The 57671-nt window shown below is 53.3% G+C and carries 53 protein-coding genes and 1 tRNA gene (1 of these 54 running past the window's edge); 21 read left to right on the top strand and 33 right to left on the bottom strand.

From position 1 onward, the window contains the following. The 19 genes from AC1931_RS11695 to AC1931_RS11785 all read right to left on the bottom strand — a co-directional run. The coding region (locus AC1931_RS11695; RefSeq protein ID WP_483877449.1) for a PDC sensor domain-containing protein at positions 1 to 1183 on the bottom strand (1183 nt) is incomplete at its 3' end. Positions 1184 to 1438: 255 nt separating this feature from the next. Then, positions 1439 to 1789: a translation initiation factor Sui1 gene (locus AC1931_RS11700; RefSeq protein ID WP_483877450.1), complete on the bottom strand. Its 351-nt coding sequence runs from the start codon at positions 1787 to 1789 to the stop codon at positions 1439 to 1441. Between the two features lie 16 nt (positions 1790 to 1805). Continuing rightward, the gene (locus AC1931_RS11705; RefSeq protein ID WP_483877451.1) at positions 1806 to 2003 is read right to left on the bottom strand and encodes a hypothetical protein; all 198 of its coding nucleotides are present in this window, start codon (positions 2001 to 2003) and stop codon (positions 1806 to 1808) included. A 17-nt stretch (positions 2004 to 2020) separates the two neighbouring features. After that, positions 2021 to 2653 carry a PAQR family membrane homeostasis protein TrhA gene (gene trhA / locus AC1931_RS11710; protein ID WP_483877452.1) on the bottom strand — a complete coding sequence of 211 codons (633 nt, stop codon included), beginning with the start codon at positions 2651 to 2653 and terminating at the stop codon, positions 2021 to 2023. A gap of 70 nt (positions 2654 to 2723) precedes the next feature. Continuing rightward, entirely contained in the window at positions 2724 to 3950 is a 1227-nt protein-coding gene (locus tag AC1931_RS11715; protein WP_483877453.1) for an FprA family A-type flavoprotein, read from the bottom strand. 220 nt (positions 3951 to 4170) lie between these two features. Then, positions 4171 to 5595, bottom strand: a complete 1425-nt coding sequence (locus AC1931_RS11720) for an NADH-quinone oxidoreductase subunit N (protein WP_483877454.1) — start codon at positions 5593 to 5595, stop codon at positions 4171 to 4173. A gap of 28 nt (positions 5596 to 5623) precedes the next feature. Next, complete coding sequence (locus tag AC1931_RS11725; RefSeq protein WP_483877455.1) at positions 5624 to 7222, bottom strand: complex I subunit 4 family protein; 1599 nt, start codon at positions 7220 to 7222, stop codon at positions 5624 to 5626. A 110-nt stretch (positions 7223 to 7332) separates the two neighbouring features. Next, positions 7333 to 9096: a Na(+)/H(+) antiporter subunit D gene (locus AC1931_RS11730; protein ID WP_483877456.1), complete on the bottom strand. Its 1764-nt coding sequence runs from the start codon at positions 9094 to 9096 to the stop codon at positions 7333 to 7335. Next, a complete protein-coding gene (locus AC1931_RS11735) occupies positions 9086 to 9334 on the bottom strand; it encodes a hypothetical protein (protein WP_483877457.1) in 249 nt (82 codons plus the stop codon). Before AC1931_RS11735 ends, AC1931_RS11730 begins: the two co-directional genes overlap by 11 nt. Continuing rightward, positions 9331 to 10821 carry a monovalent cation/H+ antiporter subunit D family protein gene (locus tag AC1931_RS11740; RefSeq protein WP_483877458.1) on the bottom strand — a complete coding sequence of 497 codons (1491 nt, stop codon included), beginning with the start codon at positions 10819 to 10821 and terminating at the stop codon, positions 9331 to 9333. Before AC1931_RS11740 ends, AC1931_RS11735 begins: the two co-directional genes overlap by 4 nt. Before the next feature lie 21 nt (positions 10822 to 10842). Further along, a complete protein-coding gene (nuoK, locus tag AC1931_RS11745; RefSeq protein WP_483877459.1) occupies positions 10843 to 11160 on the bottom strand; it encodes an NADH-quinone oxidoreductase subunit NuoK in 318 nt (105 codons plus the stop codon). Continuing rightward, positions 11157 to 11681 (bottom strand): NADH-quinone oxidoreductase subunit J family protein, encoded by a 525-nt coding sequence (locus AC1931_RS11750; RefSeq protein WP_483877460.1) that lies wholly within the window; start codon positions 11679 to 11681, stop codon positions 11157 to 11159. The genes nuoK and AC1931_RS11750 overlap by 4 nt, the downstream gene beginning before the upstream one ends. Then, the gene (locus AC1931_RS11755; RefSeq protein WP_483877461.1) at positions 11678 to 12121 is read right to left on the bottom strand and encodes a NuoI/complex I 23 kDa subunit family protein; all 444 of its coding nucleotides are present in this window, start codon (positions 12119 to 12121) and stop codon (positions 11678 to 11680) included. The genes AC1931_RS11750 and AC1931_RS11755 overlap by 4 nt, the downstream gene beginning before the upstream one ends. Beyond that, positions 12118 to 13113 (bottom strand): NADH-quinone oxidoreductase subunit NuoH, encoded by a 996-nt coding sequence (gene nuoH, locus AC1931_RS11760; protein ID WP_483877462.1) that lies wholly within the window; start codon positions 13111 to 13113, stop codon positions 12118 to 12120. Before nuoH ends, AC1931_RS11755 begins: the two co-directional genes overlap by 4 nt. Next, positions 13110 to 14222, bottom strand: a complete 1113-nt coding sequence (locus AC1931_RS11765) for an NADH-quinone oxidoreductase subunit D (RefSeq protein ID WP_483877463.1) — start codon at positions 14220 to 14222, stop codon at positions 13110 to 13112. The genes nuoH and AC1931_RS11765 overlap by 4 nt, the downstream gene beginning before the upstream one ends. Continuing rightward, positions 14222 to 14737, bottom strand: coding sequence for an NADH-quinone oxidoreductase subunit C (locus AC1931_RS11770; protein ID WP_483877464.1), 516 nt, complete (start codon positions 14735 to 14737; stop codon positions 14222 to 14224). The genes AC1931_RS11765 and AC1931_RS11770 overlap by 1 nt, the downstream gene beginning before the upstream one ends. Before the next feature lie 3 nt (positions 14738 to 14740). Beyond that, complete coding sequence (locus tag AC1931_RS11775) at positions 14741 to 15322, bottom strand: NADH-quinone oxidoreductase subunit B (RefSeq protein ID WP_483877465.1); 582 nt, start codon at positions 15320 to 15322, stop codon at positions 14741 to 14743. After that, entirely contained in the window at positions 15295 to 15687 is a 393-nt protein-coding gene (locus tag AC1931_RS11780) for an NADH-quinone oxidoreductase subunit A (protein WP_483877466.1), read from the bottom strand. The genes AC1931_RS11775 and AC1931_RS11780 overlap by 28 nt, the downstream gene beginning before the upstream one ends. 180 nt (positions 15688 to 15867) lie before the next feature. Next, positions 15868 to 16890 (bottom strand): lytic murein transglycosylase, encoded by a 1023-nt coding sequence (locus AC1931_RS11785; RefSeq protein ID WP_483877467.1) that lies wholly within the window; start codon positions 16888 to 16890, stop codon positions 15868 to 15870. Positions 16891 to 16982: 92 nt separating this feature from the next. Between AC1931_RS11785 and AC1931_RS11790 the strand changes: the two genes are divergently transcribed. The 3 genes from AC1931_RS11790 to AC1931_RS11800 all read left to right on the top strand — a co-directional run bounded on the left by AC1931_RS11790 (position 16983) and on the right by AC1931_RS11800 (position 19087). Further along, complete coding sequence (locus tag AC1931_RS11790; protein ID WP_483877468.1) at positions 16983 to 17213, top strand: hypothetical protein; 231 nt, start codon at positions 16983 to 16985, stop codon at positions 17211 to 17213. Positions 17214 to 17263: 50 nt separating this feature from the next. Then, positions 17264 to 18559 (top strand): 4Fe-4S dicluster domain-containing protein, encoded by a 1296-nt coding sequence (locus tag AC1931_RS11795; RefSeq protein ID WP_483877469.1) that lies wholly within the window; start codon positions 17264 to 17266, stop codon positions 18557 to 18559. A gap of 72 nt (positions 18560 to 18631) precedes the next feature. After that, the gene (locus AC1931_RS11800) at positions 18632 to 19087 is read left to right on the top strand and encodes a ferritin family protein (protein ID WP_483877470.1); all 456 of its coding nucleotides are present in this window, start codon (positions 18632 to 18634) and stop codon (positions 19085 to 19087) included. Between the two features lie 77 nt (positions 19088 to 19164). Here the strand turns inward: AC1931_RS11800 and AC1931_RS11805 are convergent. The 3 genes from AC1931_RS11805 to AC1931_RS11815 all read right to left on the bottom strand — a co-directional run bounded on the left by AC1931_RS11805 (position 19165) and on the right by AC1931_RS11815 (position 20899). Then, positions 19165 to 19240: transfer RNA gene (locus AC1931_RS11805), tRNA-Thr, on the bottom strand. 110 nt (positions 19241 to 19350) lie between these two features. Further along, the gene (locus AC1931_RS11810; RefSeq protein WP_483877471.1) at positions 19351 to 20577 is read right to left on the bottom strand and encodes a glycosyltransferase family 4 protein; all 1227 of its coding nucleotides are present in this window, start codon (positions 20575 to 20577) and stop codon (positions 19351 to 19353) included. 160 nt (positions 20578 to 20737) lie between these two features. Next, positions 20738 to 20899 carry a hypothetical protein gene (locus tag AC1931_RS11815; RefSeq protein WP_483877472.1) on the bottom strand — a complete coding sequence of 54 codons (162 nt, stop codon included), beginning with the start codon at positions 20897 to 20899 and terminating at the stop codon, positions 20738 to 20740. Between the two features lie 58 nt (positions 20900 to 20957). Here AC1931_RS11815 and AC1931_RS11820 point away from each other — a divergent pair, with 58 nt between their 5' ends. The 3 genes from AC1931_RS11820 to AC1931_RS11830 all read left to right on the top strand — a co-directional run bounded on the left by AC1931_RS11820 (position 20958) and on the right by AC1931_RS11830 (position 22435). Then, entirely contained in the window at positions 20958 to 21392 is a 435-nt protein-coding gene (locus tag AC1931_RS11820; RefSeq protein WP_483877473.1) for a Fur family transcriptional regulator, read from the top strand. Between the two features lie 130 nt (positions 21393 to 21522). After that, on the top strand, positions 21523 to 22101 hold the full coding sequence (rbr, locus tag AC1931_RS11825; protein WP_483877474.1) for a rubrerythrin: 579 nt from the start codon (positions 21523 to 21525) through the stop codon (positions 22099 to 22101). A gap of 31 nt (positions 22102 to 22132) precedes the next feature. Further along, positions 22133 to 22435, top strand: a complete 303-nt coding sequence (locus tag AC1931_RS11830) for a rhodanese-like domain-containing protein (protein WP_483877475.1) — start codon at positions 22133 to 22135, stop codon at positions 22433 to 22435. A gap of 121 nt (positions 22436 to 22556) precedes the next feature. Here the strand turns inward: AC1931_RS11830 and ftsH are convergent, their stop codons facing one another. After that, positions 22557 to 24452: an ATP-dependent zinc metalloprotease FtsH gene (gene ftsH, locus AC1931_RS11835; protein ID WP_483877476.1), complete on the bottom strand. Its 1896-nt coding sequence runs from the start codon at positions 24450 to 24452 to the stop codon at positions 22557 to 22559. Between the two features lie 194 nt (positions 24453 to 24646). Between ftsH and AC1931_RS11840 the strand changes: the two genes are divergently transcribed. Together AC1931_RS11840 and AC1931_RS11845 are read left to right on the top strand one after the other, a co-directional pair. Beyond that, the gene (locus AC1931_RS11840; RefSeq protein ID WP_483877477.1) at positions 24647 to 25867 is read left to right on the top strand and encodes a peptidase U32 family protein; all 1221 of its coding nucleotides are present in this window, start codon (positions 24647 to 24649) and stop codon (positions 25865 to 25867) included. After that, positions 25864 to 27147, top strand: coding sequence for a M48 family metallopeptidase (locus AC1931_RS11845; protein ID WP_483877478.1), 1284 nt, complete (start codon positions 25864 to 25866; stop codon positions 27145 to 27147). The genes AC1931_RS11840 and AC1931_RS11845 overlap by 4 nt, the downstream gene beginning before the upstream one ends. Here AC1931_RS11845 and AC1931_RS11850 read toward each other — a convergent pair. Continuing rightward, positions 27116 to 27361 (bottom strand): DUF2835 domain-containing protein, encoded by a 246-nt coding sequence (locus tag AC1931_RS11850; RefSeq protein WP_483877479.1) that lies wholly within the window; start codon positions 27359 to 27361, stop codon positions 27116 to 27118. The two genes, AC1931_RS11845 and AC1931_RS11850, sit on opposite strands and share 32 nt — an antisense overlap. 54 nt (positions 27362 to 27415) lie before the next feature. Here AC1931_RS11850 and AC1931_RS11855 point away from each other — a divergent pair, with 54 nt between their 5' ends. Then, positions 27416 to 27604 (top strand): DUF4177 domain-containing protein, encoded by a 189-nt coding sequence (locus tag AC1931_RS11855; RefSeq protein ID WP_483877480.1) that lies wholly within the window; start codon positions 27416 to 27418, stop codon positions 27602 to 27604. A 168-nt stretch (positions 27605 to 27772) separates the two neighbouring features. On the opposite strand, the gene trpS is transcribed toward AC1931_RS11855, so the two are convergent. The 3 genes from trpS to lon are packed head-to-tail and all read right to left on the bottom strand — an operon-like array spanning position 27773 to position 31490. Beyond that, on the bottom strand, positions 27773 to 28738 hold the full coding sequence (trpS, locus tag AC1931_RS11860; protein ID WP_483877481.1) for a tryptophan--tRNA ligase: 966 nt from the start codon (positions 28736 to 28738) through the stop codon (positions 27773 to 27775). Positions 28739 to 28790: 52 nt separating this feature from the next. Next, positions 28791 to 29018: a hypothetical protein gene (locus AC1931_RS11865; RefSeq protein WP_483877482.1), complete on the bottom strand. Its 228-nt coding sequence runs from the start codon at positions 29016 to 29018 to the stop codon at positions 28791 to 28793. 42 nt (positions 29019 to 29060) lie between these two features. Next, positions 29061 to 31490 (bottom strand): endopeptidase La, encoded by a 2430-nt coding sequence (gene lon, locus AC1931_RS11870; RefSeq protein ID WP_483877483.1) that lies wholly within the window; start codon positions 31488 to 31490, stop codon positions 29061 to 29063. Between the two features lie 238 nt (positions 31491 to 31728). Here lon and AC1931_RS11875 point away from each other — a divergent pair, with 238 nt between their 5' ends. The 5 genes from AC1931_RS11875 (at position 31729) to AC1931_RS11895 (ending at position 38784) form a co-directional block, all read left to right on the top strand. Continuing rightward, complete coding sequence (locus tag AC1931_RS11875) at positions 31729 to 32568, top strand: hypothetical protein (RefSeq protein ID WP_483877484.1); 840 nt, start codon at positions 31729 to 31731, stop codon at positions 32566 to 32568. Positions 32569 to 32598: 30 nt separating this feature from the next. Further along, positions 32599 to 33435, top strand: a complete 837-nt coding sequence (locus AC1931_RS11880) for a mechanosensitive ion channel family protein (RefSeq protein ID WP_483877485.1) — start codon at positions 32599 to 32601, stop codon at positions 33433 to 33435. 915 nt (positions 33436 to 34350) lie between these two features. Further along, positions 34351 to 35604: a hypothetical protein gene (locus AC1931_RS11885; protein ID WP_483877486.1), complete on the top strand. Its 1254-nt coding sequence runs from the start codon at positions 34351 to 34353 to the stop codon at positions 35602 to 35604. 16 nt (positions 35605 to 35620) lie between these two features. Next, positions 35621 to 36469 carry a cytochrome c3 family protein gene (locus AC1931_RS11890; RefSeq protein WP_483877487.1) on the top strand — a complete coding sequence of 283 codons (849 nt, stop codon included), beginning with the start codon at positions 35621 to 35623 and terminating at the stop codon, positions 36467 to 36469. Between the two features lie 53 nt (positions 36470 to 36522). Further along, positions 36523 to 38784: a hypothetical protein gene (locus AC1931_RS11895; protein WP_483877488.1), complete on the top strand. Its 2262-nt coding sequence runs from the start codon at positions 36523 to 36525 to the stop codon at positions 38782 to 38784. A 244-nt stretch (positions 38785 to 39028) separates the two neighbouring features. Here the strand turns inward: AC1931_RS11895 and AC1931_RS11900 are convergent, their stop codons facing one another. The 3 genes from AC1931_RS11900 to AC1931_RS11910 all read right to left on the bottom strand — a co-directional run bounded on the left by AC1931_RS11900 (position 39029) and on the right by AC1931_RS11910 (position 43113). Further along, positions 39029 to 39844 (bottom strand): ZIP family metal transporter, encoded by an 816-nt coding sequence (locus AC1931_RS11900; RefSeq protein WP_483877489.1) that lies wholly within the window; start codon positions 39842 to 39844, stop codon positions 39029 to 39031. A gap of 245 nt (positions 39845 to 40089) precedes the next feature. Then, positions 40090 to 41289 carry a chromate efflux transporter gene (chrA, locus tag AC1931_RS11905; RefSeq protein ID WP_483877490.1) on the bottom strand — a complete coding sequence of 400 codons (1200 nt, stop codon included), beginning with the start codon at positions 41287 to 41289 and terminating at the stop codon, positions 40090 to 40092. Between the two features lie 384 nt (positions 41290 to 41673). Beyond that, a complete protein-coding gene (locus AC1931_RS11910) occupies positions 41674 to 43113 on the bottom strand; it encodes a glyceraldehyde-3-phosphate dehydrogenase (protein WP_483877491.1) in 1440 nt (479 codons plus the stop codon). Positions 43114 to 43312: 199 nt separating this feature from the next. Here AC1931_RS11910 and AC1931_RS11915 point away from each other — a divergent pair, with 199 nt between their 5' ends. Beyond that, positions 43313 to 44293 (top strand): class II fructose-bisphosphate aldolase, encoded by a 981-nt coding sequence (locus AC1931_RS11915; RefSeq protein ID WP_483877492.1) that lies wholly within the window; start codon positions 43313 to 43315, stop codon positions 44291 to 44293. Between the two features lie 115 nt (positions 44294 to 44408). On the opposite strand, the gene AC1931_RS11920 is transcribed toward AC1931_RS11915, so the two are convergent. Continuing rightward, entirely contained in the window at positions 44409 to 45662 is a 1254-nt protein-coding gene (locus AC1931_RS11920) for a ChaN family lipoprotein (RefSeq protein ID WP_483877493.1), read from the bottom strand. A 310-nt stretch (positions 45663 to 45972) separates the two neighbouring features. On the opposite strand from AC1931_RS11920, the gene AC1931_RS11925 reads away from it, so the two are divergent. The 3 genes from AC1931_RS11925 (at position 45973) to speA (ending at position 50367) form a co-directional block, all read left to right on the top strand. Next, positions 45973 to 47169, top strand: a complete 1197-nt coding sequence (locus AC1931_RS11925; protein WP_483877494.1) for a saccharopine dehydrogenase family protein — start codon at positions 45973 to 45975, stop codon at positions 47167 to 47169. After that, the gene (gene nspC, locus AC1931_RS11930; protein ID WP_483877495.1) at positions 47166 to 48320 is read left to right on the top strand and encodes a carboxynorspermidine decarboxylase; all 1155 of its coding nucleotides are present in this window, start codon (positions 47166 to 47168) and stop codon (positions 48318 to 48320) included. Before AC1931_RS11925 ends, nspC begins: the two co-directional genes overlap by 4 nt. A 139-nt stretch (positions 48321 to 48459) precedes the next feature. Then, positions 48460 to 50367 (top strand): biosynthetic arginine decarboxylase, encoded by a 1908-nt coding sequence (gene speA, locus AC1931_RS11935; RefSeq protein ID WP_483877496.1) that lies wholly within the window; start codon positions 48460 to 48462, stop codon positions 50365 to 50367. Positions 50368 to 50564: 197 nt separating this feature from the next. On the opposite strand, the gene thiC is transcribed toward speA, so the two are convergent. Both thiC and thiD read right to left on the bottom strand, forming a co-directional pair. After that, positions 50565 to 51866, bottom strand: a complete 1302-nt coding sequence (gene thiC / locus AC1931_RS11940; protein ID WP_483877497.1) for a phosphomethylpyrimidine synthase ThiC — start codon at positions 51864 to 51866, stop codon at positions 50565 to 50567. Positions 51867 to 51966: 100 nt separating this feature from the next. Then, complete coding sequence (gene thiD / locus AC1931_RS11945; protein WP_483877498.1) at positions 51967 to 53400, bottom strand: bifunctional hydroxymethylpyrimidine kinase/phosphomethylpyrimidine kinase; 1434 nt, start codon at positions 53398 to 53400, stop codon at positions 51967 to 51969. A gap of 144 nt (positions 53401 to 53544) precedes the next feature. Between thiD and alr the strand changes: the two genes are divergently transcribed. The 3 genes from alr to purD all read left to right on the top strand — a co-directional run. Then, positions 53545 to 54762, top strand: coding sequence for an alanine racemase (gene alr, locus AC1931_RS11950; RefSeq protein ID WP_483877499.1), 1218 nt, complete (start codon positions 53545 to 53547; stop codon positions 54760 to 54762). A 157-nt stretch (positions 54763 to 54919) separates the two neighbouring features. Next, entirely contained in the window at positions 54920 to 56488 is a 1569-nt protein-coding gene (purH, locus tag AC1931_RS11955; RefSeq protein WP_483877500.1) for a bifunctional phosphoribosylaminoimidazolecarboxamide formyltransferase/IMP cyclohydrolase, read from the top strand. A gap of 161 nt (positions 56489 to 56649) precedes the next feature. Further along, positions 56650 to 57671 carry the 5' portion of a phosphoribosylamine--glycine ligase gene (gene purD / locus AC1931_RS11960; RefSeq protein ID WP_483877501.1) on the top strand. The gene runs 277 nt beyond the window's last position, so the window shows 1022 of its 1299 coding nt (coding positions 1–1022); the start codon lies at positions 56650 to 56652; the stop codon falls past the right edge of the window.

Consider the following 57671-nt stretch of genomic DNA (forward strand, 5'->3'; position numbering starts at 1 on the left):
CGTTGAGGTTCAGCACCATGGTCTGCAGGGCCAGACCCAGCTGATCCTTTTCCGAAGCCAGCTGCACCTCGACATTGAGGTTGCCGTCGGCGATCTGTTCAGCGACATCGGCGTTACGTGAGAGGTTCTCGGCCATGTCATCCAGGGATTTGGCCAGAATGCCGATTTCATCACCGCGCTCCATGTTCAGGCGCATGCTGAAATCACCCTTGGCAATCTCCTGGGCGAGGTTGATCCCTTGAACCACCGGTTTGACGATGGAGCGTGCCAGCAGGTAGACCAGCAGTGAACCGATAACGATAAATACCAGTGACAGGATGATAATCGTGTTGCGCATGGTGGGAAGAAGGTGAAATACATCTTTTTTGTGTGCACCCACTGCCATTGACCAGCTGGTCCCGGCGATAGGATGATATCCGAAAAAGCGGACAGAGCCCATGAACGGATATTCATCAAAGCCTGCTTCTCCACGGGTCATTTTTTGAAACATCATTGCCAGTTGAGTGTATTCCGGCTTGGTCTTGGCTTCTTCAATAAAATTTGTCTGGTTCAGGACCAGATCCCGATTGCCGTAGGCAATCATGGTTCCCTTGCCGTCGATAATATAGGAATAGCCTTTTTCGCCAAAACCGAGCCCATCGGTAATATTACTCAGCCAGCCGGCATCAAGTCGAGCCATCAGCACTCCGGAGATTATATTATTACTTCGAATCGGTGCGGCAACAATCATCACCGGAGAATTTGTTACCCGGGATATAATGACGTCAGAAAAATTGGCGGTTCCCTGCAGTGCCATTCGCGTGTAGCTTCTGTCTCCCAGTTGCGCGGTGTTTCCGTCCGGGTATCTGGCGGTGCCATCAGGAGATATCACTCCCATTCCCAGGTAGCCGCCTAACTGGGTATATTCTTCGAGTACATTTTTTTGTTCGTTCCAGTCCATGCTTTTGATGGCAGGGTTTTCTGCCATGATGCTGAGCGCCGTCAGGTGTCGTTGAAGCACCTGGCTGATAATTTCAGCACCATCTCTGGCGACATGAGGAATATTGGTTTCAACCTGTTCTTGCAGTGCCGATGCCGCCTGGAAGTACGCAACGGTCCCGATGCCAGTGGCAACAAACAATAAAAGGAAGAGAATTCCTCCAATCAGTTTTTGACTGAGTTTGATGTTATTGAAGATATTCATAGAAGCCCCCACTTTTGTTCGATGTTTAAAAGGATTGAGTGGTATTCCGAGTCTCAGGCTGGCACATTCAGTCGCTGTTGGAACAGGTTCTGGATAAAAAGGATTGACCAACCAAGATAATTTTAATAATAAAAGATATAGGGAATATATATTAAAGAAGTAAAATTAGTCAACAATAATTGTTGGCTTTTTTAGTGGGTGGGTCAGGCGGGAAGGATGATGATCGTTGAATGAATTTTCGCGGGGAACTGGAATTTACCCCCCCGCTTTTTTCACCTTCAAACCGCGCTGCTGCAACAGATCGAGAAGCAGGTCGCGGTGATCGCCCTGGATCTCGATCACGCCGTCCTTGACGGTACCGCCGGTGCCACAGCGCTGTTTGAGCTCTTTGGCCAGTTCCTTGAGCTGGCGCGGTTCCAGATCCAGGCCGGTGATCAAGGTAACTCCTTTGCCTTTACGTCCCTTGGTTTCGCGCTGGATGCGGACAATTCCATCGCCTATGCCCGTCGTTTCAGGCGTGCGGCACCGACAATTCTTCTGCGCTTGGCCGCAGGCAGGACACAGCCTGCCGAGCTGATCGGAATACACGGGTCGGCTGTTGCTCATGGTAATGAAATCCTCATCATGACAGATGGCGCCTTAGCTGACAGTGGGCACAGATCAGCACCAACTGATAAAGCCCGTTATCCGGGTTCTGGATCGTTGCCGGCGCCATATGACTGCGGCAGGAGAGCTTGTAGCATTCGCTGCAGGTAACACCATCATCACTGGTTGAAGTGCGCTCGCAGATGTGACACAGCCAGGGAGATTGTTCAGCCATAACTATTCAACCCTACCTCAAACCGTTGCGATATAGCGGTAAACTACCCAGAAATGAAAGAAACTGCCGGCCAGTACAAACAGATGCCAGGCCGCGTGAAAAAAACGGACGCGGTGATCAAAAGCATAAAAGAGCAATCCAAACGTGTAAGACAGACCACCGGCCAGAAGCCATAAAAATCCATTAAGTGAAAGTTTTTCCATCAGCGGGACAGCCAGTATCAGCGCCATCCATCCCATCAGCAGATAAATCATTACGGGAATATTTCTGTTTGCCGGTGACTCTGACACCAGGTCATAAAGAATGCCGATGAGGGCAAGCAACCAGACGCCGACAAAGACCAGCTTTCCGCGTGTGTCGCCAGCTAGAAGAATCAGTGCAAAAGGGGCGTAAGTGCTTGCAATCAATAGATAGATAGCAAGTTGATCAACTTTTTTTGCCGTCTGTTTCTGAGCGCCTGTGGTAGCGTGATAAAAGGAGGAACTGCTGTAGAGGATGACCATGCTGCCGCAAAAAAGGGTGTAACTGAACAGCCGCAAGGGATCCCCTTCACCCCGGACAAGCACCAGCAGGCCGGTGATTGCAGCTATGGCGCCGATAGCGTGTAGAGAGCTGTTAAATACCTCCTCCAGACGTGTTTGCTCAGCCATGTATGTGATCGCAATAACCTGAAAAAGGGATGGCTCCGGTCGAGACAACAACCGTAACCATCCGAGGAAATTAGTGTTTGCCGCAGAATTCCTTGACCTTGTCAGCCAGCAGACGACTCTGTTTGAGTGCCAGGTCCAGCTCAATATCGGTCGGTGCACCTTTCCATTCAATCGGTTCGATGAATTCCCATTTGAGCTTTTCGGTCAAATGATCAAGTTCACGCTGGGCGCCGCCGGACCAGCCTGCCGAGCCGAAGCGCAGGACCTTTTTATTCCATATTTTCTTGCGCCGGAACATGTCCAGTACCCAGGCCATGGGTGGGAACATCTCGTACTCATAAGTCGGCATCCCGAGGATAATGCCACTTGATTTCCATGCTGAGGCAAGGATCAGGCCGACATGGTCGTCCGGTACCCGGTGAACATGAACCGGTAAGCCCGCGCTGCGGACCCCCTGGACCATGTTGTTGACCAGTTTTTCGGTGTTGCCGTACATGCTTGACCAGATCACAGTGATTTCTGCTTCGGCCGGACCATTCAGATAGCCGGCAAAGCGGGTGTAGGAATCGATAATTGCCTGGGGATTCTCTCGCCAGATGATGCCATGGGAAGGGGCTATCACCTTGATATCAAGGGCGCTTAAACGCTGTATCCCCTTGGTAACAAAAGTCGAAAAGCTCGACACGATATTAGCATAGTAGCGCAATGCTTCGTTAATAAAGAAATCGTGTTGGCTGGTGGAGAGCTGATCATCAAAGTAGACATCATTCAGGGTACCGTAGGAGCCGAAGGCATCGCAGGAAAACAAGGTGCCGCTGCTGTTCTCATAGGTCATCATGGTTTCGGGCCAGTGGATATTCGGGGTTTCGTAGAAGGTCAGAACCTTCCCCTTGCCGAGGTCAAGGGTGTCACCATCCTTGACCACTTCGACGTTATCCTCAATACCACAAAAATCCTTGAGCAGTTGTTTGGCCTTGCCGGTCAGAAAAATTTTCATATCGGGGTTGCGGGCATGGAAAACCGGCAACCAGCTGGTATGGTCAGGCTCCATGTGGTTAAGAATCAGATAATCAATATCCCCGGCGCTGATGCCGATGGAAGCCATTTCCGCATCAAAATCAGCCGGCTTGTTACCGACATCTTCCAACAGGTCAATCAACGCAGTTTTTTCACCCTGAACAATATAAGAGTTGATGGATATGCCGTTGGGCATCGGCCACATCCCTTCAAAGAGCTTGTAGCTTTCCAGGTTGACCGGTAAACAGTAAATACCCTCAGTGATTTTTACAGCTTTCATATGTTTTTATCCCTCTTCTCTTTAAGATTAATTCTTATGTCGGCATTAAAAAGATACACTGAAATGAAATAGATGACCAGTATTGTTGGATAAGGAAATGGTTTTTTTATGATGAGAGTAGAGCAGCAGTGAATGAACACCTGAAAATTCTCGGATGGTGAGCCGGCGTGTCGGTAATGCCTGAACAGGGGCCTGGGTTATCCCGGGCCCCTGAATTTAACTACAGAAAAGCAACAGCCGCCTTGGCCAGGGCGAGCAGTTGTTGCGGCAGGACACCCAGCAGGATAATGGCAATAATCAAGCCAAAGCCAAGTAGTTTGCTGCTGAAGGTAATGGTGACCTCTGAGCTGTCAGTGTCGGTGCTGGTCAAATAGGCAGCACGGACGATCTTGAGGTAGAAGAAGATTGAGATCGCGGCGTTGATCAGCCCCAGAACTACCAGACCATAGAACCCTTGCTGGAAAGCAGCGGTAAAAAGAACAAACTTGCCGGTAAAGCCGATGGTTGGTGGAATACCGGCCAGGCTGAAGACGCCGGCGGCCAGTACAAAAGCCAGCAGGGGAGCACGGCGATAAAGGCCGTTCAGGTCATTCAGGCTGAGGTTACGGTTGTCGCCACTCAAATGATAGAGCACAAAGAAGCAGGCCAGATTCATCAGCAGATAACCGATGGCATAATAGATAGCTGCCGCATATCCCAGAGTACCGCCGGCAATTACGCCGAGCATCAGATAGCCGGCATGGGCAACGCTGGAGTAGGCCAGTAGACGCTTAATATCATTCTGTACCAGGGCCGAGAGGTTTCCGATGGTCATGGAGGCGACCGCCAGAATTCCCAGAGCCCAGCTTAGTTGGCTGATGTCAACGCCGGCCAGACTGACCAGGCGCAGCAGCAGAATCACCGCACCAATTTTGGGAAGGGTGGCAATAAAGGTGGTGGTTTCGTTAGCCGCGCCCTGATAGACATCAGGAGTCCAGAAATGCATGGGGAACAAGGCGAGTTTGTAGAAGAATCCGCACAACAGCAGGATCATTCCAGCTACAGCCAGAGGCTGTGTAGCCAAGAGTCCCGGCAGCAGGGGAGACAGTTCAGCCAGATAGGTAGTTCCACTAAGACCGAAAATATAGCTCATGCCGAACAGGCTCAGGCCTGAAGCCGCCGCCCCGAAGAGCACGTACTTGAGGCTGGCTTCATATTGCTGGCGGCCGTTGACAGGTTGCCGGAAGGGAATAGCAACGAACAGGGCATAGGATGATATTTCCAGCGCCAGGAAGATCGTCAGCAATTCCGCTGCACTGGAAAGCATGACCAGCCCCAGGGTACTGACGCTCAGAAAGAGGTAATACTCAGGATGGAGACGTTTTTCAATACCGCGCAGGCCGGGAGTAGCCCAGGCGATCAAGGCCAGCCCGGCACAAAGAACCAGTTTGAACAACTGTGACAGTTGGTCGATCTGGTAGGCGCCATAAAACAGGGAGCCCGATTGCTGGTAGTTTACTGCCGTTGCCAGCAGGGCCAGAATCGAGAGAAGGATCACCGTCCCCTGCAAAAAACCGGTTCGGGGATGGGTGCCCAGGGAGGTACAAAAGCACACCAGAGCAAGCAGAATCAGCAGCAGTTCGGGTAGAAAAAGCATGGTTTCCATAAAACGTCCGAAATCAGGAGTTAACAGCTCAGGGTCTCAGGGTCGTCAACAGACCGGCAATTTTATTGCTCCAGCCGCTGAAGGCGTGATGCAGATTATCGTGCCCGCCCTGGTTCAATCCGTTACCGATCTGGTCAATCAGGTGCGTCACACTGACATCCATCATGTCCAGCAACGGGGTTGGATAGAAGCCGATCCAGAAAACAAAAATGGTTAAAAAGCTCAACGTGGCGATTTCCCGGGCATTCAGGTCTTTTAGAATGTGACCATCACCATGACCATCATCGTGGTGACCATGGCCATCGGAATCGGCCCAAACCATGCTCTGCAGCAAACGCAGCATGTAGGCCGCTGCGAGGATAGCACCGACAATCGCCAGGGCGCCGACCAGGGGATATTTTGAGAAGGCCGCCAGCAGCACCAGGAATTCACTGACAAAGCTGTTGGTGCCGGGGAAACCGAAGGATGACAGGCTGAAAATGCCGAGGAACAGTACATAAATCGGCATCATCGCTCCGAGGGCGCGGTTGACGCTCATTTCACGACTGTGGGTGCGTTCGTAGATGATCCCAATCAGAATAAACAGGGCTCCGGTGGTGATACCGTGATTGATCATCTGCAGCATCGCCCCCTTGATCCCCTGATCATTGAGCAGGAAGATTCCCAGGGTAACAAAACCCATATGTCCGACACTGGAATAGGCGATCAGCTTTTTGATATCGCTCTGTCCGAGGGCCAGATAGCCGCCAACAATGATCGAGATCAGGGACAGGGCAATCAGCCAGGGCATGAAATACCAGGTCGCTTCCGGTGCCATCGGCAGACAGAAACGTAAGAAACCATAACCACCGAGTTTGAGCATGATGCTGGCGAGGATGACACTGCCTGCCGTCGGTGCTTCGACGTGAGCTGCCGGCAACCAGGTGTGGAGCGGGAACATCGGTACCTTGACGGCAAAAGCCAAGGCGCAACCGAGGAAGATCCAGGCCTGGAAGCTGAAGCTGAAGTGTTGTTCCATCAACTCGGGAATAAAGAAACTACCGGTCTGGACATACAGGGCAATAATCGCCGCCAGAAAGAAAATACTGCCGGCAAAAGTGTAAAGGAAATACTTGATGGATGCGTAATCCTTGCGCGGTCCGCCCCAGATAGCGATCATCAGATACATCGGGATCAGCATCGCTTCCCAGAAGAGGAAGAACAGCAGGGTATTGAGGCTGACGAAAACGCCGATCATTGCGGTTTCGATCACCAGCAGAACGAACATGAATTCACGCATTCGTTCCTTGATATAGCTCCAGGAACAGAGCACACACAGGGGCATGACCAGGGTTGTTAACAACACCAGCAAGACGCTTATTCCATCGACACCAACTGCATAGTCAAGCCCCAGTGCCGGTAACCAGTGGCGCACTTCGACAAACTGATACAGGGCCGTAGTGCGATCAAACCGGGTATATAGCGGCAGTGATGCCAGGGCCGTTGCCACCGTAACGCTCAGCCCCCATAGCAGCTGCGCTTTGTCACTTTTAAACAGCAGACCCAGCACTGCACCGACCAGCGGCAACAGCAGCAATACGGAGATGATGGGGTAGTTCAGTTGATTAAAAATCAGATACTGTTCCACGATCGTTCCTTCGTAGACGTTAATAAATAGGGACTATCCTAAAAAAGACAACGCCATGCACCGTGAAGTGGTGCGCGCGATCCTTTGAAAACCGCTCAGCAGCGTCATGTTTACACCAGAAAGACAACCAGCGTGACCACCAGTACGGCAATGATTCCGGCGGCGATGTAATGCTGAATCCGTCCGGTCTGAATCTGACGGACGCTGTTGCCGCCGGCAACGATGTTGCGGGCTGAACCGTCGATCGTCCAGTCGATGCCTTCTTTATCGAACCAGGAGAAGGCGCGGGCCAACGCCATGGTCAGACGCAGGCCGATGTTCTTATAGACATTGCTGACCCAGTTATTGACTGAAACTATCGGACCCCTGGCGAAATTGACAAAGCGCACCGACCCTTTACGATAAAACCAGTCCAGATCGAGGTTGGACACATCGTGGGGCTTGAGATAATTCACCATCAGGTAGAAACCTAAGCCCGTAAAGGCCATGAGCTGGAAGGTTTCCGACAGGTGGTAGGCGTAGTAGGGGTGGTACTCGGCAGCATAAGGAAGCATGCTGTAGAGGGCTGTCGGGTAAACGCCGAAAAGGATACAGACAAAAGCCGCCATCCCCATTGCCAGCTGCATGTTCCAGGGTGCTTCTTTGGCGCGGATGCCGGAATCCTTGCCGAACCAGATAAAGTAGGGCAGTTTGATGCCGACCGAGAGGAAGGTTCCAACCCCGGCCAGCAGCAGCATTACCAGCAGGACGGTCTGATGGTTATAACCGGCGGCCGCAATAATCATCGATTTGCTGACAAAGCCACTGGTCAGCGGGAAGCCGGAGATCGCGATACCACCGATAATGGTAAAAACCATGGTCAGCGGCATGGTGCGATAGAGACCACCGAGCTCGCTGAGCTTGGAACGTCCGGTCATTTCCAGTACCGCACCGGCGCCCATGAATAACAGTGCTTTGTAAATGATGTGGGCATAGGCATGAGCCGCGACACCGTTAAGCGCCATGGCCGTGCCGATGCCGACCCCGCAGACCATGTAACCGACCTGACTGACAACGTGGTAAGCAAGAATCCGCCGGGCGTCATTTTCGATGACCGCGTAGGCAACTCCGTACAGGGCCATGCAGGCACCTACAATGGCCAACACTTCAAAGCCCGGAAAACCACGCAACAACACGTAAACAGCGGTTTTGGTGGTGAAGGCGCACATGAATACCGCCCCGGTTACAGTTGCTTCCGGATAGGCATCAGGCAGCCAGGCATGGATCGGTGGCGCTGCCGCGTTGAGCAGGAAGCCGATCATGATCAGATATTCAGCCCAGCCGGCTCCTTCCTGAGTGAAGACTCCGAAGGAGAGATCATGTCCGCTTTGATAAAGCAGAAAGATCCCCGCCAGCAGCACCAGCCCTCCGGCCGTATGCACCAGCAGGTAGCGGTAGCCGGCTTCAATGGAGCGCTGTTTTTTGCGGTACCAGATCAGGAAGGTCGAGGCAAAGGCCATCAATTCCCAGAAAATAAAGAGGGTCAGATAATCGCCGGCCAGAGTCACCCCAAGGGAGCCGGCAACATAAAGAAAGGCGGCAATGTGCTGGCCGGTTTCCTTGACCTGCAGCCCGAAGACGCAGCCGATCAGGGCCATCAGGGTAAACACATGGAGGAAGATAAAAGTCAGCTTGTCAACCCGGCCGAATTGCAGCTCAAATCCAAGATAGTTGACGATGCCGAAGCTGTCAGGCAGCCGGTAAATGGTCGCCATGGCGACCAGAGGGATAACGATGAGCCAGATTTTCTGAATGCCGAAACGCTTGGCAAAAGGCATCAGCAACGCGCCGAGAATAAACCAGCTGGTCGGATGGATGAAGAGATCAGTTATCATAAGGGTCCTCCTTGCGCTCCAGCCAGACGTGGGAGAGCCCCTTGCAGATAACGATCATCAACAGGCAACCAAGCAAGCCGAACAACGACCAGAAGCCGATGATGCTGTCACCGAAAAAGTGTGGCTTTGGTCGTTCGATAATAAAATCGAAGAACACCGCAAACAGCAGAAAGGCGAAAAAACAGCCTCGGACAATATTGGCGCGTTCGCGCAGATAATCTATCCAACGTGCGATCATGAGCCCACCATCAGTTTGATCGTGTTCAAGAAAAGATCAGGCCAGATGCCGATCATCACCGAGATCACCCCGGTAATCAGCAAGGGCACCACCATCATCAGTACCAGCGGTTGCCGCTCGAGGCTGCTGATATCGGTATCGGTCGGCAGGGGCTTGCCGAAAAAGGATTTAAGTACCACCGGCACAAAGTAGCCGGCGTTAAGCAGGCTGCTGATCAGCAGGACGGCCAGCAGGATCATGTTGCCGATATCCATCGCCCCCAGGGCCAGATACCACTTGCTGACAAAGCCACTGACCGGCGGGACTCCGATCATGCTTAAGGACGCCAGGGCGAAAGCGGCCATGGTGAACGGCATGCGCCATCCCAGACCGCCCATTTCGGAGATATCCTTTTTGCCCGAAGCAACGAAAATACAACCGGCGCAGAAAAACAGGGTGATCTTGGCAAAGGCGTGGTTGGCGATATGCAGCAATCCACCGGTAATAGCGTGGGGAGTCAGCATGGCAACCCCGAGGACGATATAGGAGAGCTGGCTGACGGTTGAATATGCCAGTCGTGCCTTGAGGTTGGTCTGAGTCAGGGCAATTACCGAGGCGGTGATAATGGTAAAGGAAACCACGTAGGCGGTGAACATCCCCATGCCGGTTATGTCGAGCAGATCAATGCCGAACACTGACAGCATTACCCGGCAGATGGAGAAGACCCCGACCTTGACCACGACCACCGCATGCAGCAGGGCGCTGACCGGTGTCGGTGCGACCATGGCGTCAGGCAGCCAGTTATGCAGCGGCATGATACCGGCCTTGGCAAAGCCGAACAGGCACAGCAGGTAAGCGATGATCACCATCATCCGGTCAGTACCGGCCGGGAAAATTCCGCCACTGATACCGCTCATGTTGAAATCAAGGGTGCCGGTCAGGACATAGATGATCGCCATCGCCGGCAACAGCATCGCCTTGGAGGTGAACATCAGGTAGATGATGTACTTGCGTGCTCCCTCGTACCCTTCCTTATCCTGATGGTGCATGACCAGCGGGTAGGTGAAGATGGAAACGATTTCGTAGAACAGGTAAAGGGTAAACAGGTTGGCGGAAAAAGCCGCTCCCATGGCAGCGCCTACCGAGACGGCATAGCAGACGTAAAAGCGGGTCTGGGCATGCTCGTTTAAGCCGCGCATATAGCCGATACAGTAGATCGATGCCAGAATCCACAAAAATGAAGCGGTCCCGGCAAACACCAGACCCAGAGGGTCAAGATAAAAAGAAACGCTGATCCCCGGGTAGAGGGTGATCAGATTCAGAGCGTAAGCGCCGCCACTTAAGACGCCCGGTGCCAGGATCATGACGGCAATAAAGGTCAGTACTGCCCCGACAAACGAAATACTTTCGCGCAGGTTGGGGGTGCGCCCGGTTGCCATGACTAGCGCTGCGGTCACCATCGGGATGAGGGTCGCCAGCAGGACTTTGGAGGTGATAATTGGTTCCATGTGTGTGCCTGGTCCTCGAAGTTAGCCGTGCAATTCGTTTATCGCCTGGGGATCTACGCTGTGAAAGCGTCGATGAATGGCGATGACGAGACTGATAACGATGGCCGCTTCGGCAGCAGCAATCCCCAGAATAAACAGGGTAAACGCCTGCCCCACGGCAGGATCAGGCGCAACAAAGTAATTGAAAGCCATAAAGTTGACACCGGCCCCGGCGAGAACCATCTCGACGCAAATCAGCATGCCGATCAGGGTGCGATGACGAATCATTCCGAACAGGCCGACAAAAAGCATGAAGGCCGCAATGATCAGGTAGGTTGTCAGATGGTCACTCGGCATCATGAGGGATCACTCTCCTGCGGCGGGCGGGCGATAATAATCGCGCCCAGAATAGCAATCAGCAGCACCACGGAAATCAGCTCAAAAGCGAGAACAAACTGATGTAGAAAGGCTTCACCCAGGTGCTGCATGGAAAAATCACCAACGCGCTGTGCTGCTGCTGTCCATTGGGTACGGATCAGGGTCGTGGTCAGTAAAACAAAGCCGGAGATACAGGTGCCGGAGGCGAGGAGGAAGTTGTTGCCTGACCAGCGAAGTTGCTCGGTCTGAGTCGGTGATTGTCCGACCATGATTCCGAACACCAGCATGACGCAGACAGCACCAACGTAGATCAACACCTGCATCATCGCCATAAAAGGTGAACCGAGGTGAAAAAACAGTCCGGCAACACCGATAAAGACAACAGCCAGGCCGAGCACTGCGTGCATCAACTGGCGCGACCAGACGGTCAGCATGCCACCGAACATAATCAGAACGATAAAGCCGAAAAACATTCCTTCGGCCAGATAACGGTACATGGTCATTTTTCTTCCTCCACCATCGCCAGCAGGTCGTAATGAAAGTCTTCCCGGGAAAAACCGACATGCTGATAGACCTTCGAAAAATCGAGGGCGTCGGTTGGGCATACCTCAACACAGGTCCCGCACAGGCTGCATTTGGTGAAATCGAGGCGGTATTTGATCAATACCATTCCCTTGACCCCTTCACGTTTCTCACCGGCCAGATCGATACAGTTCGATGGGCATTCGCGCTCGCACATCTTGCAGGAGATACAGCGGTGTTTTTCCGGCTTCTCCTCGTCACGGATCAGAATCGTGTGGCCGCGGTAATTAGGTGAAATGGGCAGTTTTTCACGCGGATACTGGACGGTAACGACCGGGCGGAAGAGCTCGCGCAGGGTGATCATCATCCCGACGATGAGGCTTTTGCCCCCGGTAAAGATCAGGGCGAAATATTCTTTCATAATTTCAGCACCACGGCGGTCACCAGCAGGTGAACCAGAGAAAATGGAACCAGATACTTCCAGCAGAAATTCAGCAGTTGGTCAAAGCGTACCCGCGGGAAGGTCCAGCGAATCCAGATCATTGTCAGCAGAAGGGCGTACACTTTGGCAAAGAACCAGAGCGCTGAAGTGTACTCTCCATAGGGCAGCGGCGGTCCGCTCCAGCCACCAAGAAACAGAATAACGGTGAGGGAGCAGGCAATAAACATATAGGTATATTCAGCCATGAAAAAGAGGCTGAAGCCCATACCGCTGAACTCGGTCATGAAACCGGCCGTCAGTTCACTTTCGGCTTCCGGCAGGTCAAAGGGGGCACGGTTGGTTTCGGCCAGGGTCGCGGCAAAAAAGATCAGAAAGGCGACCGGCATGAAGAAAATAAACCAGGCTCCGCCGCTTTGGGCCTCGACGATCCCGCGCAGGCTGAAGGTGCCGGTCACCAGAATAACCGACAGCAGGGTCAGCAACATCGGGATCTCATAGGCCACATTCTGGGCAACCGAACGCATGGCCCCCAGGAGGGAATATTTGTTGTTGGAACTCCAGCCGGCAATCAGGATCGCCAGGACGTTGATGGCAACCACGGCCAGAATAAAGATCAGGCCGATATCAAAATCGCGCCCCTGGAGTTTAGGTGCAAAGGGGATGACAACCATCGGCATGATTGCCGGGGCAAAGGAAATGATCGGCGCGAGACGATAGAGAACTCTATCGGTCTGTTTGGGCACGATCAACTGTTTGCCAACCAGTTTGACACCATCGACAGCCAGTTGCAGAATCCCGTGCCAGCCGACTTCCATTGGGCCCGGTCGGCGTTGAAAACGCCCGGCAAGCTTGCGCTCCAGATACCCCATGACGACCGCATTGCCAAAGACAATAATGATGGCGCAGATCACGGCAATCAGGATACGTAACAACTCCGGTGGGAAAAAACCAGTATTCATTACAGCGCTCATCGATCGATCTCCGGAATAACCAGATCCAGACTACCCATGCAGGCACAGAGATCAGAAAGGAGCATTCCACTACAGAGTTCAGGCAGAAGGCTCAGGTTTGAAAAGGACGGAACGCGGATTTTCATCCGATAGGGAGTGTCGCTGCCATCCCCGGTTAGATGGTAGACCAGTTCGCCGCGTGGTGATTCGACTGCATAGCAGGCGTCACCGGCAGGTAGTTTAAGTTTTTTCGGCACCTTGGCCATGGCGGGCCCGTCGGGAAGCTTGTCGAGGGCCTGCTCAAGGATACGCAGACTCTGTTCAATTTCGCGAACCCGAACCAGGTAGGCCGCCATGCAGTCGCCGGTTGTTTCGGTCGGGATTTCGAAATCGAATTCCGGATAGACCGAATAGGGTTCAGCGCGGCGGATATCGTATGGGATGCCGGTTCCTCGCAGTACCGGGCCGGTCAGCCCGTAACGGCGCGCGAGGTCAGGTGTGAACTCGCCGATCTGTTCAATCCGCTTGCGGAAGATGATGTTGCCGGTCACCAGTTTGTCGTACATCGGCATGCGTGAACGTTGCCAGGCGATGTATTCGCGGGTACGCTCGACAAATTTGTCATCAATGTCGCGCACCACGCCACCAACCCGCATATAGCAATAGGTCAGCCGTGAACCGGTAACATCCTCAAGGATGTCGAGGATCTTTTCCCGATCCTCAAAAGTATACATGATCGGGGTAAAAGCACCGAGATCAAGCACCAGCACACCCAGCCACAGCAGATGACTCTGCAGGCGATTGAGTTCAGACGTGATAACGCGGATATATTCTGCCCGCGGCGTCGCTTCGATGCCGGCAAGACGCTCCACCACGCCGACGTAACCGTGGTTGTAGATCAGCGCGGCGAGGTAATCCATGCGTGCGGCATTGGGTAGAAAATTTGGCCAGGAGCGGCATTCCGCCATTTTTTCGTGCATCCGGTGACCGTAGCCGAGAACCGGTTGCGGATCCATGACGTACTCGCCTTCCATCTCCAGAATCACCCGCAAAACGCCGTGGGTGCTTGGATGCTGCGGCCCCATGTTGAGAACGTAGCGGTGCTCGCTCTTTTCTGCCATGGTGGTCATCACGCATCCTCCTTTTTAACCGCAGGGGCAGGCTTGTCCTCAGCAATCTTCTCGACGCGGGTGATGGCAGCGCGATCCTTCAAGCTTTCCGCTTTTTTCAGCAATGGTTTGAGGTCTTCCATGTCTTCAGCCAGCAGCAACGGTTTGAGGTTGGGGTGGTCGCGAAAGATAACCCCGTAAAAATCCTTGGTTTCACGCTCGTGCCAGTTGGCTCCCTGGAAAATGTCGGAGATGGTCGGCAGGCTGTTATCGGCATCAACAGCTACGTGGGCCAGCAGTCGACAGGGAAAGCCGTAGTTTGCAAACTGATAACTGACATCGATTCCGGTAGTAAGATGCAGCCCGGACACATAGCTTAAGTAAAAATTACCCGTGCGTAACAGGTCTGCGAAGGAGCGCAACTGGCTCGACTCCAACCTGATCTCGAGATGATAGCCCCGCTGTGCAAAGTTAACCTCTTCAACCTTGACCGGGATCTTTTTGAAAGCTGCAATAACGGAATCTTTTGATTCCATGGGTCAGACTCCTTCGGGCATCTTGTTCATGGGAATCGGGAAGCGTTTGCCGGAAATCTTTTCCTGCAATTTGAAAATGGCCTCGAACAGGGCTTCCGGCCGCGGCGGGCAGCCCGGCACATAGACATCGACCGGAATAATGCGATCGATTCCTTCGATGACATTATAGTTTTCTTCTACCGCGAAAGGTCCGCCCGACGTGGCGCAGTTGCCTAGGGCGATGACATAGCGCGGTGCCGCCATCTGCTCGTAGAGGGTTAGCACCCCGGGAGCCATTTTCTTGTTCACCGTGCCCGCAACAATCATCAGATCACAGTGACGCGGTGAAGGGCGAAACACTTCGGCGCCGAAGCGGGCCAGGTCGAAGCGCGCCATCCCGGCGACCATCATCTCGATGGCACAGCAGGACAGGCCAAAGGTCAACGGCCACAGAGAGTTGGCCCGGCAGAAATTAAGAACCTTTTCCACCTGTGCCAGATGAACGATGGAATCGAGTTCCTCCGGGGGGTGACCATCGAGCTCGCGCCGGCGAGCTTCTTCGGTCTGGGTGTGAACCCTCAGGAGGTTTTTCTTCTCTTCGGCCATGTAAAAACTCCTTTAACCCACGGATAAATAACCGTCAGGGACAGGATAAACACAAAAATAAACAGCACGATCAGTCCATGGGCGCCGGACACCAGATGATACGCCGTTGCTACCGGAAACAGAAACAGGATGTCGACGGCAAAAGCGACGAAAATCAATGCGTAGAGATAATAGCTGACATGAAAGCGGATATCCTGGGCATCGCCAAAGATGTCCATGCCACATTCGTAGGGGTCCAGGGTTGTTTTCAGAATCGAGGTTGGGTTGACCAGATTCGCTACGACCAAAGGTCCTACAGCAATACAGATTCCGCCAACCAGGAAAAAGAAAACATACATGTAGTCAAGCAGCTGACTTTCGGGCATAGGGAAAATCCTTCGCCGACATAGACGGGTTGATGAGTAAAAATATGAGGTGAAAATTTTATTTCGACTAAAGAAATCCGTTAAGGCATCAAATTTCTAACGGAGCTGAAATGAAAAGTCAACCATAAAAGAGAATTGGTCCGACCAATTTTCGCCGGGCTGATGGTCAGACTTCGCGTATCATTTCTGTTCGCGTAAAAGATCAGCCAGATGGGCGATTGCCAACGCGTAATTGACCGCCGGGTTGTAGCGGTACAGGGCGTCAAAGTTGGCCAGCACCAGAAAGTAGGGACCGCTGTTGTTCTCTGGAGCGACCAGCCCGGCGGGGGTTGTTGCAGGCAGGTCTTCCGTTGTCAGCGGTGACCCGTCGGCACGTGTAAGTCCTTGCCCCTGCCAGAAACTTAAGGGTTGGCGTTCCCTCCAGTCGTTGACCGGGGAAGTGAAGGTAACGGGGGGATGGACCGCAAAACCCCAGGGTTGACCTGCGACCCAGCCTGCTTGTTTGAGATAGTTCGCCGTTGAAGCCAGGGCATCGGCAACACTGCCGATCGTGTCGCGGCGGCCATCAAGATCATAGTCAACAGCCAGGCGTTCAAAGCTGGTCGGAATAAACTGCGTCTGACCAAAAGCTCCAGCCCAGGAACCGAGGAAATCTTCCGCAGCTATATCTTCGCGCTCAAGGATTTTCATGGCACTGATAAATTGGTTACGGAAAAAAGGCTGACGGCGACCAAAGCAACCCAGGGTTGCCAGGGACCGAATCACCGGGAAATTGCCGGCCGCAGCACCGAAGGAAGATTCCATCCCCCAGATGGCGACGATGATTGCCGGGTCGACACCATAGTGATTTTCAATGTCGGCAAGCAGCTCACGCTGCTCTGCCTGTTTTGACCGTCCTGTCCGGATGCGGTCGTCCGTAACCTGCCGAGCCAGATACTCAGCAACCGTCAGGGTCAACTCAACCTGCCGTTCCATCAGCTCGACGGTTCTCATGTCGGGCGTAAGGCCGGCTGTTGCCTGGTGGAACATAGCGGCTGAAACGCCTTTATCAAGGGCTGTTACGCGCAGGTCAGCGAGGCAGCGATTAAAGTCGTCGGTGATACCCTCTGCGCGCGGTGAACCGGCAAGCATCATTAACAGTAAAAAACCGCAAAGCCACTGGGCCAAAAAAATACTCAGCCTGTCCGGACGAAAGTTCTGCACGATACCCCCCATTGGTGGATCAAAAAAGGTGTGTTAGGATTGTTACGAGTAAAACAAAGTCGTGGGTAGCAGGTCAAGATGGTGCGTAGCATGTGCCGGATCAATGGAATGAATGGATAGCGATTCAGATGCTTTTTTTGTTGTTTCTGGTTCCCATGGCGCTACTCAGCGCTTTTCTTGCCTGGCGCTGCTGGCAGATTAAACGTTCGCGCGTTGCTTTGGTGATGGTAATTGCCTGTGTCGGCTGTACTCTCTGTTCGGCCCTGCTGATTTATGGCATGCTCTATTTGTATGAGGCGCTTAAGTTGCCCGTAGCCGGCTGAAACCAGTCAGGGTGCTAAAAAAATGCGCTCTGCGGTTTGGTGGAGGTGTGATGGCTCACCGAACGCTAAAAAAATCCTCATATGATCATCTTGTCGAGCGACTCAATCGTTTTCCCCAGGGTGCGCCGCCCTCCAGTACTCTTTATCGCATTCTGAAAATACTTGTCAGTGAAAAAGAAGCCGGGCTGATCGCGCAACTCCCCATAGCGCCTTTCAGGGTAGCGGATGCCGCCCGGCGCTGGAGATTGAGTGAGATGGAAAGCCGCAACATCCTCAATGAGCTGGCGAACCGGGCCATTCTGGTTGATGTTGAAGAGGACGGGGAGGCCGTTTACGTACTGCCGCCGCCGATGGCTGGTTTTTTTGAGTTTTCCCTGATGCGGTTGCGGGGGGACGTGGATCAAAAGGTGCTGGCCGAGCTCTTTTATCAGTACCTGAATGTTGAGGAAGACTTTATCAAGAGCCTTTTTATCGATGGTCAGACCCAGCTTGGTCGGGTTTTTGTCAATGAGTCGGTGGTTGGCGATGGTGCCGCTGATCAGGCATTATATGTCCTTGATTATGAACGGGCCTCAGAGGTGATCAGGTCAGCCAGTCATATTGGTGTCGGTCTGTGCTACTGTCGCCACAAGATGGAACACCTGGGCAAGAATTGCAGCGCGCCGCTGGATATCTGCATGACCTTCAACACCAGCGCAGAATCGTTGACCCGCAGTGGTTATGCCCGCGCGATTGATACCGTTGAATGTCTTGAGTTGCTGGATCAGGCTTACGAACACAATCTGGTTCAGTTTGGCGAAAACGTTCAGAACCGGGTCAATTTTATCTGCAACTGCTGTGGCTGCTGTTGTGAAGCAATGATTGCCGCCCGCAAATACGGCATCTTGCAGCCGGTCCATACCTCTAATTTTATTCCTGTCATTGATCTTGCGAGTTGCACCGGTTGCGGGCAATGCGTGCGGGTCTGTCCGGTCGAAGCTGTTGCTCTGGTGTCGGCCGACGATCCCCGGCAACCGAGGCGCCATGTCGCCAAAATTGATGCCGATATCTGTCTCGGTTGTGGTGTCTGTGTGCGGGTCTGTGGACCGCATAGCTTATCTTTAACCCCCCGTGAGAAAAGGGTGTTTACCCCGGTCGACAGCGTCCACCGGATCGTGGTAATGGCGATTGAACGGGGTAAACTGCAGGAACTGATTTTTGACAATCACATCCTCTTCAGTCACCGTGCCCTGGCCGCCCTGCTGGGCGCTGTTTTGAAGCTTTCGCCGGTCAAGCGGGCGCTGGCGAGTGAGCAGATGAAATCCCGTTATCTGCTTAAATTGCTCCAGTGGCATGGCCGGCGGTGAAGGAAGACGATCTCTTCTGAAGAAATGAAAAACCCCCTCGAAGCCTTCCCCTCTTTGTAAGGATTTATTTGAATGAAGTTAATTAGAATGTGCCGTGAAGTGGAAATGATGTTGAGCGAAGTTTACCAGAACTTCTCCACGATAAAAAACATCAATCAGGAGGTCAAAGATGTTTTTCTGCAACTGGCCAGTGATGAAAAACAACATGCTATTCTGCTTGAGTTCGTGGATAAAATTATCACCAAAAGTCATTTGGAAATTACCGAAAATGAAACGATTAAAAAAGTTGAACGCATGCATGAAAAAGCCCAGGCCGTGCTGCACCGCTCCCGGCAACCCATCACCATCAATGATGCGTTAACCTTCGCCATCAAGCTGGAACGCTATTTTGTTGATGTCCACGCCCGGGTGCTGGTGAGTCTGGCGGATACTGAAACCGCAAGACTGGTTCAGTTTTTGGCCCACGATGAAGATGACCATGTCGGATCCCTCTGCAGGTGTGCAGAAAAATACGGAATCGTCATCTAATCACCAGTTCCGGCGAATGATTCAGCTCAAACAAAAACAGGCACTTAACCGTGACGGTCAGGTGCCTGTTTTTATTATGGAGCCACCCACCGGAATCGAACCGGTGACCTACTGATTACGAATCAGTTGCTCTACCGACTGAGCTAGGGTGGCAGGCAGGGGGACTTTCTACCGCAGTTGCGAGGCCCGCGTCAATAAGGATATCTGCTGATCATTTGCCGAGTTTTCAGGAAGCGCTGCTCCTGCTATTTGTTCCGGACGGATCAGCCCTGCAATCTCACCGCGTCATAGGCTTGAAAGATCCTGTCGCAAACGGTCGGCCAGCGAAACGGGTGTGTCACTTTGCGGCTATTGTTGAGCGCAGGTGTCGGTTTGTCGCGAACGCGGGTTATCATGTTCTGCAACGCCAGAATCAGACGGTTTTCTATCAGGGAAATATCCACCGGAGCGGGGCGGTCGATCTCTGCCATGGGTGGCAGGGGAACCAGTTCGACCAGATTCGTGTCGGCATCGTCCAGCAGCTCCAGACAACCAGTAAGGTCGGTGGTAATGACACGACAGCCACTGGCTACTGCTTCAAGCAGCACCAAAGGCAGACCTTCGAAAAAAGAAGGCAGAATAAAGACATGAGAGTCGCCCATCAAGGCAGCCAGCTTGCGCTGATCAATGTGACCATGAACCTTGACGCGTTTGCCCAGGCCGGAAGCCAACTCCAGGCAGTAGCGCTCTTCATCCCCGGAGCCGGAGCCGGCCAGATGCAACTCAACATCCTTGTCGGGCAGGGAGTTGAAGGCGCGCAGCAGGCAGTCGACACCTTTGGCAAAGCTCAGCTTTCCGGCGTAGAGCATTTTCACTGGAGGGGCCGTTTTTTTTATTTTTGGACTGAAGACTCTGTCATCGAAGCCGCCGCCGACAACGGAGATTTTTTGCGGGTCGATGCCATACGTGGCAACGATGTTGTCACGCTGATCGCAACTTAATGCCAGAATCCGATCGATACGCCGACAGGGTTCCAGGACCTGCTGTTTGATGTGGGGGCAGAGGACAGATTGACGCAGGCCGGTTGAATGACAGGATGTGACCATGGGAATGTCGGGAAAAAGGCGCCGAGTCAAAGCAGTAAGTATCCACAAATGATGGCTGTGGATGACATCGGGTTCGGCTTTTTCTACCATCGTGGTGATCGCTTGGGCAAAACAGCGCTCGTAACGATCAAGTTGGGCATCGCTTAACGTCCTGAAGGGGGTACTCGGGTAGGGCATGATGTCGCTCATCCCCGGGATGATGAAGTCAAGTTCTTTAGACCCGAAATGGATAAACTGACAACGGTTCGGATCAATTCCTTCAATCTGAGGAACACCGGCATCGGACAGTCCGGCAATCAGGAAATTCTCATGACCGGAGCGGGCGGCCTCGCGAATGATGTTGCGCAGATAAATGCCGCTACCGGTGCTGTCCGGGTGCTGACTGATCAGGTGAAGGATTTTCATGGCTGGTTGATCCCATATGCTTGATATGATTGTCAACCGTCAGCCTAATCAAACCAGTAGCGGCATGTCCAACAGGTAATGCCGATAGTACTGGTGTTGAATATTGATAAAATCACTGCCTGGTTAATGATGCCTGGATAATGATTAGGGTGAATAAAGGTTAACGGATAGGCATCAATTTGGCACCCGATCGGCAATCCTGTTTCAAGGGACGCTTTTCGCCGACCATGACTGCTTGACTGTCGCGACAGACACCCTGGTCACAGGACCCCCGACCCTGCGCCATGGAATTGCGCTGAATATTGTCGCAGTCGGTTGACATTTGTGTGCACATTGAACAATTATCTAGGAAATATTCTTAGCAAGGTGGTAACCAGGTTGTGAAAACTGCAGTAAAAGAACAGATGGATATTTTTCAGGCTTCATGCCGGCGCCGGAATTTGCGTCTGACGCCGCAACGCCTGGAAATTTTCAAAGAGCTGGCCCAGGCAGCGGATCATCCGAGTGCTGAACAGCTGTATCTGCGCCTGCATGACAAAATGCCGACCCTGTCACTCGATACCATCTATCGAACTCTCTCGACATTTGTTGAACATGGCCTGGTCAATCGGGTTGAAACCGTTGAAAGCCAGGCCCGCTTTGAGGTGGCCCACACCCGTCATCATCATCTGATCTGTGGCCGTTGCAAGAAGATTATGGATTTTGACTGGACCCCCATCGACCAGCTTGATCTGCCGCCTGAGGTGCAGCAATGGGGGGAGGTTTACAGTAAAAATGTGGTTATCTATGGTGTCTGCAAGGAATGTCTGACGTAGTTTTTGTACACGGCAGAATATTGGCTTAAAATCTGTCCGCTTCTCTGCCCTATTCGGGAGATTGTCCCGTTCACAGGTGCTTGCCCTTAACCGGCAGGCATTTTTTTCATTACAAGGAGGATACAACGCAATGGAAAAAAGTATCAAAGGAACAGAAACAGAAAAGAACCTGCTCAAAGCTTTTGCCGGCGAAAGTCAGGCACGCAACCGCTACACCTATCACGGCGCTCTCGCCAAAAAAGAAGGATATGTACAGATTGCTCAGGTTTTTGAAGAAACGGCCAATCACGAGAAAGAGCATGCCAAGCGCTTTTTCAAGTTTCTCGAAGGAGGCAATCTGGAAATAACCGCTATGTATCCGGCCGGCAAGATGGGTACCACTGCCGAAAACCTGCTTGAAGCCGCCATGGGGGAGCACGAAGAGTATTCAGAGCTTTACCCGGCCTTTGCTGATGTCGCCGACAAGGAAGGTTTCCCTAAGGTTGCCGAGGCATTCCGGGCCATTGCCATCTCAGAGAAACAGCACGAAAAGCGCTTTCGTGGCCTGCTCGCTAATCTGGAAGCTGGCAAGGTGTTTAAAAAAGATCAGAAAGTGGTCTGGCGCTGTCTGAATTGTGGCTATCTGCATGAGGGTGTTAACGCCCCCAAGGAATGCAAGGCATGTATTCATCCGCAAGATCATTTTGAGTTGCTGGCCGAAAACTGGTAACCATCAGCTTAATTCCTGAAAAGGTCACGTCATGAATCGAACAGTTTCAGTTGTTTGTGCAGCGGTTTTGTTCCTGTTGCTGGCGGCCACCATGGTGCCTGCGCAACCCCGCGCGGTTACTGATTTAAGTGCGGATGAGCTGCAACAGCTGCGTGAGCGAACGGCGGAAGTTCTGGTTATTGATGTCCGCACTGATCGCGAGTTTTACGCTGGCCATATTCCAGGGGCTATCAATATAAGCTCACAGGCCAGCAACCAGTTCCGTTCCCTGTCCTTGCTGTTGCCCCAGGACAAAGAGATCCCTCTGGTCTTCTATTGTCGCGGTATGACCTGAGGTCTTGCCCCCGAAGCCGCGGTCGTGGCTCGTCAAGCTGGGCACCTGCATGTTTACACCTACCGGGCCGGTCTGCCCGACTGGCTGCGGAAGGGTTATCCGGTCCGCACGCGCTGATCAATCAGCCTGGTCTGGCTGATTGATCAGGCAGCTGTATTTTCCCGTTGTCCTGCAAAAAGCGCTCGAACGCCTCCTGGTCGAGGGATTCCTCTTCCAGCAGGCGTTGGGCGAGGAGATCGAGCAGCTCACGGTTGGCGCTGAGAATTTCTCCAGCGGTTGTCTCAGCGGCCTTGACCAGTTCCCTGATCTCCTGGTCGATCATCCAGGCTGTTCGTTCACTGAAGGTTTTTTCTGCGCTGAGCTTGCGTCCAAGAAATGGGTGCTCCTCGCCCCGCGGGTAACTTAAGGGCCCCAGGCGCTCACTCATCCCCCACTGGCAGACCATCTTCTCCGCCAGATCCATTACCTGCTTAAGATCGTTTTGTGCCCCGGTTGATGTCTCCTCAAAGACCAGGAGCTCAGCTACCCTGCCGCCGAGCATGACACTGATCCGATGAAGTAAATAGCTGCGGTTATAATGGTAACGATCATCGGTCGGGAGCTGCTGGGTTATCCCCAGGGCCTGTCCACGCGGTATAATGGTGATCTTGTGGATGGGATCCGTATCAGGTAACGCCTTGGCGACCAGTGCGTGCCCGGCTTCATGAACGGCAGTGATGTGGCGCTCCTGGTCGGACATGAACAGTTTGCGCTCCATTCCCATCATCTGTCGATCCTTGGCTTGTTCCAGGTGATCCATCCTGACCCTGTCATCATCGTTGCGTGCAGCAATAAGGGCGGCTTCGTTGACCATGCTGCGTAAATCGGCGCCAACCATGCCCGGTGTGCCTTTAGCGATCACCTCCAGATCAACATCCTCCGCCAGCGGCATTTTGCGGGTATGTACCTTGAGAATATCAACGCGATCACGCCAGTCAGGACGACCGATCACTACCAGCCGGTCAAAGCGGCCGGGGCGTAACAGGGCGGCGTCCAATACGTCAGGACGATTGGTGGCTGCCAGCACAATCACCTCGTCGTGGGGATCAAAGCCGTCCAGTTCGGACAGCAGCTGGTTGAGGGTTTGCTCCCTTTCGTCATTCCCTCCGCCCAGGCCGGTTCCTCGGGCCCGGCCGACGGCGTCGAGTTCGTCGACAAAAATGATGCTGGGAGCGTTTTTTTTCGCGGTGGTGAACAGATTACGCACACGACTGGCACCGACACCGACAAACATTTCGATAAACTGGGATGCCGAAATGCTGTAAAAGGGAACTTCCGCCTCGCCGGCGACGGCCTTGGCCATCAGGGTTTTGCCGGTGCCTGGTGGCCCGGTAAGCAGTACTCCACGCGGAACCTGACCGCCCAACCGGGTAAATCTCCCCGGATCACGCAGGTAAATGATGATCTCCTGCAGTTCCTGTTTGGCTTCGGACTGACCGGCAACGTCGGCAAAAGTGATCGGCGATGTCTGACGTGAGTAGAGTTTTGCCCCGGAGTCCCCCATTTTGTTGAGCAGTCCTCCAGTCAGCCCCCCCTGTTTGCGGGCGCGGCTTAGAATAAACAACCAGATGCCGATGATAATGAGCCAGGGCAGCAGATTGACCAGCCAGTATGGGGGCTCTTCGGATTTTTTTGCTTTAAAGGACACATGATGCTCCTCCAGCAGGGGAAGCAGTTCTGTATCTGCGACCGGGGGAAGAACCGTCTCAAAACCTTCGAAGCTCTCAAACTCCTTAGTGCCGGCGTTGATCCGCTGTTCCGGTGCCAGACCAACCGGGGCATAGAAGTTTCCCGATAACCTGCCAACCTCCAGGGTCACTTCGGCTATCTGATCATCTTTTAGTAATTGTTTGAACAGGCTGTAGCCGATTTCCGCTGATTTTTCTGTGGGTTGGGGAGGAGAAGTGATGGCATAGAGGCCGTTGAGAACGAGCAGCAGCGCCATCAGTAGCAGAAGTTTGTTCCAGGTGCTGTTCATACGAAAGCTCTTTCTCGGTCCGTGCGGGTAAGGAAAGAATAGTGCGGGAATGCCTTGTGCTTTCAATTATATCGAAGAAAAAATGGAATGCGACCATCGCTGGATCCCTGTTCCTCCAATGCTGTTTTCTCCGGGCAATTTTATGTTATGCTTTCGCGCTGCAATATGAACATTCTGCGCGAAAGAGATTATTGATGGCCATCGATTCGTCTGCTCCCCGGCCGGAGCTGCTACTTCCCGCTGGGGACATGGAAAAACTCAAAACCGCCGTCCGTTTTGGCGCCGATGCTGTCTATCTCGGCACTGAAGACTTCGGCTTGCGGGCTCACGCCGGTAATTTTACCTTGGATGATCTGCGTCGGGCACGAAGCATCACTGCTGATGCCCATGTCGCCCTCTATCTCACCCTCAATGCTTCCCTGCGGCCGGCAGAGTTTGTCGCACTGGAAGAATTGCTGGAAGAGCTCAAGCCCCTTGATCTGGATGCCTACATCGTTTCCGATCCGGGGGTGCTGACCGCTATCCGCCGCGCTGATCCCCGGCGGGCGATTCATATGTCCACGCAGATCAACAGCTGCAACCCGCGGGCGGCGGAATTCTGGCATGAGAGCGGTGCCACGCGTATCAACCTCGCCCGTGAACTGACCCTCGAGGATATCCGCACATTTGCCGGCCGGACGTCGATCGAACTGGAATGTTTCGTCCACGGCGCCATGTGTGTTGCCCATTCCGGCCGTTGCCTGCTTTCTACCGCCTTGCTCGAACGCAGTGCCAATCGGGGCGACTGTGCCCAGCCCTGTCGCTGGAACTACGCCCTGGTCGAGGAGACCCGCCCCGATGAGCGCTTTGCTATTGAAGAGGATGAGCGCGGCACCTACCTCATGAACAGCCGTGATTTATGTCTGATTGACCAGTTACCGCAACTAATGGCAGCCGGCATCAGCAGTTTCAAGGTCGAAGGGCGCATGAAGAGTCTCTATTACGTGGCGACGACAGCACGGATTTACCGCGATGCGATTGATCGCTTGAGCCTTGATCCGACCGATGTCGATCCGCTCTGGCGCAGTGAACTGGAAAAGGTCAGCCACCGCCCCTATACCACCGGATTGTTGCTCGGCGAGGACAGGGCGGCGATTCATGCGGCCGATACCCACTACATCCGCACCCATGATTTTGTCGGTTTTGTCCGCCGCGATGAAACAGGCTTGTGGGTCGCGGGGCGTAACCGCTTTTTTGCCGGGGACAAGCTTGAGCTAATTGGTCCGCGAATGCGTCAGCAAGCCTTTATAGCCGAGGGGATCACTGATCGTGACGGTCAACTCCTGACCGCCGGCCAGCCTAATTCCGAGTTACTGCTGAACTTACCGGAGTGGGCTGAGGAGGGGGATCTGATCCGCCGGGAGCGCCCCCGATGATCAAGCTGCTGTTATTGATCAGTTACCTGCTGATGGTTGCGGCTCAACTGCTGCTCGATGGGCTCAATGTGCGCCATCGACGCCTGGCAACAGGACAACTGCCACCACTGTTTGCCGAGCGTATCGATGAAAAACGCCTCAGACGCAGTGAGGAATATGCCCTGGCCAAAGAGCGCATTGGCTTAATCGAAACCCTGCTGGGGGTGATCTTGACCCTGGTTTTTATCTTTGGCGGGTTGCTGCCCTGGTATGATCGGTTCATCGCCGGTTTGAGCGATCATTTCATCATCCACGGACTGCTCTTTTTTGGTGTGCTGGCCCTGGTCCAGTCCCTGGTGGGTATCCCGTTTTCCCTCTACCGCAACTTTGTTCTGGAGGCACGTTTCGGTTTCAACCGCATGGGCGTGGGACTGTGGTTGACCGATCTGGTCAAGTCCCTGCTGATTGGGACCCTGCTGTTTGCGCTGCTGGTCGGCGGTGCCCTGTGGCTGGTGCAGGCGGCGCCGCACAGCTGGTGGTTGTGGGTGTGGGGTTTCTGGGCCGGTTTGTCGGTATTTTTGTTGTTGCTTTCACCCTATCTGATTGAACCGCTATTTTTTACCTTCAAGCCCCTGGATAAACCGGAACTGGAGGGTCGCGTTCATTCGCTATTGGAAGGTGCTGGTGTTAAAGCGGGAAAAATTCTCCAGGTTGACGCATCAAAAAGAAGCGGACACAGCAATGCCTATTTCACCGGTATCGGCAAGGTCAAGCGGGTTGTCCTCTTTGATACCCTGCTGGAGCAGCTTACCGATGAGGAATTGCTCGCGGTCCTGGCTCATGAGCTCGGGCACTGGCGCTGCGGTCATCTGCGGCAGCGGTTGATCAAGGGGCAGGTTGTGGCGCTGCTGAGCTGCTTCGTTGCCTTTTATCTGCTCAATACACACCTGCTGCCAGGCTGGTTTGGTATTGATGAACTGTCTTTTGTCGGCCAGGTGCTGCTGCTGGGGTGGCTGGCGGGGTTGTTGGGGTTTTTCTGGACACCGGTAAGCAGTTGGTGGTCGCGCCGTCATGAGCGTCAGGCGGATCAGTTTGCCATTGACCTGATCGGCAGTGGTGTACCCCTGGCGACGGGCCTGGTGACCCTGGCCAGGGAAAACCTGAGCTCTTTGTTTCCGCATCCTTTCTATGCAGCGTTTCATTATTCGCATCCACCGATGATTGAGCGGGTTGAGTGGCTGCAGCAGAGGAAGCCGACAGAAGGCAGTCTCAACGCCGCGACTGAATCCGCTGCAGACTGACAAAGCGGTTGTCTTTGTCAACGGTAAGGGCAAAGCGACCGTTGATGCCATGCTGGGAAAGGAAAGGGCGCAGGCGCAGGGCAGGAAAACGTAATCTGTGACCGCACTCTGACGTCACCAGAGCATAGTCTGCGGTGCCCTGATAATATTTGAGGAATTCCTGTTGGCTGATCTGGACAGAGAAAAAAAATTGTCGTTGTCCTACGTTGGTCATCGGCTGTTAGCTTTCAACTGATCATATGCAAATAGCGACCATAAGGATAAAACAATGCTGCGTTACAAAGTTGTGGAAACCAGCCAGGTCGACGATCACAGCCTGGAAAAAATACTGAACGACTGGACCGCGCAGGGATGGCAGTTAGAAGGAGTTCATTTTGCCATGCGCGAAGCCAGCCGCCGGCCGGGGATGGCTTTTGTCACCTTTACCCGTGAAGAGCCGGAGCAGGTAGCAGGTTAATATTTTGCTTCTGGTGGGCTAAGCGGCGGGCCGGATTCCCTTCTCCAGGGACGCTTTTCGCCCTCCATGGCCGCTTGCTGTCGCCCTCCATGGCGACAGGCACTCTTCTAAAGGAAACCCGGCCCTTTCGCTCCCTGCTTTGTTGGGACCAGGCAGATAAAACCGTTTTCAATAAACCAGTCCCGTCTTTTTCCTCACCTTATTCAGGGTTTTAGCAGCCACCGTCCGGGCTTTTTCTGCTCCATTCTTGAGGTGCTGGCGTATAGTATCTGGGTCGGCCAGCAGCGCATCGCGTTTTGCTGCGTAGGGGGCAAAAAAGTCGCGCACGGTTTCAAACAGCTCCTGTTTGACATCACCGTAGCGTAAGCCCGGGGTCAGGTAGCGCCGGCGCAGGGCCTCGACCCCGTCACGGTCGAGGAACAGGCGGTAGATCTGGAAGATATTGCAGGTGTCGGGGTTTTTCGCTTCTTCGACCGGGGTCGGATCGGTGACGATCCGCATGATCTGTTTGCGCAACGCCTTTTCCCCCAGGAACAGATCTATGGTATTACCGTAGCTCTTGCTCATTTTGCGGCCATCGAGTCCCGGAACCGTCGCCACATCCTCGTCGATCTCGGCTTCCGGCACGGTGAAAAGGTCGCCGTACTCATTGTTAACCTTGATGGCGACATCACGGGCGACTTCCAGGTGCTGTTTCTGGTCCTTGCCAACCGGCACCTTGTCGCTCTGAAACAGCAGAATATCGGCGGTCATCAGCACCGGATAGGCAAAGAGCCCGTGGTTCGGTTTGATTCCCTGGGCGACCTTGTCTTTGTAGCTGTGGCAACGTTCCAATAACCCCATGGGGGTGAAGTTGGACAGTATCCAGGTCAGTTCCTGCACTTCAGGGACGTCTGATTGCACCCAGAAGGTGCTCTTTTCGGGATCCATCCCCAGGGCAATAAAATTCGCTGCCGCTTCAAGGGTGCCGGTCGCCAGCTGTTTGCCGTCTGCGAGACTGGTCATGGCATGATAATTGGCGATAAAGCAGAACAGATCTTCCTGCTCCTGGTGAGCAATCATCTTGTTCATCATGCCGAAAAAATTTCCCAGATGCAGGGAACCGGAAGGCTGGATACCGGACAGAACGCGCATTAGGTGTGTCTCCGTAGTTTACTGGTAAAAAAAGCAGCTTACTGCTCCCCGCTCACTGCTGCTGATGCTGGCTGTTGAGCATCGTTGCCAGTTGCACCAGTTGCTGCAGATCCATGCCGCTCTCTTTGAGGATACCAAGCAGCACCGGGAAAAGTTGCATCATGAAGCCGGGTTCCTTGACCAGGTCGCGGGCAAGGATCGGCAGGGTTTCAAGGACAAAGGCTTTTTGCTCTTCCGTTGACAGATTGAGCAGTGCCGTTCTGATTTCCTGGTGGGTCATGAACAGATTCTCCTTATTTGCTGCACCAAGGGAGATGATCCCTTATGCTGAGAGTGCCAGTTTAAAGACTTCCGGATAGGTTTTGACAAAATGTACTTCCAGCCCGGCGCGCAGGTAATCGGGCAGATCATCGTAGTCTTTGCGGTTTTCCGCCGGAAAGATCAGGCTGGTGAGGCCGGCACGCCGCGCCGCGATGGTCTTTTCCTTGATGCCCCCAACCGGCAGGACACTGCCGGTCAGGGAGAGCTCACCGGTCATGCCGAGCTTTTTCCGCACGGACTTTTTCATGATCATCGACAGCAGGGCAGTGGTCATGGTCACTCCAGCTGAGGGGCCATCCTTGGGGGTGGCACCGGCGGGTACGTGCAGGTGGATAAAGTGCGTGTCAAAGTAGTCCTCAGGTATTTTATGGTCATCCAGATGCCCCATCACATAGGAGTAGGCAATCTCGGAACTTTCCACCATGACCTTGCCGAGCTGTCCGGTCTGTTTGAACCCTTTATTCTTGCTTTTGACAGCGGTTGCCTCGATCTGCAGGGTGGCGCCACCCATCCGTGTCCAGGCCAGACCGGTGACCACGCCGGGAGCGTTTTTGATCAGATCTTCTTCGGTAAATACCGGTTTGCCAAGGAATTTCTCGATTTCAGCCTTGGTGACCCGGACCTTGTCCTCGCGCCCCTGGGCAAATTCCATGGCGGCCTTGCGCATGATTTTTTTGATCTGGTTTTCCAGCCCGCGCACCCCGGATTCGCGCGCATAGCGATCAACGATAGCAACCAGTGCGGCCTTGTCGATGCTGACCCTGGTGCGGCTCATGCCATGGCTTTTAAGAGCCTTGGGAATCAGAAAGCGGCGAGCGATTTCCAGTTTTTCTTCCAATATATAGCCGGACAGACGGATGATTTCCATGCGGTCAAGCAGTGGTGCCGGAATCGTGTCAAGCTGGTTGGCGGTGGCAATGAACAGCACACTGGACAGATCAAATGGAACGTCGAGGTAGTGATCACGGAAGCTGCCATTCTGCTCAGGATCAAGCACTTCAAGCAGAGCCGAGGCTGGATCCCCCTGGAATGACGCGCCGATCTTATCGATTTCGTCGAGCATCAGTACCGGATTGGAGGTGCCGGCGCTTTTCATCGCCTGGATCGCCTTGCCCGGCATGGCACCGATATAAGTGCGCCGATGTCCTTTGATTTCGGCTTCGTCGCGCATACCGCCGACAGAAAAACGATAGAACTTGCGTTTAAGGGCACTTGCAACACTCTTGCCGACGGAGGTCTTGCCGACCCCGGGCGGACCGACCAGGCACAGAATCGAGCCGGAAATATCGCCTTTCATCTTGCCGACGGCAATAAATTCGAGAATTCGTTCCTTGACATCTTCGAGGCCGTAGTGGTCGCGGTCGAGCACCTTGCGAGCACGACTGAGGTCGTAGGAGTCCTTACTGAACTTGCCCCACGGCAGAACCGTCAACCAGTCGAGATAGTTACGACTGACATTGTATTCAGGTGAGGAAGGTTCAATCAGCTGCAGCTTTTCAATTTCCTCGTCAACGGCTTTTTGTGCTTCGTCGTTGAGGGTCAGGTTTTTCAGGCGTTTCTGAAATTTCTCGATTTCAGTGACTTTGCCCTCTTTTTCAAGCCCCAGTTCCTTTTTGATCGCCTTGAATTGTTCGCGCAGAAAAAAGTCACGTTGCTGGGCGGATACTTTTTCCTCGATCTTCTGTGAAATTTTCGTCTGCAGGCGCGAGACCTCGAGCTCTTTTTTCAACAGGACCAGCACCTTTTCGATACGGCGCTGAAGGTTATAGGTTTCCAGAACCTGTTGCAGCTCAAAACCGTCGGCATTGGTCAGGTTGGCGGCAAAATCAGTCAACCGCGCCGGATCATCCATGCTCGCCCGCCCGAGAAACAGTTTGATCTCTTCGGAATACAGGGGGTTGATCTGTACCAGTTCCTTAAGCGTTGAAATGATCGCCATGGAATAGGCTTTAAGCTCGGGGTTTTCACGTGTCGTGGAGCTTAAATAGTAGGTGGCATCGGCATAGATGACACCATCAATTTCAACCACGTCATCAAGGCTGAACCGTTCCAGACTGTTGACCAGCACATGGGCGCTGTTTTCTTCCTTATGGATCAGTTTCAGGATTTTAGCGGCTACCCCGACCCGTTGCAGATTGGCGGTGGAATCTTCTTCATCAAGTTCCTGCACCATGACCAGGCCAATGGCCTGGGAATCGGTCTCCATTGCCTGTTTGATGGTGCGCACTCGCGCCTCGCCATTGACCGTCAGCGGGATAATTACCCCTGGAAATGCCGGGCGTGGACGTAAAGGGATAATCGGCAGGCGCGCCGGCAGCATGTCGCGCGCCAGGACCAGACCATCATCAGGAACCGCCTGCACATCGGCATCGGTTTCGACTTCAATTTCGTACTCTATCGAATCGTCATGATCTTCAAAGTTATCATGCATAGAAAATATCACTCCATTTTCTGACTGTGTGTTTCGCCCAGGGTGAATGCCACGCCGGGGTTCAAACCCGTCAGCATAATAATATCAAATGGCATATGTCAACAACCGCGTGTGCGATAATTCTGCTTCTGACCACCTGTCTGATCGCTACAGACTTGACTGTGGTTGCGCGGCGAACTACAACTGCTGCTGAATCATAATTGTAGCATAACTCATCCTGTGACCTGTGGAGCGGGCAATGGCGGCAAAAGATAAAATTCAAAAGGCAGGGGAATCGGTTTGGTGGGGGGTGTTGTCGCCACCTGCTGGCCTGGGGCTCTGCTGGCAAATCGGTCCCTTGACCTTTGTCGTGCGACGCTATGAAAAAGAGTGGCAGATTTGTCATCGCAGTAGTATCTGGCCCGATAATACGCCGTCAAGCTGGACTGTCACCACCGATGCTGAAGACGGCGATGATGTTTGTGCCGATGGCGTGGTTGAGCGCCATGTTTTCTCTCATACCAACGAGGAGCTCCTGATCGAGCCGCTGCTGGCTGATCGTTCGGTGGTAATCAAGTCGTCTGTGCCGATTCTGATTCCCGCCGGGGAACAGATCAGTTTCTATGTCAGTACCCCCTTGTGGGTTCGTGTCCGGTTGCAACAGCGGCATCATACGCTGCTGGATGTTGCTGCTACACGCCTGTCCGACACCTGGTTTGGCCCTTCGACCATGGAAGGGGAACTTTGTTACGCGACGACGACCAGTGGCCGATTGCATCTTGATGACCTGCCGGTACGTGTTCATCGCGCGATTACGCCGGTGCGCATCAACAATGCCGGAGAACAACCTTTAAAGCTGGAAAAGCTCAATCTGCCGGTGCCCTTTTTATCCCTGTTCGATACCGGTGCCCACGGACTCTGGACCGAAGAAGTAACCTTGCATCACGATGAACGCAAGGAACTGGCCCAGGTGGTTGTTGGAGCTCATCCGCCCCCCCCTTACAATCTCGCTCAACGTGTCAGCACGTCGCGCAAAGTCGCTGATAAAAGTATTCTGAACAAGACCTTTGGCGCATTGTTCGGAGGGCTGATTGGATAAGTTGCCCGATACCTCAGACAGGAGTGCAGCATGATGGATATTTCAACTTTTATCCCGGTCATCCGTGCAATAGTTATTTTAATTGCCGGCTACGTTATTGCGCGTCTTTTAACCAGCTCAATCCTTAAACTGGTCGGTAAACATTTGAGTAAGCAGCAACAGGGGCTCTTGCGCCGCATCCTCTTTTATGGGTTGCTCATTGTGGTGTTAATTTCCGCCCTGCATGAGATGGGTTTCAAGCTTTCGGTTTTGCTGGGTGCGGCCGGGATCTTGTCGGTAGCCATCGGTTTTGCCTCGCAAACCTCTGCATCCAATCTGATCAGCGGGCTTTTTTTGCTGGCGGAAAGACCTTTTGTTGTCGGTGATGTTATCCGCGTCGGAAGTACAACCGGAGAAGTGTTGGCGATTGATCTCTTGTCGGCCAAGTTGCGGACTTTTGATAACCTCTATGTGCGGATTCCAAATGAAACTATGCTCAAATCAGAGGTTACCACCTTGACCCGTTTCCCGATCCGCCGCCTTGATGTGCCGGTGGGTGTGGCCTATAGGGAGGATACGGAAAAGGTGCGGGAGCTGCTGCTGGCCATTGCCCATCAACACCCCCTGTGCCTCGATGAGCCGACACCGCTGTTTATGTTTATTGGGTTTGGCGATTCAGCACAGAATCTCCAGTTGAGTGTCTGGGTCAGGCGGGAAAATTTTCTGGAGATGAAAAACACTATTCATTATGAAATCAAAAAAACTTTAGATGCGCACGGGGTTGAGATCCCCTTTCCCCATGTGTCGCTCTACGCCGGCAGCGAGACGCAAGCCTTTCCGGTGCAGATTGTTGCGGCAGCACAGCAGAAGAGGGGGGATGCCTTTTAACCGTTGAGAATCAACGTGCTGCCGCGGAGCTCTACTTCTTCTTTGCTGACTTCGCTGCTCACCCTGATATCTTCCCCATGAATCCGCCCGGGTGTCAGATCGCCGGCCCCAACCCGATGCGACCTTCTTTGCGGGTGGGAGAGGGATCAACCTGAATGAACTGTTCAAACAGCATCACCTGTTCCGACCTTGCTTGGAAATATCACCAAAACCCACCTCAACGGCCTATCGTTTGTCTCAGGAACTTGCCAATCTGCCCGCGCCACCATTAATAATAAAAAAATAATGTTCAGGATTTGATCATTCAGCCACAGGATTTGATCAAGTAAAAAATGCGACTCGGCCGCCAGTATCTTGGGATATTTTAATTTCCCTGTAAAATCAGGCTGTTAGGTTCGGCATGAGAAGGTTTGCACCAGGGATTTCAGAAAACCCAACAAAAACAGTCAGTTTCTACATTCGGTCATCCACATATCCTATTGCTTTTGTGTGCAATTCTTCCTTTGACACACACGAAAAAATTTGGTTACATTAAGGTTGTTGGTTGCAACGAATATTCGTTCAATGACTGTACTCGGGTGATTGCATGACGCACAGCTATCGTTCCGCCAGCCTGACTCGTATAGATAACCAATCCGGCACCGGTCAACTTCAACCCAGTAAAGCACTCAGGTTTTGTATTCAAATATCCTGATATTGCTGACTATTTATTTTTACATTTGTTGTTTTTTATCTTGACCGGTTTAATTGGCTATGCTTTTATGAGCTTCAGCTTATGTTAATTTTTTTATTAATTGTCTGCTGATGGATTTGTGCTGAAAACAGAACTGCCACTGTACTTTTTACGCACCGGCTTTGTGTGCGTAAAACACTCTGTATCCAGCTTTCGCACACGCAAAAAAAAAAGGAGGTCTCATGAAATTCTGGCAGGGTCTTACCTGTAGTCTGGCATGCGCCGTACTGGCTCTGTTGCCGGCGGTACATGTCGAAGCGGCTTCAGTCTCAGGTCGCTCCAGCACGGTAGTGGAATGGTTTGACACCGCTACTGAGGATACCGCCGTTCCGGCGTTCCAGTATCTGCAGTTGAATATCAAGGATGTCGGAGCCGACGGCTACAACATCTACTCCTATGGCCGCCTCGGCTACGATCTGGCTGATGAACTCAGCAGCAACAGTAACTATGCTGACAGTCGTCTGTATCTTGCCTATCTTGAAAAAAGAGGTTTTCTGACCAGCGCTCTTGATTTTCGCCTCGGCCGCCAGTTTATTTCTACCACCGCCGGCGCGGCGGTCATGGATGGTCTGCGTCTTGATTACCGGCTGACGGACAACTACCAGTTTACCCTGTTTGGTGGTGGCGACGTTGCCTACTATGAGGGATACAGCGTCAAGGACCTGGTCCTTGGTGCCGAACTCAAGGTGAGTGATCGTTTTATTAAAGATCTAGATCTGGGCCTGTCTTATGTTGCCAAGGTTGATGGTGGCCACCTGGCCATGGAGCTCATCGGCTTTGACATCGAATACGATTTTAACAACGCACTCTTTGTCTACAGCGAAACCCAGTATGATTTTCTTTCCGACCGGGTCAGTTATTTCCTCGCCGGCGGCAATTTTTATGCCTCCCCGAGATGGTCCGGCCGTCTTGAATATCTTTACTCCCTGCCGGTGTTCTCTTCCACCTCGATCTATTCGGTTTTTGCCGTGGATGAATATGAAGAGATCATGGGTGAAGTCACCTACACCATCGGTAACGGCTGGAAAGCCTTTGGCCGCTATACCTACGAAATGTATCCGGAATTTGCCAACGCTAACGTGCTTGAGGCCGGAGTCGAAAAGCGCCGGACTGAAAAGTTCTCCGGTTATCTGACCGGTGTGTTCCGGGATGACAAGGACGGTCAGGACCTCAAGGGTTTCAAACTTTACCTGGCGAGCCGTTTCACTCAGGTGTTGCAGGCCGGTGTTGGTGTTGATGTCGACGTCCTCGAACGTTCGATCAACTACTTTGATGGTGAAACCAGCGGCGACGAAACCACCAGCAGTCGCTACTGGATTGACGGCACCTGGTTTATTACCAGCCGGATGGAACTTCAGGCCAAGGTTGAGCGGATCGAAAGTGACCTCTGGGATTATTACAACCGTGGCCGTATTCGCCTGAATGTCACCTTCTAAGGTAAGGAGTTCATATATGTACAAAAAATTGATGTTATTACTCGCATTACTCCTGATCGGCATCTCTGTCGTTTGGGCGAATATGCGCTTTGACCACCAGGCCCATGTCGAGGAGTATGCCGCCGGCATGGATTGCAGCAGCTGCCACGTCGAAGGTGCGACCAGCATCATTCCTGATGTAGATACCTGCCTGGCCTGCCACGATGAATCATACGCCGAAATGACTGATCTGGGTGCGATTAACACCCATGGTCCTATGTGGGCACGTAACCACGGGTCCATGGCAAAGGGGCAGTCCATGGACTGTGCCACCTGTCACTCCCAGAGCTATTGTATGGAGTGCCATGTGTCGGGTTTTGCTGATGAGCAGGGGTCTTTCAGCAATAATATGATCAACAGCCATTCCAGTGACTTCCACATCACTCACCCACTGGCCGCCCGCGGCAACCAGCAAACCTGTGCCAGCTGTCACGAGCCCAGCTTCTGTACCGACTGCCACACCGATTTTCAGGCGCGTATCGGTCGCGCCAACAGTCCGTCCCATGTACGGACCTTTAACCTTGGGTTGAATGGCGATATTGATGCTATTCATGCCGGTATGAATGTCGGCACCAGTTGTGACGCCTGCCATTTGCAGTCTTCTGTATCACCCAGCTTTCATGACTGGTCTATCGGTCATGCTCGTGAAGCCCGTCGCAGCCTGGCGACCTGTCAGTCCTGCCACCCCGGCGGCGACGTCTGTCTTAACTGCCACAGTGCCAAAGGTGGCGCAGTCGGTTTCAACCCGCATGGTAAAGGCTGGAGCGATCGCAAAGATCGCCTTGATAACGCCAGCGGCGGCAAAACCTGCGTCATGTGTCACTAAAATCTCGACATGTTTGACTAACAAACACAGTAAAACCACTAAGGAGGTAAAGCATGAAGATCAGGAATTTAACTTATTTGATCGTAGCACTGCTCGCTACGGGACTACTTTGGGGCTGCGGCAGTAGCGGCGGCGGCGGAAGCGACATCAGCGGCTCTGATGGTGAGTTTATGGTTGAAACCCTCGGCATCAACAACTGTGTTAAATGCCACAGTGCCGCGACTCCTGAAACCTTAAGCTGGCTGGAATCCGCCCATGGCAACTCAAACGGTAGCATGCGCTACGATGACCCTCGTGGGCCTCATGCAGAAGGGTCTTCCTGTACCCCCTGTCATAATCAGCTACTCGATGGCGACAAGATGGCACAGGCCTTCCCGCCAGATCTCCAGATTGGTACCGACGATGGCACTCCAACCGGAAATCCGATTTATGCCAACGTCTCCCGAGACATAGTGTCCTGCGAATCCTGTCACGGTGGCGGTGGTGCCCACCGCGGTATCGGGCCCATTCCATATGCGCGCCCCGACTGGCAACAATGTGTCCAGTGTCATGACCATGCTGAAGGTGTACGCCATGCAGACGATCATGGACTGCTTGCCAGCAATGTCGGCGCTTCAGCTCATAACAACTCTGACGATCTTCATGCCGGCAGTGCAAAATGTCAGCGCTGCCACACGGCAGAAGGGGCAACCATGTTCACCATGTACACAGGTGACAAAAACCTGATGGCTGAAATGGATGAAGCCAACGACAACGTAGCCTCACTAGGTGCAGAAGAAGATCTGCATCCAGTGACCTGTTCGACCTGTCACATCCCGCACGATGATTCGGGCCGCTGGGAATCCTTCATTGTTAATGACAATGACATCGCCTCAGGCGATTGGGATCCCAATGGCAACGGTGTCGCTGACGAGTTTGACTTCTGTACCAGCTGTCACACCTTTTACAACCAGGATGGCGTGCTGATCGGGTCCGGTTCTACAGCTTCCGGTACCGCCCCGTTCTATCACAACACCGCCTGGTACCGCACAGTTACCAGCACTCACTATGATGACCCTACAACCGGGTACAGTTTGACGGATAATATTCTTGAGGGTTATGTCATTCGTGAGAACAGTCCTAATCCTTGCTTTGACTGCCATGGCCACGAGCTGCGCACTAACACTCGTCGTCACCTTGAGGATCCTTCTCTGGGCGCGGACAACGGTCCGACCATTCACACCGACTGGGCAAACTCCCGTCATGGCGGTGAATTGCTCAAAGCCAAGGTTGCAGCTGATGACGGTACTCGCAGTGAAGCTACTGTCGATGCGGTCATGATGGCTGGCCGTGAGGACGGAGTTGGCAAAGGCTGGAGCTGGACACATTATGACTGGGACGCTGGCAACAGAGAGTCCTGTCAGTACTGCCATACTTCAACCGGCTTTGCAAACTACGCTGCCGATCCGGCAAATTATGATGCTGCTACCAACGACTTCTCTCACCTGATGGGCTGGAGTAGAGTGGGCGGCACGGTGACATCTTCAGGGCAAAATGAATTGCTTTACTGCTGGGGCTGTCACGATAACGCGCAAACCGGCACCTTACGCATTGATGATGCAGTAACCGCGAGTTACACCTTTGGTGGAGTTGACATTGTCTTCCCTGACAGTGGTGCCTCAAACACCTGTTACGTTTGTCACTCCGGTCGTGGCAACAATGAAACTGTTTCAACCAGTTCCCGTTTTGCCGGGCACCACGCTCCTGCTGCAGCCGTTTTATTCAACGAGCTGACCCATGTTGGCGGCGAGTATGTGGGGCTGGACTACACCAACGTGCCATTTTTCGCCCATGATGGTATCGATATTGACGGTGAAGGCCCCTGTATTGCCTGCCATATGGACAACGGCACACACTCATTTGCTGCTGTTGAAAAGGATGCCAGTGGCACCATTACTGAGATTGTCGCTACCAATTGCGTTGATTGCCACAGTGGCCAATATGCCCTGACACCTGAGATTCTTGATCATGAGTCGATGAGTTACCAGGAAGCCGGCCAGTTGCTGCTGGACATCATCAATCAAGCTAATGGATTGACAAATTACACTGCAGCAATCATCGACCAAAACAATGCCGAAGACAATGATCGGCGTGCTTTCCAGAATTCGAAGATCGCTACCGAAGAAAAAGCCGGTTACGCCCACAATCGATTCTATGTGAAGCGGCTTATTTTTGATGGTATTGATTGGGCAGAAGATGGTGCAATTAACGGTACCATTTCCAATTACCCAGCTTATCCCGACGCCATGTCATGGTTGGGGACAGCTCGCCCATAGAATCTGATTTCACTTGTTGCTAATTACTAAGGCCCTCGCTACTGTGCGAGGGCCTTTTTTTGTGTCCAGCCCTGCAGAGCTGGCGGGAGAAGTAAGGATGATCAAAATCAGACAGACAGCCCCCTGCCGGAAATGACAGGCCGGGTTGAAGGCTCAGGGCGCAACATCCCTGATTGCTGGGAGTATCACTTAACGCCGCACATAGAGTAATGCCGTTTGTGCCGGCGGTAACCCTTCAGGGTTGCTAACCCAACGCCACGTCCAGCAACATCATTACTGAAAACCCGATCATGGTCGTCATGGTCACAAAGTCAATATTGGCTTGGATGCGCTGTGATTCGGGGATCAGCTCTTCGACCACGACAAAGATCATTGCGCCGGCAGCAAAACAGAGAGCGTAAGGCAGGATTGATTGCATGCTCAGGACAAAATATGCCCCTAACACGCCGGCTATCGGCTCAACGATCCCGGAGGCCTGACCCATGAAAAAGGCCCGGTGGCGACTCATGCCCTCACGGCGCAGCGGCATTGCTACGGCTGTTCCTTCGGGGAAATTCTGAATCCCGATCCCGATCGCCAGCGCGATTGCGCCACCGATGGTCGCTGAGGGCAAACCAGCGGAGACGGCTCCAAAGGCAACCCCGATTGCCAGGCCTTCAGGAATGTTGTGCAAGGTGATCGCCAACACCAGAAGGGTGCTGCGTTGCCATGAGGTCTTGACACCCTCTCTCTGATCCATTTTTAAACCGGGGTGCAAGTGGGGCAGGACCTTATCGGTCAGGCGCATGAAAATACCTCCACCCATAAATCCGATGACAGCGGTTAACCAGGGAGTCTGTCCCATCTGTTTCGCCATCTCTATTCCGGGGTTCAACAGCGACCAGAAGCTGGCGGCAATCATCACCCCAGCAGCAAAACCGAGCATGCCGTCCAGCAGTTTTTGATCGACGGTCTTTTTTGCATAGACGAGTGAAGCCCCGGCTGCCGTCACGCCCCAGGTGAAAAGTGTGGCCAGCAAGGCCTGTAAAACTGGATTGAGTGTCATGAAAGAGTCAAGCATTGGTTAACCTCCGGGGTGTTGTTTGGAGCAAGATCTGGGCAGTGCCTCAAACCTTATTTGCAACATGTTGCCAGCCACCACATACTGACGTGCTGAAGTAAAAGCGGACAGTTGAACAGAGGCTTTATTGAGACCTTAGCATTACCGGAAAAACCCCGTCTGGATCGCCAGGCGATTTTGGTGCCCTGATAAATTGAGCTCTCAAGCCGGCTGGTTACTCCTGGTCGTCATGTTAGGTGAAAACTTCAGTTAAGAAGCACCATGCCGGCTATCATGGTCAGGGCGACGACAAGCCAGGGTGGTAATTTCCAGAAATGTAGCAGACCGAAAGCCCCCAGGGCGATAATAAAATGGTGAGGGCCGTGGATGCCTTTGATCCATACCGGATTGTAAAGGGCGGCCAACAGTATGCCGACTACAGCGGCGTTGGTGCCGCGCAAGGCTGCCTGTGCCGCCGGTGCCCGGCGCAGGATAGCCCAGAACGGGAGCGCTCCCTGTACCAGCAGCAGGGATGGCAGGTAGATGGCGACCAGGGTCAGCAGGCCTCCCATCCAGCCACCGGGTCCAACCGTCATGGCCGCGCCGAGATAGGAGGCAAAGGTAAAGAGCGGCCCCGGTACTGCCTGTGCCGCTCCGTAGCCGGCAAGGAAATCATCACCGGTGATCCAGTCGTTGGGGACAACCTCGGTCTGCAGCAGGGGAAGCACCACGTGACCACCGCCGAACACCAGGGAGCCGGAGCGGTAGAAACTCTCAAAAATCTGCAGGTTGGTGGCGGGATAGGTTGCGGTCAGTAGCGGCAGGCCACCCAACAGGAGGAAAAACACGGCCAGAAACATGGCCCCGCGTCTGCGGGAAGACCGTTGCACATCACTATCACTGTTATCGTTCGCCGGATCGGCTTGGTGACGATACAGCAACCACCCCAGTATGCCGCTGCTAACGATAATAAGAACCTGGGTGAGAGCAGTCATCCAGGCTAGTGCTGCCATCGCCGCAAACAGTGCTATGGTTATCCGTTGGCGATCCGGGCACAGTTGGGTAGCCATTCCCCATACCGCCTTGGCCACCACCGCCACTGCCGCGATTTTCAATCCCTGTAGCCAACCGACCTGCTGCACGTCTCCAAGGGCGGTAACGCCGTAGGCAAAGGCGATCAGCATAATTGCGGAAGGGAGGGTGAAACCGATCCAGGCGGCGATTGCGCCCGCTGTTCCACCGCGCATCAGGCCGATAGCATAACCGACCTGGCTGCTCGCCGGACCGGGAAGAAACTGGCACAGAGCTACCAGATCGCCATAGCTTGCCTCTGTCAGCCAGCGCCGCTGTCTGACGAATTCTTCGCGAAAGAAACCCAGATGTGCTACCGGCCCGCCGAATGAGGTCAGTCCCAGTTTCAGAAAAACCAGAAAGATCTGGGTGATGGAAGACTCATTTTGGGTCATGAATTATTGTTACCTTGAAAAAGTTCGAGGCCGGGTTAGATGATAATTAATTGAGCGCCTGGTCTCAACACTCGACTTGCCTTGTGCAGTGCCTGCCGATAGTTCTCGAAAATCTGCAGGGAGACAATGAGCGGTGCCACGTCAAGCAGGACAGCTGACAAGCCGTAGTGACGTCGTTTAAGGGAGAAAGCGGGCTAAACGGATAGAGTTTTGCTGCCCCTGCAAACCAATATACCTTTGACGGCGCTGTTCTGATTGGTGGATCGCTTCTTTCAGGAATGCCTGGTTGGTTTTTTCCGGAATAAGCACAATAAACATCAAGAGGGGGCTTCGTTTTCGTAACCCCCTCTTGATATTGCTTCAACGTTTAACAGTCCATACAATTTACTTCGGCCACTGCTCCAGATTCAGCCCCGATAGTTTTTCAACAATCCTTACAACCTGATGACTGTAACCATATTCATTGTCGTACCAGACATAGAGAACGCAGCGATTTTTCTGGACGATGGTCGCCAGGGAATCAACGATCCCGGCATAACTGGAGCCGACCATGTCGGACGAGACGGCTTCGGGCGAATTGGTGTAGTCGATCTGATCCTGCAGTGGCGATTCCAGCGACATGCCGCGCAGGTAGAGATTGAGTTCGTCGACACTGGTATCCTGCTTCAGGGTCAGGTTGAGGATCGCCAGCGACACGTTGGGGGTCGGCACCCGGATAGCGTTGCCGGTAAGTTTGCCGGCCAGTTCGGGCAAGGCCTTGGCAACCGCCTTGGCGGCGCCGGTTTCCGTGATGACCATGTTTAAGGGGGCGCTACGACCGCGGCGCTCTTTGTTGTGGTAGTTGTCGATCAGATTCTGATCGTTGGTATAGCTATGGCAGGTTTCTACATGACCACTTTCGATACCGAAACGGTCATTGACAGCCTTTAACACCGGGACGATGGCGTTCGTGGTACAGCTGGCGGCGGAGAGAATCTGGTCACCGGATTCCAGCAGTTCATTGTTGACGCCGTAGACCACATTAGGAATATCGCCCTTGCCGGGTGCGGTCAGCAGCACCTGGGATGCGCCGGGGCGCAGGTGGCGGGACAGCCCGGCGCGGTCACGCCATTTTCCGGTATTGTCGATGACGATGGCATTGTTGATGCCGTAACTGGTGTAATCGACTTCTTCCGGGGAATCAGCGTAAATGATGCGGATCTGATTGCCGTTGGCAACGATGGAACTCTGTGCCTCGTCGACGATGATGGTGCCTTTGAAGTGGCCGTGAACCGAATCGCGGCGCAACAGGCTGGCCCGCTTGGCGAGGTCATCATCGCTACCTTTGCGTACCACCGCAGCACGAACGCGCAGTTTGTCGCCACCTCCGGCCTGCTCAATGAGAATGCGTGCCAGCAGGCGACCGATGCGGCCGAAGCCGTACAACACAACGTCGCGCGGAGCGCTGAGCTGGTGTCCTTTGCCGGTATTCAGACCACCGAGCTGTTCAGTAACAAAAGTGCGGATATCCTTGTCTGTCTGCTCCTGATAGCGCAGAACCAGTTTTGCCAGATCGACCTTGGCCGGTGCCAGATCCATCTCGGACATCACCTGGAGGATGGGATAGGTATCCTTAACCCAGATTTCACGGTTGATGATCTGCCGCGCAAAACGATGAACACGCAGAATGTCGATCGTCGATTGGTTGACCAGATTGCGGTCAAATACAGTGCAAATGACTTCATGATCGCGGTACAGCTTGCCGATCAGTGGAATCATTAATTCGGCAATGGCCTCCCGTTCTTTCCAGTCCTTAAAATAATCCCCTACCGCTGTTTCACCCATGGCCGCTTCCTTTCGTTTTGCGAATGTTTTTTAAGTCTTTTGCGATCTGTGATATACCAACCTTTAAAATCCAGCGTATACTAGAAGATCTAGGTACCTATTGCAACTGTTAGCAGCCTGTAAACGGGGCTGTGACGGCGCGCAGGAGCGACGCCGTGGCAGCGTCCTTAATTCATACAAAGATAGGGAGGCATCATTCATGGCCGAGGTAGTGAACTACAAAGATCTGGGACTCGTCAATTCGCGTGAACTGTTTCGCCAGGCAGTTTCCGGTGGTTACGCGATTCCTGCGTATAATTTCAACAATCTTGAGCAGTTGCAGGCGATTATAACGGCTTGTGCTGAAACCAGTTCACCTGTCATTTTGCAGGTCAGTAAAGGAGCGCGCAGCTACGCCAACGAAACCATGCTCAGGTTTATGGCGATGGGCGCGGTTCGCATGGCACGGGAAATGGGCTCGGAGATTCCGATTGTCCTGCATCTGGATCATGGTGATTCCTTTGAAACATGCAAAAGCTGTATCGAGTCGGGGTTTTCCTCAGTCATGATTGATGGTTCTCATCTGCCTTATGATGAAAATGTCGCCCTGACCCGCAAGGTGGTTGAATACGCCCATCAGTATGATGTGACCGTCGAAGGGGAGCTGGGGGTTCTGGCCGGCATTGAGGATGAGGTCGTGGCCGAACATTCTACCTACACCCAGCCGGAAGAGGTGGAAGATTTTGTCAGTAAAACCGGTGTTGACTCTTTGGCCATTTCCATTGGTACCAGCCATGGTGCGTTTAAATTCAAGGTCAAGGAAGGGGAGGAACCACCACCGCTGCGCTTCGATATTCTGGAAGAATGTGAAAAGCGGATTCCGGGGTTTCCGATTGTTCTGCATGGTGCTTCCAGTGTCGTGCAGGAGTATGTCGAATTGATTAATAAGTATGGTGGCAAGATGGAAGGAGCCGTTGGCGTATCTGAAGACCAGTTGCGGCGAGCTGCAGCGAGCGCCGTATGCAAAATCAATATCGACTCGGATGGTCGCCTGGCGGTGACGGCGAAGATTCGTGAATATCTGGCCAATGATCCCGGCGAATTTGATCCGCGTAAATATCTGGGTGCGGCGCGTAAAGAACTGATCAAGCTGATCAAACATAAGAATGAGGCGGTATTGGGGAGTGCCGGGCGCGCCTAGGGATTAGGTTCGCGTTTATCTTTTTTCGATGTTAATGAATGATCCGCCTGTCCGGGAAGAAAGTTCGACCCTTTCCCGGACAGGCGGATTTTTCTTCCTGATTTCAGCCTGATATTTATGGCATCTTTGGTTTCTGCTGGTTCTCAGCGGTAAATTTAACCTCAATCCGGATCTCGGTGTTGTCACGCAGCACGTCAAAGGTTGCCGTATCGCCGATATCCTTGTCCGCCAGTGCGTAGGTCAGATCTAAACGATCGCCAAGGCTCTGCCCATCTATCCGTAACAGGATGTCACCGCTACGCAGGTCATGTGCCGCTGCGGCTGAATCGGGAAGCAGCTTGCTGATCATAACGCCCTGTCGGGAGACCTCCTCGGGGGTCACTATCACCCCAAGTTTGACACCCGTCCGTGGCAACGGCTCGTAGTTGCTAACATAGAGAAAATGATAGGGCAGCAGGGGGATCTCCGGGGTTTGAACATTCATCATGCGGTCCGGATTCAGCTGTTTTGCCTCCTCTGTTTCAGTTGTGCCGACCAGCAGATAGTTGACCGGCAACCGCCGGAACAGTCGTCGCGGGATCCCAAAGCCATAGTTGATATGGTTGCTACCGGCAACTACCACCACCTGATGAGAAGACCCTTGCGAGGTTAGATAGTCTGCCAGATTGGCGGCCATTGTCTCGTCCCAGAGGGTTTGTACTCTTTCAAATCCGTTGGTGTCACCGTGCCCCATCGGATGTCCTGACAAGATAGCAGTCAGCATGGAACGATAATGCGGATCGTTGAAGTCCATTTCCGGCAATCGGGCCTGGTCTTCTAAAGAGAGATCTTCGATCGCTGTCCTGCTGAGAAGTTTTCTGATTGAGGGCTCGGCGTTGAGGGCGAGAATTTTAATGCCTTGATCCCGACAAAAGGTCAGCAGATCGCGGTAAAGGGCAAAATCTATTCTCCAGGTGGCATACCAATCCACCTGTCTTAAAAACTCCTTCTCGCTCAACTCGCCCGCACTCCATTTGTCAAGAACCGGTTGTTGTGACGGCGTAAACATTTCCATCCCGAGGGCAACCCGGCCAGGATTGCTCCCTGCAAGGGCACGGAGAATGGCCTCCTGGACACGATGGGATGCCGGATTGTCGTGGGTTTCTCCAACGTAGATGACCTGGGCTCGTACGGCATGATCAACGACGGTTTCGTGGCTGACCCGGTACCCGCTGGGCAGATGAAAAATGTCGCCGTCAACAAGTGGTTGCGGCAGCAGGTACGGCTGCTGGGCGTTGGCTGCAGGTTTATGGTTTACAGTGGTCATGGAGCAGGCACTCAACATCATCAGCAAAAAAACAAAAGACGCAAAACGAGTAAGCAGATACACGATAACAACCTGTCGTAAAGGTGAGGGTAAAGTCTTCGGCAGATGTGAATTACACCATGAACCAGCCTGGAAGTTCAAGAGGCATGAAGCTGTCCAGGGTTCTGGCCTCTTTTCACAATTTGTCGGTTGATGGAAAATGGTGTGCGGGGTTTTGCGAGCTTCTGCTGTTTTCTGTTGACAGGGTCTACCAGAAAGGTAAATTCATGGATTGTCTTTATTTTTGGCTTTATGAAAAATTCATTGATCTGAAGGCAGGCTGGCTGTTCGTCTGCGCGTGAATGATTTTTCGCAAACGTAAGGGAGATGAAAAATGAGTAAGGTAATGATTATTGGTGCCGGCGGCGTTGGCCGCGTTGTTGTTCATAAATGCGCCCAGCGCAAGGATATTTTTTCCACCATTACCCTGGCGTCTCGGACAAAGTCCAAGTGCGATGAAATCGCCGCGGAAATCAAGGGGACGAAGGTTAAAACCGCCCAGGTCGATGCTGACAATGTGTCTGAGCTGGTCGCTCTGATCAAGCAGGAACAACCACAACTGTTAATCAACGTCGCTTTGCCCTATCAGGACCTGACCATCATGGATGCCTGTCTTGAAACCGGCGTTGATTATCTCGATACCGCCAACTACGAGCCCCACGAAACGGCCAAGTTCGAGTACAGCTGGCAGTGGGCTTACCATGATCGCTTCAAGAAAGAAGGCGTCATGGCGTTGCTTGGCAGTGGCTTCGACCCTGGTGTCACCAATGTTTTCACCGCTCTGGCAGCAAAGAAATACCTGGATGTGATTGAGGAAATCGACATTATTGATGCCAATGCCGGTAATCATGGCCAACCCTTTGCGACCAATTTCAACCCGGAAATCAACATCCGTGAGATTACCGCTACGTGTCGACATTGGGAAAATGGTCAATGGGTTGAATCGCCACCGTTGGCAACCAGACGGACCTTCGATTTTCCTGAAGGAATCGGGCCGATGAATATCTACCGGCTTTACCATGAAGAGATGGAGTCACTGGTCAAGCACATCCCGACCATCAAAAAAGCTCAGTTCTGGATGACCTTTTCCGACAACTATCTGAAGCATCTGGAAGTGTTGCAGAATGTCGGCATGACCCGTATCGATGAGGTGGAATTTCAGGGACAGAAGATAGTGCCGATCCAGTTTCTCAAAACGCTGCTGCCCGATCCGGCCAGTCTTGGCCCCCTGACCAAAGGCAAAACCTGTATCGGGGTGATTGCTCGCGGAACCAGGGATGGTCGGCGCAAACAGGTCTACATCTACAACATCTGCGATCACGAAGCCTGCTACCGGGAAACCAACTCCCAGGCGATCAGCTATACAACCGGGGTTCCGGCGGTTGTCGGGGGCATCATGATGATGACCGGTAAATGGCATGCGCCCGGCGTATGGAATATGGAGCAATTTGATCCGGAAGTCTTCCTTGCGGAACTGGGGCCGATGGGTTTGCCCCATACCGTTATCGAGGGGGAATGGCCTGAACTGTGACAGGTATCGATATCCCCAGCATTTTAAAATTGGCGCCATCGCCTGCCTATGTTATTGACCTGGGGCGATTGCGCCATAACCTGGCTATTCTAGCTGACGTGCAGCGGCGTAGCGGGGCGAAGATTCTCTTTGCCCTGAAGGCTTTTTCCTTCTGGCCGGTGTTTCCCCTGATAGCCCGGACCCTCAAAGGGGTCTGTGCGAGTTCACCTTGGGAGGCACGGCTCGGGCGGGAAGAGTTTGGCGGTGAAGTTCATTCCTTCTCTGCCGCGTTCAAGGAAGCGGATGTGGAGGAATTGCTTGCTATTTCCGATCATCTTGTTTTTAACTCCTTTGCCCAGCTGGAGCGCTTTCGCCCCCTGTGGCAACAGGCAACAGGACGGGTGTCTATCGGCCTGCGCGTCAATCCTCAACATTCGGAAGGGGCGGTGCCCATCTATGACCCCTGCGCACCCAAGTCGCGGCTGGGGATACCCCGCGCAGAATTTGAGGGTCGTTGTTTGGATGGCGTCGATGGGTTGCATTTTCATACCTTGTGCGAACAGTTGTTCGAGCCGCTGGCGCGCACTGCGGCGGTGTTCGAAGAAAAGTTCGGCGAGTTTTTGCCTCAAATGAAGTGGATTAATCTGGGGGGCGGTCATCATATCACCCGTGAGGGATACGATATTGATGGATTAATCAGGCTGATTCACCATTTTCAGGATAGCTATGGGGTCGAGGTCTATCTTGAACCCGGGGAGGCGGTGGTCATCGGTACCGGTCTGCTGGTCGGTGAGGTTCTCGATCTGGTCCACAACGAGGTGGATAACGCGATCCTCGATGTGTCGGCGACCTGCCATATGCCGGATGTGCTGGAGATGCCCTATCGTCCGGAAATCTTTGGTGCCGGAGCGCCCCAGGAAAAGCCTTTTACCTATCGTCTCGGCGGGCCTTCGTGCCTGGCCGGGGATGTTGTCGGTGACTGGTCGTTTGATCAGCCACTGAGTGTTGGCAGCCGCCTGGCGTTTGAGGATATGGCCCATTACACCAGCGTCAAAACAACGACGTTCAACGGGATTCAACATCCCCACCTGTGTACCTACGAGCCGAAAACCGGTGAACTGCGGGTTGTGCGTCGCTTTGGTTATGCCGATTTCAGAAGTCGCCTCGGTTGATTGGTCTAAAGGTTTTTTGCTATTGATATCTGGACGGAATCGGTCATCGTCAGCGCTGGTCGCCGATTTTATTTTTGACAACGGATCGCCCCGGGATTTCTCTGATGGGCGAATATCTCAATGATGAAAGGTGCCGTTCATGGAAAAATGGAGCACGGCTAGTTCCGATAAACTCTATAACCTGAGCAACTGGGGGGCTGATCTTTTTTCCATCAATCGTAAAGGGAATGTCTGCGTTCATCCCTCACCAAACTCGAAATATTCCATTGATCTGCGGGTATTGATCGACGATTTGATCAAACGCAAAATCAAGCCACCGATTCTGCTGCGCTTTATGGATATTCTTGAAGGACGCATATCTGCCATCAATCGAGCCTTCAAGGGCGCTATCAGTGACAATGAGTATCCGGCGCATTACCGTACCTTCTACCCGATCAAGGTCAACCAGCAACGTCAGGTAGTCGAAGCTATTACCGAGTTCGGTAAACGCTACAATATCGGTCTTGAGGTCGGCTCCAAGCCGGAACTTCTGATTGCTATATCCTTTGCCACCGGGAAGGATATTCCCATCATCTGTAATGGCTATAAAGATAACGCTTTTATTGAAACGGTTCTTTATGCGACCCGCCTTGGCTACGATATAACGATTGTCGTTGAGAAACTGTTCGAACTCGAAAAAATCATTGCCCTGGCGCGTGAGATCGGGATCACCCCGAAGCTGGGTGTTCGGGTGAAACTGTCATCAAAGGGGACCGGTAAATGGGCGACCTCCGGCGGTGATGGTGCCAAATTCGGCTTGCGGATCTCCGAAATCATGACGGCCATCGAGTTGTTGCGTGAAGAGAATATGCTCGAGAGCCTGAACCTTCTCCACTTTCATATCGGCAGCCAGATCACCAAAATCGACAAGATTAAATCGGCCCTGATTGAAGGAACGCGCGTTTATGCCGAGATGTGCAAGCTTGGTGTCAACCTCGAGTATGTAGATATTGGTGGCGGCCTCGGGGTTGATTACGATGGCAGTAAGTCGAGTTACTTTTCCAGTGTCAATTACTCAGTCGAGGAATACGCTAACGACGTTGTCTATCAGATAAAAAATATCTGTGACGAAGTCGGGGTCAATTGTCCCAACATCATTTCCGAGTCAGGACGGGCAATTGTTGCCCATTATTCGGTGCTGGTGACCAATGCCCTGGATACCAATGCTCAAAGTCTGACGCCGGATTTCGAAGAGGTGCTGGATTCGACAGAAAAGCTCACACCGACGGTCAAAAAGCTGGTCGATATCTATAAGAGCATCGACCGCCATTCATTGCGCGAAGATTACCATGACACCCTGCAACTGATTCAGGAGGCGGTCAGCCTGTTCAACCTGGGATATCTCAACCTTCAGGACCGCGCGATCGCTGAATGGCTGTGCTTCAAGATTTTTCAGAAGATCAACAGTATTGTCGAGCGCCTGAAACTGGTACCGGAGGAGCTGCAGAATTTTCAGCTGTCGTTGCGCCAGACCTGCTTTGCCAATTTTTCCCTGTTTCAGTCGATTCCCGATTCCTGGGCGATTGATCAGCTGTTTCCGATCATGCCGATTCAGCGTTTGCAGCAGAAGCCGGAGATCAATGCCTCGATTGCCGATATTACCTGCGACTCTGATGGTGAAATTACCAGCTTTGTCGGCGAAAACGGGCGCACAAAATTTCTGCCATTGCACCGGGTCAAAAAAGATGAGGATTATTTTATCGGCTTCTTCCTCATTGGGGCCTATCAGGAAATTCTTGGCGATATGCACAATCTGTTTGGTGATACCAACGCCGTGCACGTCACCTTTAACCGCAAAACCGGCTACAAGATCGATACCGTGATCAGCGGCGATGCCGTGTGGGAAAGTCTCAAATATGTACAGTACAAGGGGCCGGAAATTCTCAAGCATGTACGCGACACCCTGGAAAAAAGTGTCGCGTCACGCAAAATCAGTATTGAGCAGAGCAGTCATTTTATTGAACTGCTCGACCGGACGCTGGTGTCGTACACCTATATGGGAGAATAGGGGCGCTTGCCGGCAGAGGGCTCCGGCAAACTGTCGACGTCTATGGCACAGCCGTCTTCGCAGGCTATATCACCGGTCGGATGCGGGATGCGATCCTGTCGCGTGAGCAGTAATGCCCTGACCTACATAAAAAAAACAAAAAAGCCCGCATTGCGCGGGCTTTTTTGATGAACTGTGCCGGGTTGAGTTGATAGCGATTAAACCGCCGTTTTTTCCTGTTTTCTCTCGTTCATCACCTTGTAGGCGCACAAGGCGCCGCACATGGTGCAGGCCCCATGGCTTTCATCCACACCGGATTCGGCGCGCAGGCGTCGGGCCTTGGCCGGGTCGATGGCGACGGAGAACTGTCCTTCCCAGTCGAGGTTCTTTCGGAAGCGAGCCATGGCATTGTCTTTTTCCAGCGCTCCCGGAACTTTTTTAACGATGTCGGCGGCGTGAGCGGCAATGCGCACCGCCATGACCCCTTCATGGACGTCTTCAATCGTCGGTAACCGCAGATGCTCGCTTGGGGTGACGTAACAGAGGAAGTCGGCACCGGCCGCGCCGGCGACAGTACCACCGATGGCGGCAGTGATATGATCATAGCCGGGGGCAATGTCGGTTACAAGCGGCCCCAGCACATAAAAGGGCGCACCATGGCAAAGGCGCTTCTGCAGCTTGATGTTGGCTTCAATCTGATCGAGGGGGACATGACCGGGGCCTTCGATCATCACCTGGATGCCGGCCTCCTGGGCGCGCTGGGTCAGCTCACCAAGGATAATCAACTCCTGTACCTGGGCGCGGTCGGTGGCATCGGCAAGACAGCCGGGGCGAAAACCGTCACCTAAAGATAGCACCGCATCATAGGGACGTACCAGCTCCAGCAAGCGGTCGTAGAATTCAAACAGGGGATTTTCGGCGTTGTTGTGAAGCATCCATTCGACGGTGAAGGAACCGCCGCGGGAAACCACCTCGAGCAGCCTTCCTTCACGTTCCATGCGGGCGACCGTGTCTCTGATGACACCACAGTGGACGGTGATAAAGTCGACGCCATCGTCCAGGTGTTTTTTAACGCCGTCAAAAATATCATCAACCGTCATGTCGACGATCGGTTTGCCCTGGCGCAGCACGGCATCGCAGGCGGCCTGATAGAGGGGGACGCTGCCGATGCAGAGATCGGTTTCGGCAATAATGGCAGCACGGATGTCATCAATAGGACCACCGGTTGAAAGATCCATCAGGGCATCTGCTCCGGCAGCGGCGGCAACCTTGGCTTTTTCGAGTTCCTTGTCGATACTGGTATCGTCGCCACTGGTGCCGATGTTGGCGTTGGTTTTAGTGCGCAGCCCGTCGCCGACAGCCAGCGGGCGGCCATTCAGGTGTTTGTTGTTGCGACAGATCACCGCCGTGCCGGCAGCGATCTTCTGGCGCAGAATTTCGGGTTCAATATGCTCCGCGGCGGCAGCTTCGCGAACAAGATCGCTGATTTGACCTTGTCTTGCCATCTCCAGTTGAGTCATGAATGTAATCCTTACAGGGGTGAAAAAAACAGCGCGGCCACAATTAACGGGTAGCCGCGCTGTTTAGTTAGCAGATGCAATACAGGCAGACGAAGGCAGTTTAATCCATCGGTGCCTTTTCATGCAAGAGCTGCATCGCCGCGTGGAAGTGATTAACCGGACCATGTCCATGGCCAATCGGGACGGCATGCTCAATAGCGATACTGATAAAGCGTTTAGCACGTTCAACGGCCTGCTTGAGGGGGTAACCCTGTGCCAGGAAAGTAGCAATAGCTGCCGACAGCGTACAACCGGTACCATGGGTGTTGGGAGTGTTGATACGGGGTGAGGTAAACCGGTGTTCCTGCTCACCAATCAGAAGAATATCGGTGACTTCGTCACCCTGCATGTGTCCACCTTTAAGAAGGACATTGCGGGCGCCGAGGGATTGCAACGTGCGACCGGCTTCAATGATTTGCGATGTGGTTTCCGGTGTCATGCCGGTCATGGCCGTTATTTCCGGAAGGTTGGGGGTCAAGAGATAAGCCTGGGGCAATAGTCGTGAAATCAAACTGTCCTGAGCTTCCTGATCGAGCAGGGGGGCTCCACCTTTGGCTACCATGACCGGATCAACAACCGCAAGCAGATGTTTCTCTTCCAGTACCTTGGCGACCCGCCAGACAATCCCTCCCCAATTGAGCATTCCGGTCTTAACGGTGTCGGTACTGATATCATCCAGGACGGCGTCGAGTTGCTGGAGGACAAAGTCGGTGTGGACATTGTAGATATTGTTGACTCCCAGCGTGTTCTGCGCAGTCAATGAGGTCAATACACTGGAGGCATAACTGCCCAGCAATGTGATGGTTTTGATATCGGCCTGAATGCCGGCGCCGCCACCGGAATCCGATCCGGCAATCGTCATGACTTTTCCTCTGGGCAGGGATTTATGTCGATTGAACAGGAGGGCATACTCACGCGCTGCGCGACCGGGGTAATCATCTGCCATGATTCCTGTAATAACTGCAACGGCATCGGCGCCGGCATCAATCGCCTGGGAAGCGCCCTCCGGAGTGATGCCGCCGATAGCAACCAATGGAATGCGTACGGCTTTTCGTACTCTGCTCAGATTTTTCAGCCCGACCAGGGTGGTATCTTCTTTAGTTGATGTTGGAAAAATACTGCCAAAAGCGATATAATCGGCGCCCTGTGCTTCAGCCTTGAGGGCCTCTTCGACGCTGTGGGTTGAAATGCCGATCAGTTTGTCCCGGCCTAAAATCTGGCGCGCCTGAACGGGGGGCATATCTTCCTGTCCAAGATGGACACCATCAGCGTCAACTTCCCGTGCCAGTTCAGGGAAATCATTGATGATCAGCAGGGCCTTGTGTTCCCGGCACAGAGAACGCAGTTGTTCGGCAATGCCGCGACGTTCGTCCGGATGTGTGTGCTTTGCGCGATATTGAATAATCCGTGCGCCACCTGTTAATGCTGCTTTGACCTTGTCAAGGACCTTGCCGTCACGATTGTCGTCAGTAATCAGGTAGAGGCCGGAAATCATCGGTAATATTCCTTTGCACCTGGCTTGCTGTGGGGTGTTGATAGGGCTTGTTTTTTGTTACATGAAAAGAAGGTAGCTATGACACAATGTGCAACACTAGCAGCTGTGAACCTTGGTGTCAATTAATCTATTGCGTGGTTTAAAATGGTATATAAAAAAGCTTCAGAACCTGATGATTTTTTCAGCAAAAAAAATACCGGCGATGTGATGGTTGATCGACAGGACCCGTCAGGCAACCAGGTCGGGCGCCCGACCTGGGCGGATATCGACCTGTCGGCCCTGCGCCATAACCTTGCTCAGGTCAATAACCTGATTCACCCCGGGCAACGGGTGATGGCGGTTGTCAAGGCCGATGCCTATGGCCATGGCGCGGTGCCGGTCAGCAGGGAACTGGCCCGCGCCGGAATTATCGATTTTGCCGTGGCTACCCTGGAGGAAGCCCAGACCCTGCGTGGTGCCGGTATTGACGCGAACCTGCTGGTTCTGGGTGGGTGTTTTCCCGGGCAGGAAGAGGGTTTTATCCGTGATGGGTTGATGCCCGCCCTGCTTGATCTTGAAACTGCGGAGCGTCTGAATAGCGTTGCGGTTTTGCGCCGGCGACAGATCAGTGTTCATCTCAAGGTTGATACTGGGATGGGTCGGGTCGGATTTACCCCGGAGCAGCTGCATGCGGCCCTGCCACGCCTGGCAAAAATGCCGGGACTGGTGATTCACGGGTTGATGTCGCACTTTGCCTGTGCCGATGAGCGCGACTCTGTGGTCTCAGCGGCACAGCTGCAGGTCTTTAGCGAGATGATTGATCTGGTGCGTGCCAACGGTCTCAATCCGGTTGAATTTCACCTGTCCAACAGCGCCGGCATCGCCGGTCGCTATTGCCCTGAGTGTACCCTGGTCCGACCGGGAATCATGCTCTACGGCGGTCTGCCGGGAGATGACTTTGCTCCGCAGCTCGACCTGCGCCCGGTGATGCATCTGCGCAGTTGTGTCGCCCAGTTACGCAAGCTGCCGGCCGGCAGCGGTATCTCCTATGGCCATCAATATCGTGCAGAAGGACCCATTAGTGTGGCGGTGTTGCCGATTGGTTATGCCGATGGGTATAACCGCTTACTGAGTAATAGCGGTCAGGGCATTGTCCGGGGCTGCCTGGTGCCGGTGGTGGGGCGAGTCTGCATGGACTGGATCATGCTTGATGTCAGCACTGTCGCCAGTGTCGCTATCGGTGACCCTGTCACCTTGCTGGGCAGTTCCCAGGGAGTGACCATCAGCGGTGACGCCATGGCGAGGCAACTGGATACGATTTCCTATGAGGTGTATTGCCGTATTGGTGCCAGGGTGCCACGCCGCTACCTGTCTCGCGCCTGAAATCGGTTGTCACCAGGTGTCCAGCCATGTTAATAAATCGACCTTTCTGCACTTGCCAGTGTGCGGATTAGGGTAGCGCTAACGCGCTAGAACCTTCTTGTTGATATTGACGTTAATTCACATTTAGCCAATAGAGAAAACACAGAAAGGATCCAGGATGGCTGTCATCAAGCGTGCACTTATATCGGTATCTGACAAGACCGGTGTTGTCGATTTGGCCCGAACACTCAGTCGTGACTACGGGGTGGCGATTCTCTCTACCGGGGGTACTGCCGGCCTGCTGCGTGAAGCGCAAATTCCGGTAACCGATGTGTCTGAATATACCGGTTTTCCCGAGATGATGAACGGCCGGGTCAAGACTCTGCACCCCAAGGTGCATGGCGCCCTTCTTGGTCTGCGTGATCATCCGGAACATGTCGCCGCCATGCAGCAGCATGACATTGAGGCGATTGATCTGGTGGTCGTCAATCTTTACCCTTTTGAAGCGACAGTAGCGCGTCCGGACTGCCGTCTGGAGGATGCCATCGAAAATATCGATATCGGTGGCCCGAGTATGTTGCGCAGTGCCGCCAAGAATAACCGCTCGGTCACTGTTCTGGTTGATCCGGCAGACTACGTGACGGTGCTGGATGAGCTGAAGTCAAGTGCCGGAGCGGTGTCAGAACAGACGAATTTCCGTCTCGCGGCCAAAGCCTACCAGCATACTGCTGCCTACGATGGTGCCATCTCCAACTGGCTTGGCCAGCGTACCAGTGGAGAAGTAACAGACTTCCCGGTCAGTTTGACTCTGCAATACCAGCACAGTCAGGGGATGCGTTACGGTGAAAACCCCCACCAGAAAGCGGCCTTTTATGTCGAAAAGGGGTTCAGCGAAGCCTCCGTAGCGACCGCCAGACAACTGCAGGGAAAAGAACTCTCTTATAATAATATCGCCGATACTGATGCCGCGCTGGAGTGTGTTAAGCAGTTTGACGGCACCCCGGCCTGCGTTATCGTCAAGCATGCCAATCCTTGCGGGGTGGCGGTTGGCAATCATCTTCTGGAGGCCTATCGCAAGGCGTTTTCCACCGATCCGGAATCAGCCTTCGGCGGCATTATTGCCGTTAATGGCGAGCTGGATGCAGAAACGGCCCAGGCTATTGTCGATAATCAATTCGTCGAGGTGATTATCGCCCCGAAAATCGCCACTGAAGCTGTTGCTGTCGTTGCGGCTAAGAAAAATGTCCGTCTGCTCGAGTGCGGACAGTGGCCGGCTGACAGCACAACACGGTTTGACTTCAAAAAAGTGCATGGTGGTCTGCTGGTGCAGGATGCCGATTTGCAACTCAGCGCCGAACTGAAGGTAGTGACCCGCCGTAAGCCGACCGCTGAAGAGATGAAAAACCTCGACTTTGCCTGGCGGGTGGCTAAATATGTGAAGTCCAATGCCATTGTCTATGGTAAGGACGGCATGACCATCGGCGTTGGTGCCGGGCAGATGAGCCGTGTGAATTCAGCGCGTATTGCGGCCATTAAGGCTGAGCACGCAGGCCTGAGCGTGAGCGGTTCGGCCATGGCCTCCGATGCCTTCTTCCCGTTCCGTGACGGGATCGATAATGCCGCCGCTGCTGGAGTGACAGCAGTGATTCAGCCCGGTGGGTCAATCCGTGATGATGAGGTGATTGCCGCAGCCGATGAGCATGGAATTGCGATGGTGTTTACCGGGATGAGGCATTTTCGCCATTAGCAAAGCGTGCCTTTCGTGCCGACTCGGCGTTGGGCTGCGAAAAATTTTGTGCGACGTGCTGCCATGCCCGCCTTACAAAATTGTTCTTGACTGCCTTGATTCGTCACGAAAATCACGCTTTAGTAAGAGTTTTGAAGGCATAAATGAAAGGAAACAAAATAATGAACATTCTGGTCGTCGGTGGCGGCGGACGTGAGCACGCCCTGGTCTGGAAGATTGCCCAGTCGCCCCTGGTCGAAAAGATCTACTGTGCTCCCGGCAATCCCGGCATTGCCCAGCTGGCGGACTGTGTTCATATCGATGTCGATGATATTGAGGGTCTGTGCGAGTTTGCCCTTGCCGAGCAGATTGATCTGACTGTTGTTGGGCCCGAGATCCCCCTGACCCTGGGGATTGTCGATCATTTTCAGGATGCGGGGCTGACAATTTTCGGACCCACACGAAAAGCCGCTCAGATTGAGGGGAGCAAGCGCTTTTCCAAAGAGCTGATGGAGCGACACCAGATCCCTACCGCAGCCTATCGCAGTTTTACCGATCATGACGACGCAGTTGCCTATGTCAAAGCGCAAGGTGCGCCGATTGTCATCAAGGCCAATGGTCTGGCCGCCGGCAAGGGAGTGGTCGTGGCCATGACGGAAGAGCAGGCCCTTGCGGCACTTGATGACATGATGCTCGATCAGATCTTTGGTGATGCCGGCAGCTGCATTGTCATTGAGGAATTCATGACCGGAGAGGAAGCCTCTTTTTTTGCTTTTACCGATGGCACATCGATTCTGCCGCTGGCTTCGTCCCAGGATCACAAGCGCGTTTATGATCAGGATCAGGGTCCTAATACCGGGGGAATGGGAGCCTATTCGCCGGCCCCGGTGGTCACAGGCGAGCTTTATCAAAAGATCGTTGATACGATTGTCCGTCCGACCATTGCCGGAATGGCCAAAGATGGCTGCCCCTACAGTGGGATTCTTTACGTCGGTTTGATGATCAAGGATGGTCAACCGCGGGTGGTGGAGTACAACGCCCGTTTTGGTGACCCGGAAGCACAGCCGTTGCTGATGCGCATGAAGTCTGACATTGTGCCGATTCTCAAGGCCTGCGCCATGGGTGAGCTCGGTCGTAAAACGATCGAATGGCACGACAAGGCGGCGGTTTGTGTGGTCATGGCAAGTGGTGGATACCCGGCAGA

This window comes from Pelovirga sp. C15f, assembly GCF_057178085.1.

Bases quoted from the DNA above. Each gene is read 5' to 3' on its own strand.
- AC1931_RS11700 (WP_483877450.1), bottom strand. From the start codon at position 1,789: ATGAGCAACAGCCGACCCGTGTATTCCGATCAGCTCGGCAGGCTGTGT.
- AC1931_RS11705 (WP_483877451.1), bottom strand. From the start codon at position 2,003: ATGGCTGAACAATCTCCCTGGCTGTGTCACATCTGCGAGCGCACTTCA.
- trhA (WP_483877452.1), bottom strand. From the start codon at position 2,653: ATGGCTGAGCAAACACGTCTGGAGGAGGTATTTAACAGCTCTCTACAC.
- AC1931_RS11715 (WP_483877453.1), bottom strand. From the start codon at position 3,950: ATGAAAGCTGTAAAAATCACTGAGGGTATTTACTGTTTACCGGTCAAC.
- AC1931_RS11720 (WP_483877454.1), bottom strand. From the start codon at position 5,595: ATGGAAACCATGCTTTTTCTACCCGAACTGCTGCTGATTCTGCTTGCT.
- AC1931_RS11730 (WP_483877456.1), bottom strand. From the start codon at position 9,096: ATGATAACTGATCTCTTCATCCATCCGACCAGCTGGTTTATTCTCGGC.
- AC1931_RS11735 (WP_483877457.1), bottom strand. From the start codon at position 9,334: ATGATCGCACGTTGGATAGATTATCTGCGCGAACGCGCCAATATTGTC.
- AC1931_RS11740 (WP_483877458.1), bottom strand. From the start codon at position 10,821: ATGGAACCAATTATCACCTCCAAAGTCCTGCTGGCGACCCTCATCCCG.
- nuoK (WP_483877459.1), bottom strand. From the start codon at position 11,160: ATGATGCCGAGTGACCATCTGACAACCTACCTGATCATTGCGGCCTTC.
- AC1931_RS11750 (WP_483877460.1), bottom strand. From the start codon at position 11,681: ATGACCATGTACCGTTATCTGGCCGAAGGAATGTTTTTCGGCTTTATC.
- AC1931_RS11755 (WP_483877461.1), bottom strand. From the start codon at position 12,121: ATGAAAGAATATTTCGCCCTGATCTTTACCGGGGGCAAAAGCCTCATC.
- nuoH (WP_483877462.1), bottom strand. From the start codon at position 13,113: ATGAGCGCTGTAATGAATACTGGTTTTTTCCCACCGGAGTTGTTACGT.
- AC1931_RS11765 (WP_483877463.1), bottom strand. From the start codon at position 14,222: ATGACCACCATGGCAGAAAAGAGCGAGCACCGCTACGTTCTCAACATG.
- AC1931_RS11770 (WP_483877464.1), bottom strand. From the start codon at position 14,737: ATGGAATCAAAAGATTCCGTTATTGCAGCTTTCAAAAAGATCCCGGTC.
- AC1931_RS11775 (WP_483877465.1), bottom strand. From the start codon at position 15,322: ATGGCCGAAGAGAAGAAAAACCTCCTGAGGGTTCACACCCAGACCGAA.
- AC1931_RS11780 (WP_483877466.1), bottom strand. From the start codon at position 15,687: ATGCCCGAAAGTCAGCTGCTTGACTACATGTATGTTTTCTTTTTCCTG.
- AC1931_RS11795 (WP_483877469.1), top strand. From the start codon at position 17,264: ATGGCTCACCGAACGCTAAAAAAATCCTCATATGATCATCTTGTCGAG.
- AC1931_RS11800 (WP_483877470.1), top strand. From the start codon at position 18,632: ATGAAGTTAATTAGAATGTGCCGTGAAGTGGAAATGATGTTGAGCGAA.
- AC1931_RS11810 (WP_483877471.1), bottom strand. From the start codon at position 20,577: ATGAAAATCCTTCACCTGATCAGTCAGCACCCGGACAGCACCGGTAGC.
- AC1931_RS11815 (WP_483877472.1), bottom strand. From the start codon at position 20,899: ATGTCAACCGACTGCGACAATATTCAGCGCAATTCCATGGCGCAGGGT.
- rbr (WP_483877474.1), top strand. From the start codon at position 21,523: ATGGAAAAAAGTATCAAAGGAACAGAAACAGAAAAGAACCTGCTCAAA.
- AC1931_RS11830 (WP_483877475.1), top strand. From the start codon at position 22,133: ATGAATCGAACAGTTTCAGTTGTTTGTGCAGCGGTTTTGTTCCTGTTG.
- ftsH (WP_483877476.1), bottom strand. From the start codon at position 24,452: ATGAACAGCACCTGGAACAAACTTCTGCTACTGATGGCGCTGCTGCTC.
- AC1931_RS11840 (WP_483877477.1), top strand. From the start codon at position 24,647: ATGGCCATCGATTCGTCTGCTCCCCGGCCGGAGCTGCTACTTCCCGCT.
- AC1931_RS11845 (WP_483877478.1), top strand. From the start codon at position 25,864: ATGATCAAGCTGCTGTTATTGATCAGTTACCTGCTGATGGTTGCGGCT.
- AC1931_RS11850 (WP_483877479.1), bottom strand. From the start codon at position 27,361: ATGACCAACGTAGGACAACGACAATTTTTTTTCTCTGTCCAGATCAGC.
- AC1931_RS11855 (WP_483877480.1), top strand. From the start codon at position 27,416: ATGCTGCGTTACAAAGTTGTGGAAACCAGCCAGGTCGACGATCACAGC.
- trpS (WP_483877481.1), bottom strand. From the start codon at position 28,738: ATGCGCGTTCTGTCCGGTATCCAGCCTTCCGGTTCCCTGCATCTGGGA.
- AC1931_RS11865 (WP_483877482.1), bottom strand. From the start codon at position 29,018: ATGACCCACCAGGAAATCAGAACGGCACTGCTCAATCTGTCAACGGAA.
- lon (WP_483877483.1), bottom strand. From the start codon at position 31,490: ATGCATGATAACTTTGAAGATCATGACGATTCGATAGAGTACGAAATT.
- AC1931_RS11875 (WP_483877484.1), top strand. From the start codon at position 31,729: ATGGCGGCAAAAGATAAAATTCAAAAGGCAGGGGAATCGGTTTGGTGG.
- AC1931_RS11880 (WP_483877485.1), top strand. From the start codon at position 32,599: ATGATGGATATTTCAACTTTTATCCCGGTCATCCGTGCAATAGTTATT.
- AC1931_RS11885 (WP_483877486.1), top strand. From the start codon at position 34,351: ATGAAATTCTGGCAGGGTCTTACCTGTAGTCTGGCATGCGCCGTACTG.
- AC1931_RS11890 (WP_483877487.1), top strand. From the start codon at position 35,621: ATGTACAAAAAATTGATGTTATTACTCGCATTACTCCTGATCGGCATC.
- AC1931_RS11895 (WP_483877488.1), top strand. From the start codon at position 36,523: ATGAAGATCAGGAATTTAACTTATTTGATCGTAGCACTGCTCGCTACG.
- AC1931_RS11900 (WP_483877489.1), bottom strand. From the start codon at position 39,844: ATGCTTGACTCTTTCATGACACTCAATCCAGTTTTACAGGCCTTGCTG.
- chrA (WP_483877490.1), bottom strand. From the start codon at position 41,289: ATGACCCAAAATGAGTCTTCCATCACCCAGATCTTTCTGGTTTTTCTG.
- AC1931_RS11910 (WP_483877491.1), bottom strand. From the start codon at position 43,113: ATGGGTGAAACAGCGGTAGGGGATTATTTTAAGGACTGGAAAGAACGG.
- AC1931_RS11915 (WP_483877492.1), top strand. From the start codon at position 43,313: ATGGCCGAGGTAGTGAACTACAAAGATCTGGGACTCGTCAATTCGCGT.
- AC1931_RS11925 (WP_483877494.1), top strand. From the start codon at position 45,973: ATGAGTAAGGTAATGATTATTGGTGCCGGCGGCGTTGGCCGCGTTGTT.
- speA (WP_483877496.1), top strand. From the start codon at position 48,460: ATGGAAAAATGGAGCACGGCTAGTTCCGATAAACTCTATAACCTGAGC.
- thiC (WP_483877497.1), bottom strand. From the start codon at position 51,866: ATGACTCAACTGGAGATGGCAAGACAAGGTCAAATCAGCGATCTTGTT.
- thiD (WP_483877498.1), bottom strand. From the start codon at position 53,400: ATGATTTCCGGCCTCTACCTGATTACTGACGACAATCGTGACGGCAAG.
- alr (WP_483877499.1), top strand. From the start codon at position 53,545: ATGGTATATAAAAAAGCTTCAGAACCTGATGATTTTTTCAGCAAAAAA.
- purH (WP_483877500.1), top strand. From the start codon at position 54,920: ATGGCTGTCATCAAGCGTGCACTTATATCGGTATCTGACAAGACCGGT.